This is a genomic window from Caballeronia novacaledonica (assembly GCF_900258035.1).
In the GTDB taxonomy this organism is placed as follows: Bacteria; Pseudomonadota; Gammaproteobacteria; order Burkholderiales; family Burkholderiaceae; genus Caballeronia; species Caballeronia novacaledonica.
The window spans coordinates 113,395-171,065 of record NZ_OGTP01000006.1; the positions used below are offsets into that span (position 1 = coordinate 113,395).

Sequence of the window (57,671 nt, forward strand, 5' to 3'; positions counted from 1 at the left end):
GAGTGACGTGATCGAGCTGCATGACTTGAACGCTCCGCAAGGGTTTACGCGTAGGTCGCATTGTGCGAGTCGTGCGGCACTTTGAGAATTGGTCTACGCTTTGAATCATTATCAAAACGAATTTGAAAATGACGATGGATCGGCTCGGCGACATGCGCCTTTTCGTGGAAGCAGCGGCCGCGGGCAGCCTGTCGGCGGCGGGGCGCAAGCTCGGGCTGTCGCCGGCGGCGGCGAGCGCGCGGCTCATCAAGCTGGAGAAGACGCTGCACACGCGGCTCTTCGAGCGCACGACGCGCCAGTTGCGCGTCACCGACGAAGGACGCATGTATCTCCAACATTGCCGGATCGCGCTGCAAGCCATCGACGACGCCGAGGCCGCGCTGCAGGCCGGCCAGAACGTGGTGCGCGGCAAGGTGCGCATCTCGGCGACGTCGAATTTCGGGCGCTCGATGCTGCGCGGCTGGATCGACGAATTCAGCGCGCTGCATCCGGAAGTGCGGTTCGCGCTGACGCTGTCGGATTCGGTGTCGAATCTGCTTCAGGAAGAGATCGATCTCGCGATCCGCTTCGGCGCGCCGCCGGACAGCGGGCTCGCCGCCCGCGCGCTCGCACCGAATCGACGCGTGCTGTGCGCATCGCCGGAATATCTCGCGCGCAAGGGCGTGCCCGAGACGCCCGCGGAGTTGATGGGTCACGATTTCGTCGTCGTGGTCACGGCGGGCGGACCGCTCAACGAACTCGCCTTCGTGCGCGGCGACGAGCGCTACGCGTACACGATCCCGCTCGCGGACGCCTGGGAAACCAACGACGGCGCGATGACCCGCGTGTGGGCGCTCGCGGGCCACGGCATCGCGCATAAATCGATCTGGGATATCGCCGCCGACGTGCGCGCCGGCACGCTGAAGATGGTGCTGCCCGACTGGTGCACGCACGAGGCCGCCGTCCACGCCCTCTTCCACGCGAACCGCTACATGGCGCCGCGCGTGCGCGTGCTGCTGGATTTTCTGGTGGAGCGTTTCGAGAAAACGACGCACGAATTGCTCGGCGATCTGGCCTATCCGCCCGACAAGTCGCCGCTGCGTCAGGAATGGCCGTCGGCGCTATAATATCGGGCTAAATTACAGCAAAAAGCGGGCAGATCGCGGTAGAAGCCCGCGAAACCTCTTCTTCAATCTCTTACCAGCGCCCCCAGATCAACCACTGCGACCGGCGACGATTCATGACCAAGAAAGTTTATGTAAAGACCTTCGGCTGCCAGATGAACGAGTACGACTCCGACAAAATGGTCGACGTGCTCGGTGCGGCGGAAGGACTCGTCAAGACGGACACGCCCGAAGACGCGGACGTCATTCTGTTCAACACGTGCTCGGTGCGCGAAAAGGCCCAGGAGAAAGTGTTCTCCGATCTCGGCCGCGTGCGCGAGCTGAAAGAAGCGAACCCGAATCTGCTGATCGGCGTGGGCGGTTGCGTCGCGAGCCAGGAAGGCGCGTCGATCGTCGCGCGCGCGCCGTATGTCGATCTCGTGTTCGGGCCGCAGACGCTGCATCGCCTGCCCGCGATGATCGATCAGCGCCGCGCCACCGGCCGCGCGCAAGTCGACATCACGTTTCCGGAAATCGAGAAGTTCGATCATCTGCCGCCCGCGCGCGTAGACGGTCCGAGCGCGTTCGTGTCGATCATGGAAGGCTGCTCGAAATATTGCAGCTATTGCGTCGTGCCCTACACGCGCGGCGAGGAAGTCTCGCGCCCGCTCGACGACGTGCTCACCGAAATCGCCGGCCTCGCCGACCAAGGCGTGCGCGAAGTCACGCTGCTCGGCCAGAACGTGAACGCGTATCGCGGCGCGCTGACGCTCGGCTCGCACGACATCGCGGATTTCGCGACGCTCATCGAGTACGTCGCGGAAGTGCCGGGCATCGAACGCATTCGTTACACGACGTCGCATCCGAAGGAATTCACGCAGCGCCTCATCGACACCTACGCGAAGGTGCCGAAGCTCGTCTCGCATCTGCATTTGCCGGTGCAGCACGGCTCGGATCGCATTCTGATGGCGATGAAACGCGGCTACACCGTGCTCGAATACAAGTCGGTCATCCGCAAGCTGCGTGCGATCCGTCCGGATCTGTCGCTGTCGACCGATTTCATCGTCGGCTTCCCCGGCGAGACCGAGGACGATTTCAACAAGATGATGACGCTCGTCGACGAGATGAGCTACGACACGAGCTTTTCGTTCATCTACAGCCCGCGTCCCGGCACGCCGGCCGCTAACCTGCACGACGACACGCCGCGCGAAGTGAAGCTCAAGCGTCTGCAACATTTGCAGGCGACCATCGAGGAAAACGTGCAGCGCATCAGCGCGTCGATGGTCGGCAAGGTCGAGCGTATTCTGGTCGAGCGGCCCGCGCGCAAGGATCCGAACGAACTGGCCGGGCGCACGCAGAACAATCGCGTCGTCAATTTCCCCGCGCCGGCCGAGTCGCACGCGCGGCTGATCGGCCAGATGATCGACGTGAAGATCGTGCAGGCTTATCCGCACTCGCTGCGCGGCGAACTCGTCATGGCGCCCGAGCTGACGCACTAAAGAAAGGAACTCAAGTTCACCTTGAAGAACGCTCCTACGCAGCATCTGGAATTCACCGCACCGCGCGAGGATAACGCGCGGCTCGCCAACCTCTGCGGCCCGCTCGACGAAAACCTGCGGCAGATCGAGCAGGCGCTCGACGTGACGCTTTCGCGGCGCGGCCACAAGATCGCGATTCGTGGCCGTGGCGCGAAAGTCGCGCTCGCGGCGCTCGAAAACTTCTACAACCGCGCGCGCGATCCGATTTCCGTCGACGACATTCAGCTCGCGCTCGTCGAAGCGCGCCATGCGACGCGCCGCGCGAGAGACGCGCGCGAAGCCAACGGCGAGGAAGGCGAAATCGATCCGCGTTTTCGCGGCGATCCGGATCATCCTTTCGATGAACCGAGCGCGACGATCGACCTCGGCGAAGACGAAGACCACGGGCCGAAGCTCTACACGCGCCGCGCCGATCTGCGCGGCCGCACGCCGGCTCAGCGCGAGTATCTGAAGCAGATCGTCGCGCATGACGTGACGTTCGGCATCGGGCCGGCGGGCACGGGCAAGACGTATCTCGCGGTGGCGTGCGCCGTCGATGCGCTCGAACGCGATCAGGTGAAGCGCATCGTGCTGACGCGGCCGGCCGTCGAAGCGGGCGAACGGCTCGGCTTCCTGCCGGGCGATCTCGCGCAGAAGGTCGATCCGTATCTGCGGCCGCTCTATGACGCGCTTTACGATCTGCTCGGCTTCGACAAGACGGCGAAGATGTTCGAGCGCCAGATGATCGAGATCGCGCCGCTCGCGTACATGCGCGGGCGCACGCTGAATCACGCGTTCATCATTCTCGACGAGGCGCAGAACACCACGCCCGAGCAGATGAAGATGTTCCTCACGCGTATCGGCTTCGGCTCGAAGGCGGTCGTCACCGGCGATACCACGCAGGTCGACCTGCCGCGCGGCCACAAGAGCGGGCTGATCGAGGCGCAGCATGTGCTGTCGGAAGTGCGCGGCATCGCGATCACGCACTTCACGTCGGCGGATGTGGTGCGGCATCCGCTCGTGGCACGCATCGTCGAGGCTTACGATGCGCAATCGCAAAAAGATGCGGCGCTCGCGGAAGCCGCGCGCGTCGCGCAGCAGTCGCAGCAGAAGCCCGAATGAAGCCGCGCCTCGCTCTGACGATGCAGTTTCCGGCCGCGAAAGCGTATCCGTCGCACAAGGCGGTCCTGCCGCGCGCGACGGTGGCGCGCTGGATCAAGGCTGCCCTTTTCGCCGATGCCGAGCTGACCGTGCGCTTCGTCGACGAGGAAGAAGGCCGGATGCTCAACCGCACGTATCGGCAGAAGGATTACGCGACGAACGTGCTCACGTTCGCCTACGCCGAATCCGAGGACGATCCCGTCGCGGGCGATCTGATTCTGTGCTGTCCGGTCGTCGAGCGCGAGGCGGACGAACAGAGCAAGCCGCTCGCCGCGCACTATGCGCATCTGATCGTCCACGGCACGCTCCATGCGCAGGGTTACGACCACGAAGTCGAAAGCGAAGCGCAAGAGATGGAATCCATCGAGACGGATATCATGCAGTCTCTGGGATTTTCCGATCCTTACGTGCCGTTGACCTGAAGCCGGCCCGATGCCCTCGATGTTGAACGCGCCGTGAACGACAAGACGCCCGAACCCGCGCAACTCGCACCTTCCGAAGCCGATCCGACGCCCGCGCCCTGCCCGGACTATCCGCCCGCGCTTGGCGAATCCGCGCTGCTGACGGACGAGGAACTGGCCGCATCGCGCGACGCGGCGCTCGTTCATTGGGACCGGCAGTCGGATTTATGGCTGTTCGGTTACGGCTCGCTGATCTGGAATCCCGGTTTGCCGACGCTCGAAGCCGTGCGCGGCAAGGTGCATGGCTACCATCGCGGGCTTTATCTGTGGTCGCGCGTGAATCGCGGCACGCCGGAGCAGCCGGGCCTCGTGCTGGCGCTCGATCGCGGCGGCTCGTGCACCGGCATGGCGTTCAGGCTCGCGGGCGCCGATGCGATCGAGCATCTCCAGGTGCTATGGCGCCGCGAAATGGCGATGGCCTCGTACCGGCCGGCGTGGCTGCCCTGCACGCTCGCGGACGGACGGCGCGTCGATGCGCTCGCGTTCGTGATGCGCCGGGACGCCACTTCCTACACCGGCAAGCTCGCCGATCCGGTCGTCCGCACGGTGCTCGGCTGCGCGAGCGGGCGTTATGGCACAACGCTGGATTACGTCAGCCGCACCGTCGAGGCGCTGCGCGAGAGCGGAATGCCGGATCGGGCGCTGGAGGCGCTGTTGAAGCGCTGCCGGGCGGAGGGAAATAAATGACGCGCGTGCTTTTTGTATTCGTGTGAGGTCGCGGCGCGGGTCGTCCGTTCAGCCAACGCGCGCGGCTGGACATACTTCTCGCATATTTATCGGCTAGCATGGCTCCAGACATGCGCACCGCGCCACCCAGCCCGCATTTTTCCTTGGTGTATGCTTAAACTTCCGCCAACCTGCGCCCGGGAACTCCCGGGCGCTCCGCTATGAACGAACCCTATCCCAGTCGACGCCACACCGACAAACCCGTGGAAAAGCGCTCTCTTCTCGAACGCCTGACCGATTTCATCTCGCACGAGCCCGAATCGCGCGACGAACTACTCGAAGTGCTCCAGGACGCGCACGAGCGCAACCTGCTCGACGCCGATTCGCTCTCGATGATCGAAGGCGTCTTCCAGGTGTCCGATCTCTGCGCGCGCGACATCATGATTCCGCGCGCCCAGATGGACGCCATCAACATCTCGGAAACGCCCGCCGAATTCATTCCCTTCGTGCTCGACAAGGCGCACTCGCGCTATCCCGTGTACGAAGGCAATCGCGACAACGTCATCGGCGTGCTGCTCGCGAAAGATCTGCTGCGTTACTACGCCGAAGAAGAATTCGACGTGCGCGGCATGCTGCGCCCCGCCGTTTTCATCCCCGAATCGAAACGCCTGAACGTGTTGCTGCACGACTTTCGCGTGAACCGCAATCACATCGCGATCGTCGTCGACGAATACGGCGGCGTGGCGGGCCTCATCACGATCGAAGACGTGCTCGAACAGATCGTCGGCGACATCGAGGACGAATACGATTTCGACGAAGAAGCCGGCAATATCATCGCGACGCCGGACGGCAAGTATCGCGTGCGCGCGCTGACCGGCATCGAACAATTCAACGAGGAGTTCGGCACCGATTTCTCCGACGAAGAAGTCGATACCATCGGCGGCCTCGTCACGCATCGCTTCGGGCGCGTGCCGCATCGCGGCGAAAAGGTGCGCATCGACGATTTCGCGTTCGAAATCCTGCGCGGCGACGCCCGGCAAATTCACGTTCTTCTCGTGCGGCGCGTGCCGAATCTCGCGCAGCAACATCATCACGCGAGCGACGACGAAGACGAATTGCGCGACTAAGCGCATCGCGGGCGCTGGTCCGAACGCGCCCGCCATTCCCCATCCGCCCGTTTCCGTTTCATCTCGACCGTCATCAATGGCCGATTCATCATTTCGCTTCCTCTCCCGCCAACGCGACGGGGCCGTCGTCTCCGAGTCGCCGCGCGCGTTGCCGTTCTGGCATTACCTCGTCGCGGCCGTGCTCGGCGCCGTCAATACGCTCTCCTTCGCGCCGACGCCGCACGGCGGCTGGATCGAGCTCGCCGTCTTCGCGCTGTTTTTCGCGTGGCTCTCGCGCACGAGCAACTGGCGCAGCGCCGCCGCGACCGGCTGGGCGTTCGGCTTCGGCAACTTCGTGACGGGCGTGTGGTGGCTCTACGTGAGCATGCACGTGTACGGCGGCATGGCCGCGCCGCTCGCCGCGGCGGCCGTCGCGCTGTTCTCGCTGTATCTCGCCATTTATCCGGCGCTGTCGAGCGTGGTCTGGTCGTTCGTCGCGGGGCGCGCGCGCTTCGGCGATGAAGACAGCGCGACCGCACGCGACATCGACGCCTCGCCGCGCTTCGCACCGACGTGGCACGGCGCGTTCGCATTCGCGAGCGCGTGGGCGCTCGGCGAATGGCTGCGCGGACTCGTGTTCACCGGCTTTCCGTGGCTCGCGAGCGGCTATGCGCAAGTCGACGGACCGCTCAAGGGTTTCGGCGCGATCGTCGGCGTGTATGGCGTCGGCTGGGTGCTCGCGCTCGTCGCCGCGCTGATCGTGCAGGCGGTCTATCACTGGCGGCACGCGAGCCGGGGCGCACGTGCGCTGATCCCGGCGGCGGCGGCGATCGCGTTGATCGTCGCGGGCATGTTGCTGTCGTTCGCCGAATGGACGACGCCCGCCAACGCGCCGCTCGACGTGCGTCTCCTGCAAGGCAACGTGAAACAGGAGATGAAGTTCGAACAGTCCGGCGTCGATGAATCGCTCGCGCTGTACCAGCGGCTCATCACCGAGAAGCCGGCCGATCTGATCGTCACGCCGGAAACCGCGCTGCCCGTTTTGTCGGTGCAGATTCCGCAGGACTTCGCCGTCGCGATCCGCAACTTCGCGGACACCACGAACTCGTCGATTCTCTTCGGCGCGATCGGCGTCACGATTCTCCCCGACGGCCGCGCGACCGATTACACCAACAGCCTCTTCGGCGTCACGCCGCACGTGAACGGCGTGTACCGTTACGACAAGCATCACCTCGTGCCCTTCGGCGAATTCGTGCCGCTCGGCTTTCACTGGTTCGTGCGGCTGATGGGCATTCCGCTCGGCGATCTCAAGAGCGGGCCGATCGCGCAGAAGGCGTTCATCGTGCACAACCAGCCGGTCGCCGTCGATATCTGCTACGAGGACATCTTCGGCGAAGAGATCGCGCGCACGCTCCGCGAGCAGGAAACGCCCGCGGGCATTCTCGTCAACTCGACGAATCTCGCGTGGTTCGGCAACACGATCGCGCTCGATCAGCATCTTCAGATCGCGCGCATGCGGTCGATCGAAACCGGCCGTCCGATGCTGCGCTCGACCAACACCGGCATGACGGCGGTGATCGCGGCGAACGGCGATGTCGTGTCGAAGCTGCCGACGTTCACGACCGGCGTGCTCGAAGCGCGCGTGCAGGGGACGTCGGGAAGCACGCCGTATGTGACGAGCGGGAACATGACGGTGATCGCGGTATCGCTCCTGTTGCTGGCGTTCGGGTTTGCATTTGCGCCGAACCGGAAACGTTCGGGCACGCGCTGAACATCGACTGAAACGATGCCGCGTTGCGCCACGCGACGCGGCCCGCGCGTCCGTTTCTCCGGGCGTGCCGATCCCCAAAAAGCCGCACCCGCCCTTCCGTTCGGCTAAAATTCTCTGTTTCAGCACTTTGGCCGAGCCTCCGAGTCGCGTCCTCACGACACTGGCCGCGCCGCGTCCGCCCCGCACAAGGCAATCATGCTCACATTCCAGCAAATCATTCTGACGCTGCAGTCCTACTGGAACGAGAAGGGCTGCGCGCTCCTTCAGCCGATCGACATGGAAGTCGGCGCGGGCACGTCGCACGTCCACACGTTCCTGCGCGCGATCGGCCCCGAGCCGTGGCGCGCGGCGTACGTTCAACCGTCGCGCCGCCCGAAAGACGGCCGCTATGGCGAGAACCCGAACCGCCTGCAGCACTACTATCAGTATCAGGTCGTGCTGAAGCCCGCGCCCGAAGACATCCTCGATCTGTACCTCGGCTCGCTCGAAGCGCTCGGCTTCGACCTGAAGCAGAACGACGTGCGCTTCGTCGAAGACGACTGGGAGAACCCGACGCTCGGCGCGTGGGGCCTCGGCTGGGAAGTGTGGCTCAACGGCATGGAAGTGACGCAGTTCACGTACTTTCAGCAGGCGGGCGGCATCGATTGCAAGCCGGTGCTCGGCGAAATCACCTACGGCCTCGAACGTCTCGCGATGTATCTGCAAAAAGTCGAGAACGTGTACGACCTCGTCTGGACCGAATGGGAAGAAGACGGACCGGACGGCCGCGTGCTGCGCCAACTGAGCTACGGCGACGTGTATCACCAGAACGAGGTCGAACAGTCCACGTATAACTTCGAGCACGCGAACGTCGATCTGCTCTTCACGTTCTTCAAGAGCTACGAAGAAGAAGCGAAGAAGATGATCGATGCCAAGCTCGCGCTGCCCGCCTACGAACTCGTGCTGAAGGCCGGCCACACGTTCAATCTGCTCGATGCGCGCAGCGCCATTTCCGTGACGGAGCGCGCGGCGTACATCGGCCGCATTCGTGCGCTGTCGCGCCTCGTCGCGCAGACTTACTACGAATCGCGCGAAGCGCTCGGCTTCCCGATGCTCGGCAACCCGGTGCGCGGCGATCGCGATCTCGTCACCGACGAACAGGAAGCGCAGCGTCCCGCATGGGCGCCGCCGCTGAAGCCGGAAAGCACGCCGCCGGGCGAACGCAGCAACAACGAACAGGTTTGACGAGGCTCGACAGAACAATGACGCAATCCAACCACGCTTCCCTGCTCGTCGAACTGCTTACCGAGGAATTGCCGCCGAAAGCGCTCGCGCGTCTCGGCACCGCTTTCGCCGAAGGCATCGTCGAGCGTCTCGCCGCGCGCGATCTGATCGACGGCGCGCCCACGTTCGAAAAGTACGCGACGCCGCGCCGCCTCGCCGTGCTCATCAAGAATGTGCGCGATGTCGCGCCGGAAAAGCAGGTGCGCGAAAAAGTGCTGCCGGTGACGGTCGCGCTCGACAAGGAAGGCAATCCCACGCCGCCGCTCGCGAAGAAACTCGCGGCGCTCGGCTTCCCCGACTTCCCGCTCGCCGAACTCGAACGCGCGCAGGACGGCAAGGCGGAAGCGTTCTTCCTGCGCTACGCCGCGCCCGGCGCAACGCTCGCCGACGGCCTGCAAGCCGCGCTCGACGAAACCCTCGGCAAGCTGCCGATTCCCAAGGTCATGACTTATCAGCGTCCGGACGGCACCAACGTGCAGTTCGTGCGTCCGGTGCAGCGCCTGATCGCGATGCACGGCCGCAACGTCGTGCCGGTCGGCGCGCTCGGCGTCGATTCGGGCGACACGACCATCGGGCATCGGTTCATGTCGGAAGGCTTCGTCGCGATTCCGAACGCCGATGCCTACGCCGACACGCTGCGTCACAAAGGTCACGTCGTCGCCAATTTCGACGATCGCCGCGAATCGATTCGCACGCAGCTTCTGGCGTTCGCCGGCGAAGACCGCGTCGTGATGCCCGAAGCGCTGCTCGACGAAGTGAATGCGCTCGTCGAATGGCCGGTCGTGTACGAATGCCGCTTCGACGAGGAATTCCTGCAGGTGCCGCAGGAATGTCTCATCCTCACGATGCAGACCAATCAGAAGTACTTCGCGCTCACCGACCAGCACGGCAAGCTGCGCTCGCGTTTTCTGATCGTGTCGAATATCGACACGAAGACGCCGGGCGAGATCGTCGAAGGCAACGAGCGCGTCGTGCGCCCGCGTCTCGCCGACGCCAAGTTCTTCTTCACGCAGGACAAGAAGCGGCGTCTCGAAGATCGCGTCCCGCTGCTCGCGAACGTCGTCTATCACAACAAGCTCGGTTCGACGCTGCAACGCGTCGAGCGTCTCGAAGCGCTTGCGGGCGAAATCGCGCCGATGGTCGGCGTCGATGCCGCGCTCGCGCGCCGCGCCGCGCGTCTCGCGAAGGCCGACTTGCTGACCGACATGGTCGGCGAGTTCCCGGAACTGCAAGGCACGATGGGCACGTACTACGCGCGCCACGATGGCGAGCCGGAAGAAGTCGCGCTCGCGTGCTCGGAGCACTATCAGCCGCGCTTCTCGGGCGATGAAACGCCGTCGACGGGCGTCGGCGCCGCGGTCGCGCTCGCGGACAAGCTGGAAACGATCGTCGGCATCTGGGGCATCGGCCTCGCGCCGACCGGCGAGAAGGACCCGTTCGCGCTGCGCCGTCACGCGCTCGGCGTGCTGCGCATCCTGCTGGAAAAGAAGCTGCCGATCGATCTGCGCGATCTCGTCGGCATCGCGCAGCGCCAGTTCGCGGGCATGCCGCAAGTCGCCGATTCGACCGAAGCCATCTACGCGTTCTTCCTCGATCGCCTGCGCGGTCTGTTGCGCGAACGCGGCTTCGAAGCGAACGATATCGAAGCGGTGCTGAGCCTGAACCCGACGCGTCTCGACGACATCGTCGCGCGCCTCGATGCCGTGCGCGAGTTCGCCGCGCTGCCCGAAGCGGCAGCGCTCGCGGCCGCCAACAAGCGCATCTCGAACATCCTGAAGAAGTCGGAGCAAGGCGCGCCTTCGTCGGTGAACAAGGAACTGCTCGTCGAAGCGGCGGAGAAGAATCTGTACGCGCAGATCGAGCAGGTAACGCCGCGCGTGCAGAGCCAGCTCGCCGCGCGCAACTACACGGAAGCGCTGAGCGCGCTCGCCGCACTGCGCGAGAGCGTCGACACGTTCTTCAACGACGTGATGGTGAACGCGGAAGATCCCGCGCTGCGAAACAATCGGCTCGCGCTGCTCAACGCATTGCATCAGCAGATGAACTGCGTCGCCGATATTTCCAAGCTCGCCGCCTGACGCGCCGCCATGGTCATGAACCGAAAACTGGTCATCCTCGATCGCGACGGCGTCATCAACGTCGATTCCGACGCGTTCATCAAGTCGCCCGACGAATGGGTCGCCATTCCCGGCAGTCTCGAAGCCATCGCGCGGCTGAATCAGTCGGGCTATCGCGTGGCGATCGCGTCGAATCAGTCGGGCATCGGGCGCGGTCTCTTCGACATGGCCGCGCTGAACGCGATGCATCAGAAGATGAATCGCGCGGCCGCGGCTGTCGGCGGGCGCATCGACGCGGTGTTTTTCTGCCCGCACACGGCGGAAGATCAGTGCGACTGCAGAAAGCCCCGGCCCGGCATGTTGCAGCAGATCATCGACCGTTTCGAGATCGATCCTGAAGACACACCCGTCGTCGGCGATTCGCTGCGCGATCTGCAGGCGGGCGCGGCGCTCGGCTTTCCCGTGCATCTCGTGCTCACCGGCAAGGGCGAAAGAACGTTGAAGGAAGGCCAGTTGCCCGAAGGCACCGTGGTTCACAAGGACTTGCGCGCGTTCGCGCTGGAGTTCCTCGCACGGCATCAGGACCGCTCCGCGGGCCAGTAACATCGAGACGTCATGCGCTTCATCCGCTCTTTGCTATTGATGCTTTACTTCGTCGTGTACACGACGCCGTACGCGATCGCCTGCTTCATTGCATTTCCGTTCATGCGCGCCGACAAGCGCTACTGGATGGCCGCCGGCTGGTGCAAGTCGACCATCGTCGTGCTGCGGTATCTGATCGGGATTCGCTACACGATCCAGGGCATGGAGAATCTGCCGGACGGGCCAGCCGTGCTGCTCTCGAAGCATCAATCCGCCTGGGAGACGCTCGCGTTTCCCGCGCTGATGCCGCATCCGCTCTGCTATGTGTTCAAGCGCGAACTGCTCTTCGTGCCGTTCTTCGGCTGGGCGCTCGGGCTGCTGAAGATGGTGCATATCGATCGCAAGCAAGGGCGCGATGCGTTCGCGTCCGTCACGCGCCAGGGCCGCGCGCGCATGGACGAAGGCGCGTGGGTCATCATGTTTCCGGAAGGCACGCGCACGCGTGTAGGCAGCCAGGGCAAGTACAAGACGGGCGGCGCGCGTTTCGCCGTTGCGACCGGCGCACCGGTCGTGCCGATCGCGCATAACGCCGGTCATGTCTGGCCACGCAATTCCTTCATCAAATATGCGGGTATAGTCACGGTGTCGATCGGCAAGCCGATCGATACAGCCGGCCTTACGCCCGAGGAAGTGAACACGCGCGTCGAAAGCTGGATCGAAGCGGAAATGCGCCGCATCGATCCGCACGCTTACGCTGCACCGAACGCGCAACCGGGTGAAGCCGGCGCCGCGGGCGCGGGCCGCTGAAGCGGCAGCGTTCGGATCGAGCCGCGGCGTGCCTTACTCATTCTTCTCGTCATTCCTGCGCCGTGAGCGCAAAGCCGAGCCGATGCGGAAAGCCCCTTCGCGACAGCGCCCCGCCGTCGCGCTCGATACGCTGCAACTCGATCTGCCGTTCGAACATGCGCCGGCGTACTCCGGCGCGCCGCCCGCGAACGGACCCGCTCCGCTGCGCGGCGACGTCCCCGCCACCGATCCCGCTCCCGTCCTCACGCCCCCGGCTCCGCCTGCACCGCTGCCCGACGGCGTGCGTCTGCGCCGCATCACGCTGAAGGCGGGCGCGCTGGAGTATCGGTTGCGGCGTTCGTCGCGGCGCACGATCGGCTTTTGCATCGACGGCACCGGGCTCGCGATCACCGCGCCGCGCTGGGTGACGATCGCGGACATCGAAAGCGCGATCCTCGACAAGCAGAACTGGATCGTCAAGAAGCTCACCGAATGGCAGACGCGCGTCGAGCAGCGCGCGCTGCCGCGTATCGACTGGAAGGACGGCGCGCAGTTTCCGTATCTCGGCAAGACGATCAGCGTGTCGCTCGGATCGGCAGCGAGCGCGCTGTCCTTCGACGACGAAACCAACGTGCTTTCGCTTGCGATGCCCGCGCTCGCCGACGCGCAGCAGATCAAGGATCGCGTGCAAGGCTGGCTGCAATCGGAAGCGAAGCGCATCTTCGGCGAGCGGCTCGCGGTGTATGCGGCGAAGCTCGGCGTCGAGTATCGCGCGTATGCGCTGTCATCGGCGGCGACGCGCTGGGGCAGTTGTTCCAGCGACGGCAAGATCCGCCTGAACTGGCGGCTCATTCATTTCCCGATGTCGATCATCGACTACGTCGTTGCGCACGAGCTCGCGCATCTGCGCGAGATGAACCACAGCCCGCGCTTCTGGCAGACGGTCGAATCCATCTTCCCGGAATTCCGCGAGGCGCGGCATACGCTCAAGCATCATCCGCCGGATTTGTTGCCGGCGATGTAACCGTCGCCAGCGCACGAAAAGCGCCGACGGTACAATTTCTTTCCTGTTCCCCCCGCAATCACATAAACAGGAAATCCCACCATGCGACTCCTCCATACGATGCTGCGCGTCGGCGACCTGCAGCGTTCCATCGATTTCTATACGCGCATTCTCGGCATGAAAGTGCTGCGTCAGAGCGAGAACACCGAGTACAAGTACACGCTCGCGTTCGTGGGCTACGGTCCGGAAACCGAGAACAGCGTGCTCGAACTGACCTACAACTGGGGCACCGATAAATACGATCTCGGCACGGCGTACGGCCATATCGCGCTCGAAGTCGACGACGCCGCCGACGCATGCGAGCGCATCCGCCAGGCGGGCGGCAAGGTCACGCGCGAAGCCGGTCCAGTCAAGGGCGGCACGACGGTGATCGCGTTCGTCGAAGATCCGGACGGCTACAAGGTCGAGCTGATCGAAAAGCATTCGTAACTCGTCGCGGCGCGCAAACGCTGGCACAATCGACGCTCCAATTCAGTGCACGCGTAACCGACAGCCGATGAGCACGTCCCTCGCCCTGCGCCGCGCCCCCGACGCCACCGCCATCATCGTCATGATCGCGCTGTGCGGCGCGTGGGGATTCCAGCAAGTCGCGATCAAGGAAGCGAACGCGTCGATTCCACCGATGCTTCAAGCGGGCATCCGCTCGCTGATCGCGACCTGCCTCGTGTGGATCTGGACGCGCACGCGCGGCGTGCCGCTCTTCCAGCGCGACGACACCTTGCCCGCCGGCCTGCTCGCGGGTCTGCTGTTCGGCGGCGAGTTCGTCTGCATTTTCTTCGGCCTGAGTCTCACCACCGCGACGCGCATGGCCGTGTTTCTCTACACCGCGCCCTGCTTCACCGCGCTCGGCCTGCACGCGTTCGTCGCGGGCGAGCGGCTTTCGCGCACGCAGTGGTGCGGCATCGTGCTGGCGTTCTGCGGTATCGCACTCGCCTTCGCCGATGGCTTTCTGCACGGCAATCCGAGCAGCGCATCGGCGTTGCGGGGCATCGCGGGCGATGCGCTCGGCATCATGGCGGGCATCTTCTGGGCCGCGACGACAGTGGTCGTGCGCGCGTCGTCGCTGGCGCAGGCGAGCGCGAGCAAAACGCTGTTCTATCAACTGGCGGTGTCGGCGGTGCTGCTGCTCGTGCTCGCGGCGGGCATCGGACAGACGCACGTCGGCGACGTCTCGCCGCTCGCGATCGCGAGCCTCGCGTATCAGGCGGTCGTCGTCGCGTTCATCAGCTATCTGACGTGGTTCTGGCTGCTCACGCGCTATATGGCGTCGCGGCTTTCGGTGTTCTCGTTTCTCACGCCGATCTTCGGCGTCACGTTCGGCGTGCTGCTGCTCGGCGAGCATTTCACCGCGCGTTTCATGGCCGCCGCGGCGATGGTGCTCGCGGGCATCGCGCTCGTGAACCGGCCGCCGCGCGGGACGTAGCTCATTCCGGCGCGGTCGCGCGAATCGTGACCATGTCGTGATCGATGTCGTCGTCGTGATCGGACGCCGCGTGCAGGTGCTCGGGCGGCATCGCTTCGACCGGATAGCCGTGCTTCTCCCACGCGTCCAGCCCGCCCTTCAGCGGCCGCACGTGTTTGAAACCCTTCGCGCGCATCTGCCGCGCGATGATCTTCGCGGTCGCCTCGTTCGGGCACACGCAATACACGACCACCTCGTGCTCCGAATACAACTGATCGACGCGATCCGGCGAATCGAGATCCAGCGCGATCGCGCCCGCGATGCGATACGGCTCGCGACGGCGAATCTCCGCCGGTCGCGCGTCGTAGATCACGGGCGGCGTGTCGGAGCGCATCATCGCGTCGAGCTGGTCCGGCGTGATGTGATACTTCGCGAGCCACTGGCGAAACTGCTCGCGCCGAATCCATCGATACAGCACGAAGCCGAGCGCGACCATCGCGAGAACGTCGATCACCGTCGTGCCGTTGGCGCGCACCAGCACGATGAGCCGTCCAATCTGTTCCTGCAGCGCCGCGCCGCCGAGCATCCAGAAACTCGCCCACGCCGTCGCGCCGATCAGATCCCACAGCACGAACACGCGCACTTCGATCTGCGTGGTGCCGAGCAGCGGCGCCGACACGAGCCCGAGTCCCGGCACGAACTTCGACACCGCGAGCAGCGGCACGCCGAAGCGCTCGAACCAGCGGCGCGCGGTGCGCAGCGTCGAATCGATCGACAACGAAAAGCGCACGAGCGAATTGAGAAAGCGGCGGCCGTAGAGCCGGCCTGCGGCGAACCAGAGCGAATCGGCGATGAGCACGGCGAGCACCGCGGCCGCGAGCATTTGCCAGAACGGCGCGTTGCCGGCGGCGACGAGCGTGCCGGCGAGAATCAGCATCGGCGCGGCGGGGACGGGCACGCCGAGTTGCGTCGCGAGGACGCTGACGAAGACGGCCCACGCGCCCCACGACGACGCGAGCGAAGTCGGGACGTGCGGCATTCGAACCTCTTGAGCGAGCTTTCGTGAAGGTCGCGCCGGGACATTCGGGTCCGGCGCAAAGGGTTACACTGTAACGTGATCGTGACAAAGCTGCCCAATCCATCCGGGCGGCAAGAGCACAACGCGAGGCACCCGGAAACCAGCGTGCAAGCCAACATTCAGCCCTTCTTCGACATCAACACCGGCACGATGACGTATGTCGTCTACAAGGAGGCCGGTTCGGCTGCGGCGATCATCGATTCCGTGCTCGACTACGATCCGAAAGCCGCGCGCACCTCGACGCAATCGGCCGATGCGGTCATCGCGTTCGTGCGCGAGCAGCAGCTTTCCGTCGAATGGATTCTGGAGACGCACGCGCATGCCGATCATCTTTCGGCGGCGCCGTATCTGAAGCGCATGCTCGGCGGGAAGATCGGCATCGGCGAATCGATACGCGCCGTGCAAGGCATGTTCAAGAAAATCTTCGATCTCGAACCCGAGTTTCAACTCGACAGCTCGCAATTCGATCAGCTCTTTTCGGATGGCGAGCGCTTCATGATCGGCGAAATCGAGGCGACCGCGCTGTTCGTGCCGGGCCACACGCCCGCCGACATGGCGTATCGGATCGGCGATGCGGTGTTCGTCGGCGACACGCTCTTCATGCCCGACCTCGGCACCGCACGCTGCGATTTTCCCGGCGGCAGCGCGCGCACGCTGTATCGATCGATCCAGCGTCTGCTCGCGCTCGATCCGGATACGCGAATCTTCGTCTGCCACGACTATCCGCCCGACTCACGCGGCCCGCGATGGCAAACCACCGTGCGCGAACAGCGCGAGCAGAACATTCACGTCGGGGCCGCCAGAACCGAGGACGAGTTCGTCGCGATGCGCGAGGCACGCGACGCGACCCTCGGCATGCCGATGCTCATTCTGCCCGCGATCCAGGTGAATATCCGCGCCGGCCACTTTCCTGAAGCGGCCGGCAACGGCACGACGTATCTGAAGATTCCGCTGAACGCGCTTTAACCTTCGATTCTGGTGCGCGTCACGCCGAGCAGATCGGCCATCGCGCGGCGCGCACCGCTCGAATCGCGCGCGACGATCGCCTCGAACACGGCCGTATGTTCCGCGAGCGACGCGTTGTAGACATCGGCGCGTTTGGCGTTCAGGCGCAATTGACCTTCCAGCGTGCGCTCGATCAGCGCGCCGAGCGGAATCAGCAGTTCGTTGCTGCACGCGGCGAGCACGCACAGATGAAAGTCGAGATCCGCGCGCACCCATTCTTCGACATTCTGTGCGCCGACCATCGCCTGATGCGCGCGCGTCAGGCGTTCGCGCGTGGCTTCCTCGTGGTTGTCGGCGGCGAGCGCGGCGGCGTACGGTTCGATCATCTCGCGCATTTCCTGGAGCTTGAGCGCGAATTGCAGCGGCGGCGCGACGCGCGAGTACCAGTCGAGCATGTCGGAATCGAGCAGATTCCAGGCAGCTTTCGCGCGCACACGCGTGCCGACTTTCGGCCGCGACTCGATCAGCCCTTTCGACGTAAGCGTGCGCAACGCCTCGCGCAACACCGTGCGGCTCACGTCGAAGCGCTCCATCAACGCCGCTTCGCGCGGCAGAGGCGAACCGGGCGCGAAGTCGCCGCGCAGAATCGCCGTGCCCAGTTCATGTGCCACGCGGCCATGTAAATCCCGATGAATGATGGTCTCCTTGTAGTGGTGAGCACGATTATGGAGTATTCCACTGATGTTTCGTAATTTTGGGCGCTCCAAGAATAATACTATTAATATGCCTAAGCGACGCCTTTTGCTAATATGTGAATCCGTTCAGGAGACGCTCAATGAAAATCACGAAACTCGAGACCTTCATCGTTCCGCCGCGCTGGTGCTTCCTCAAGATCGAAACGGACGAAGGCATCACCGGCTGGGGTGAGCCGGTCGTCGAAGGCCGCGCGCATACGGTCGCCGCCGCCGTCGATGAACTCGCCGACTATCTCGTCGGCAAAGACCCGCGCCATATCGAAGACCTGTGGCAGGTGATGTATCGCGCCGGGTTCTATCGCGGCGGACCTATCGGCATGAGCGCGATCGCGGGTGTCGATCAGGCGCTGTGGGACATTCTCGGCAAGCACCACGGCGTGCCGGTGCACGCGCTGCTCGGCGGTCAGGTGCGCGACAAGATCAAGGTGTATTCGTGGATCGGCGGCGACCGTCCGAGCGATGTCGCGAACAACGCGCGCGCCGTGGTCGAGCGCGGCTTCAAGGCCGTGAAGATGAACGGCTCGGAAGAGTTGCAGATCATCGATACCTTCGACAAGGTGCAAGGCGTCATCGACAACGTGCGCGCCGTGCGCGAGGCGGTGGGCCCGAACGTGGGCATCGGCGTCGATTTTCATGGACGCGTGCACAAGCCGATGGCGAAAGTGCTCGCGAAGGAACTCGATCCGTTCAAGCTCATGTTCATCGAAGAGCCGGTGCTCTCGGAGAACGTCGAGGCGCTGCGCGATATCGTCAACCAGACGAGCACGCCGATCGCGCTCGGCGAACGGCTCTACTCGCGCTGGGACTTCAAGCACATTCTGGCGGGCGGCTACGTGGACATCATTCAACCGGATGCGTCGCACGCAGGCGGCCTGACCGAATGCCGCAAGATCGCGACGATGGCCGAAGCCTACGATGTCGCGCTCGCGCTGCATTGTCCGCTCGGTCCGATCGCGCTCGCCACATGTCTGCAGATCGACGCCGTGAGCTACAACGCGTTCATTCAGGAGCAGAGTCTCGGCATCCACTACAACCGGGGCAACGACCTGCTCGATTACATCAAGAATCCGGAAGTCTTCAAGTATGAAGACGGCATGGTCTCGATCCCGCAGGGACCGGGATTAGGGATCGAGGTGAACGAAGAGAAAGTGCGCGAAATGGCGAAGGTCGGGCACCGCTGGCGCAATCCGGTGTGGCGTCACGCGGATGGCAGCGTCGCGGAGTGGTGATGCGTTCAGCGCCGAAGTCTTGCTTTGACGCCGCCGCGTAATGCGTTGCTGACGAGCAGGTCTTCGGCGTTCTGCAAGTCGTCCGGCGTCAGTGTGCGTTCTGCGGCGCCGAGTTCCTGCATCAACACGGCGCGCATCACGCCCGGCAGCACGCCGGCATCGATGGGCGGCGTGAACCACGTGCCGCCGAGCTTCACGAAGACGCTCGTACGGCCGCCTTCGGTCACTTCGCCGCGCTCGTTGACGAAGAGCATGTCGAACGCGCCTTCGGCCTCGGCGGCTTTCCACGCGCGGTCGTAGTCGGCGCGGCGCGTCGTCTTGTGACGCAGCAGCGGATCGCTCGATGACTGCGGCGCGAACCCGCGATCCGACGCGAGCAACACCTCCACGCTCTCCGATGCCAGCGGCGCAAGCGGCGCGCTCGTCAGCGCGATGCGCCCGCTCTTGTTGAGCGCGATGCGCATGCGATACGGCTTGTCCGCATCGAATTGCGCGCAATGCTTTTCGACCTGAGCCGAGAGCGCGCGCTCGTCGAAGGCAAAGTCGAGATACGCGGCGCTCGCCTTCAATCGGGCGACGTGCCGCTCGAAGTGACGCACGCCGCCATCGCGCGTCGAATAAACCGTCTCGAACAGTTCGAAGCCCGGATCCGCACCGGTCAGAAAGCGCGCTTTCAACAGGCACTCCTCGTATTCGTCGGCGGCGACGCTGTCGAGCACGATGCCTGCGCCGATGCCGAGCACGCCACGCTTGCCCGCGGCATCGACGACGATCGTGCGGATCGCCACCGACATGCAGAAGTCGCCGCTCGCATCCAGCCAGCCGATCGCGCCGGTATAGAGGCCGCGCGGCGTGCTCTCGATTTCATCGATCAGTTGCATGGTCCGATATTTCGGCGCGCCGGTGATCGAGCCGCACGGAAAGAGCGCGCGCACGATGCAGGCGAACGACGTGCCGGGAATCACGCGCGCTTCGATCGTCGATGTCATCTGCCACACCGACGCGTACGCCTCGACCGAAAACAGCACGGGCACATGCACCGAACCCGTGACCGCCACGCGCGACATGTCGTTGCGCAGCAAGTCGACGATCATCACGTTTTCGGCGCGATTCTTCGGATCGTGGCGCAGCGCCTCGGGATCGGCGTCGCGCGGCGCGGTGCCTTTCATCGGCCGGGCGCGCAGCAGTTCGCCGTGCTTCTCGGCGAACAATTCCGGCGAGCACGATACGACCGACCTGCCGTCCGGCAACGCGATCAACGCGCCGTAATGCACGGCCTGCCGCTCGCGCAAGCGCCGATACAACGCGAGCGGCGCGCCGAATACGTCGAAGTTCAGCCGGAACGTGTAGTTGATCTGATACGACTCGCCTTCGCGCAACGCGTGCTGCACGGCGGCGATCGACGCATCGAACTCGTCGCGCGTCACGCTCGATTCGATGCCCGCGACGCCTGCGGTCGTGTCGTCGCTTTCGGCGGCGAGCCATGCGTCGGCTTCATCGCGCGAAAGACGCGCGCACTCGCGGAACATGAGCACGCGCAGCGCATGATCGTCGCCGCGTCCGATGCTGCCGAACTGCAGATTGCGTCCGAACTCGTAGTCCGCGACGACGACCGCATGAAGACCGCTTTGCAGATCGCGCTCGATGTCGCCGCAGACCGCATCGAGCTCACGCGCATCCACACAAACGCGTTCGTGCGCGAAGTCCGTGTACAAACGACTCGACCGCCTTTCGGCGGTCGAGTCGCAATCGTCGAGCAGCGCAAACACCGCGCTGCGCTCTTCGGTTTTCATCGTCATGCTCGCACGACGTGCGACCCTTTCAACCGCATCAGTCGAAGAAGCTCTTCACGCGGTCGAACCAGCTCTTGCTTTGCGGACTATGCCGCGCGCCGCCCTGCTCCAGCGACTTCTCGAACTGCTTCAGCAGATCGCGCTGCTGTTCCGTGAGCTTGATGGGCGTTTCCACCTGCACATGCACGTAGAGATCGCCGGCGATACTCGAACGCAAGCCCTTGATGCCCTTGCCGCGCAGACGGAACGTCTTGCCGGACTGCGTGCCTTCCGGCACCGTGAAGCTCGCGCGGCCCGCAAGCGTGGGCACTTCGATCTCGCCGCCCAACGCCGCCGTGGTGAAAGGAATGGGCATCTGGCAATGCAGGTCGTCGCCGTCGCGCTCGAACACCGTGTGCTGCTTGATGTGGATTTCCACGTACAAGTCGCCGTTCGGGCCGCCGTTGATGCCCGGCTCGCCGTTGCCCGCCGAGCGGATGCGCATGCCGTCGTCGATGCCCGCCGGAATCTTCACTTCCAGCGTCTTCGTTTCCTTCACCTTGCCCGCGCCGTGGCAGGTCGCGCACGGATCGGGAATGTAGCTGCCGCTGCCGTGACACTTCGGGCACGTCTGCTGGATGCTGAAAAAGCCCTGCGACATGCGCACCTGGCCCTGGCCGTGACAGGTCGGGCAAGTTTCCGGCTTCGTGCCCGGCTTCGCGCCCGAGCCGTGACAGATGTTGCAGTTCACCCAGCTCGGCACGCGAATCTGCGTGTCGTAGCCGTGCGCCGCCTGCTCTAGCGTGATTTCCATGCTGTAGCGCAAGTCGGCTCCGCGATACACCTGCGGGCCGCCACGGCCGCCGCGCGCCGCACCGCCCGCCGCCTGTCCGAAGATGTCGCCGAAGATATCGCCGAAGGCATCGGCGAAACCGCCGAAACCTTGCGCGCCCGCGCCCGCCATGTTCGGATCGACGCCCGCGTGGCCGTACTGATCGTACGCGGCCCGCTTCTGCTGGTCGGAGAGCATTTCGTAGGCTTCCTTCGCCTCCTTGAAATTCTCTTCCGCCTTCTTGTTGTCCGGATTGCGGTCAGGGTGATACTTCATCGCGAGCTTGCGATACGCCTTCTTGATCTCGTCGTCGCTCGCGTTTTTCGCGACGCCCAGAACGTCGTAGTAATCCCGTTTCGCCATGTCGGTTCGATGCCGCCGCGCGTCACGCGACGGTTCCTGTCAGATCTGCGTTACCACTGACGCCCCGCCGAAACGAAGCGCCTCTAAAAACAACGTGCCCGGAGAGCTAGACAGCTCGCCAGGCGCGTTCCACGAAAGACGCCCAACGCGTCCCGATCATTCCACCGGTAAAGGCGCCCGGCCGTTTCCGGGCGCGCGCCTTCAGTCGGCTTAGTCCTTCTTCACTTCCTTGAAGTCGGCGTCGACGACATCGTCGTGCTGCTGGCTCGCGCCCGCTTCCGCCGAAGCGCCCGCGCCCGCGGCACCGGCAGCCGCGCTCGCCGCGCCTTGCTGAGCCTGCATGTCGGCGTACATCTTTTCGCCGAGTTTCTGCGAAGCCTGCGCCAGCGCCTCGACCTTCGCTTCGATCGTGGCCTTGTCGCTCGTGCTGCTCTTCAGCGCGTCTTCGAGGTCCTTCAGCGCCGCTTCGATCTTTTCCTTCTCCGAAGCGTCGACCTTGTCGCCGTACTCGGCGACGGCCTTCTTCGTGCTGTGGACCAGCGCGTCGCCCTGGTTGCGGGCATCCGCGAGTTCACGCAGCTTGTGATCTTCTTCGGCGTTGGCTTCGGCGTCCTTCACCATCTTGTCGATTTCCGCGTCGGTCAGACCCGAGTTCGCCTTGATGGTGATCTTGTTTTCCTTGCCCGTCGCCTTGTCCTTCGCGCCGACGTGCAGAATGCCGTTTGCGTCGATGTCGAAGGTCACTTCGATCTGCGGCGTGCCGCGCGGTGCGGGCGGAATGCCTTCGAGGTTGAACTCGCCGAGCAGCTTGTTGCCCACGGCCATTTCGCGCTCGCCCTGGAACACCTTGATCGTCACGGCGCCCTGGTTGTCGTCGGCCGTCGAATACACTTGCGCGTGCTTCGTCGGGATCGTGGTGTTCTTGTTGATCATCTTCGTCATCACGCCGCCGAGCGTCTCGATGCCGAGCGACAGAGGCGTCACGTCGAGCAGCAGAACGTCCTTGCGGTCGCCCGACAGAACCTGACCTTGAATCGCGGCGCCCACGGCCACGGCTTCGTCCGGGTTCACGTCACGGCGCGGGTCCTTTCCAAAGAACTCCTTCACCTTTTCCTGCACCTTCGGCATACGCGTCATGCCGCCGACGAGAATCACGTCGTCGATGTCGCCGACCTTCACGCCCGCATCCTTGATCGCGATGCGGCACGGTTCGATCGTGCGCTCGATCAGCTCTTCGACGAGCGCTTCGAGCTTCGCGCGGGTGAACTTGAGGTTCAAGTGCTTCGGACCCGACGCGTCGGCCGTGATGTACGGCAGGTTGATGTCGGTTTGCGCCGTCGACGACAGTTCGATCTTCGCCTTTTCAGCGGCTTCCTTCAGGCGTTGCAGCGCGAGCACGTCCTTGCTCAGATCGACGCCCTGCTCCTTCTTGAACTCGCCGATGATGTAGTCGATGATGCGCTGGTCGAAGTCTTCACCGCCGAGGAACGTGTCGCCGTTCGTCGACAGCACTTCGAACTGCATTTCGCCGTCCACGTCCGCGATTTCGATGATCGAGATGTCGAACGTGCCGCCGCCCAGGTCGAACACCGCGATCTTGCGGTCGCCCTTTTCGGCCTTGTCCAGACCGAACGCGAGCGCGGCCGCGGTCGGCTCGTTGATGATGCGCTTCACTTCCAGACCGGCGATGCGGCCCGCGTCCTTCGTTGCCTGACGCTGGCTGTCGTTGAAGTACGCCGGCACCGTGATCACGGCTTCCGTGACCGGCTCGCCGAGGTAGTCCTCGGCAGTCTTCTTCATCTTGCGCAGCACTTCGGCCGAAACCTGCGACGGCGCGAGATTCTTGCCGTGCGCTTCGACCCATGCGTCGCCGTTGTCGTGCTTGACGATCTTGTAGGGCATCAGGTTGATGTCCTTCTGCACTTCCTTCTCTTCGAAGCGGCGGCCGATCAGGCGCTTGACCGCGTAAAGCGTGTTGCGCGGATTGGTGACCGACTGGCGCTTGGCAGGCGCGCCGACGAGAATCTCGTTGTCATCCATGTAAGCGATGATCGACGGCGTGGTGCGCGCGCCTTCCGAGTTCTCGATGACCTTGACCTGGTTGCCTTCCATCAGCGCCACGCACGAGTTCGTGGTGCCGAGGTCGATGCCGATGATTCTGCCCATTTTTTATACTCTCCTAGCTTTGATCGCAATGGCGTTGCGGCGGCGGTGTGTCGTGCCTGACGCCGGCTTTTGCCGATTTACCGGGCCGAACGCCCAAAATTCATACCTGTACGCAAGATAAGAGCGCCAGTTTCGATTTCAAGACCCTTGAAACAATGCGGTCTATAACTTTTTTTGTGCGAGCCGATCTTTTACAGGCCCACGCCGGATGAGTTACTTCGGCGCGGCGACGGTCACGAGCGCCGGACGCAGCACGCGATCGGCGATGACATAGCCTTTCTGCAGCACCGTGACGACGGTGTTCGGATCCTGTTCGGCCGGGACCATCGAAATGGCCTGATGGCGATGCGGATCGAATTTTTCACCGACAGGATTCAGCGCGATGACGCGGCCCTTCTCCAAAGCGCCAGTCAACTGACGCAGCGTCAGCTCGACGCCCTCGCGAACCTTGGCCAGATCCGACGACTGGTCGGCAAGCGCGGCTTCGAGACTGTCGAGTACGGGCAGCAGATTTTCCGCGAAATTTTCGATGGCGAATTTATGCGCCTTCGCGACATCTTCCTGGCTGCGGCGGCGGACGTTTTCCGTCTCGGCCTTGGCGCGCAGGAACTCTTCCTTGAGCGCTGCGATGGTGGCCTGCGCTTCGGCCAGCGCGGCTTCGGCCTCGTTCGGCGCGGGTTGCGGGGCGGCTGCCGCGTCTGCCGGCGCGGCCTGCGCCGTACTCGTCGTGTCTGCGGCCTGGCGCGCGTTTTCGTCGGCGGGCGTCGGGTTCTGGCTCGCTGAATTTTCTTGCGTGTTTTCCATGTCGCTCAATGTGTATTGCTGTTGAGTTGAATCGGCTGCGATAACCGGCGTGAGTTGTCCGGGCCGTTTTTCGCACTAGCGCCGGAAATTGGGGCGTCGAAGGCATTTTCAAGCCTCCGGCGCGGATTTTTCGGACTAATTTAAGCACGACGATGACGCCGAAATGGCCGGCATTGGACACTTCGCCGCGGCGCGCAATTTTGAGATTGAGGGAAAGCCCTGACTCGCCTACACTTCAATCAAGCACCGCAGGACGCACGTATACCCTAATCCTACGAAATGCTTCAAACCGCTTTCAGCCCTTGCCCGTTTCCTGAACCGGCCGCTTTCTGACCGGGCAACCCGTTTTCCGGGGGTACCATGAAACTGACCTTTGCTATCGCGGTGGTCGCCCTGGTACTCGTCGCGGGAACGACCACCATCTGCATGTCCGGCGTCGTGACGGACCGTAACACCGAGTACGGCGGCGTTCACGCGACCATCGAAAGTTACTTCAATCCGAACGAGAAAATTTGTCGATAGTGCGACGGTCGCGCTTCGTCGGTCTGCCCTGCAAGCCGGCCGCGGGTTCGCGGAACGTCTTGCGGCGTTCCGATTCGGCCACGCGTTTCGTCCGGCCTTCGTCGGTTTCGGCGTAGAGCGTCTGCGCGACGGTCGCCGGGCCGCGCACGTCGCATAGCCCGCGCACTTCGACTTGCCAGACGAGCCGCTCGATATCGATTTCGACGATATCGCCGACGCGCACGTCCTTCGACGGCTTCACGTTCGCCCCGCCGATCTTCACGCGCCCCTTCTCGACCGCATCCGTCGCGAGTGAACGGGTCTTGAAGAAACGCGCCGCCCAAAGCCACTTATCGATGCGCAAACGCGCGTCGGGTTCCGTCGAAATCGTGTAGTTCATGGGTGAATGCTAAAAAATGCCGCGCTCAGGCGACCGCGGAAAGCGGCTGCACGGACTGCACGGGCCAGCCTTGCAGATGCTGCGCGGCGATTTCGCCGAGCCCCTTGATCCACGCGGGCGCCGAGTTCAGGCAGGGAATGCGGTGAAAATGCCTGCCGCCCGCCTTCAGAAATTCGTCGCGCACCTCGATGCCGATTTCCTCGATCGTCTCCAGGCAATCCGCCGTGAAGCCGGGACAGAACACGTCCACGCGCGCGACGCCGCCCGCGCCGAGTTCCGCGACCGTCGGCGCGGTGTACGGCTGAAGCCACTCCGCGCGGCCGAAGCGCGACTGGAACGTCACGCGGCATTCCACCGGCGTGAGGCCGAGCGCCGACGCAAGCAGCGAGCCGGTCAACTGGCACTGGTCGTGATACGGATCGCCGAGGTCCATCGTGCGCTTCGGCACGCCGTGGAAGCTCAGGACGAGTTTGTCGCCCGCGGCGAAATCCGGCTGACCGTGATGCCGCCAATAGTCGCGCACCTGTTCCGCCAGCGCGGCGATATACGCCGGATGATCCGCGTAATGGCGGATCGTGCGGATCTCCGGCTGATTGCGCACGCGTTTCAAAGCGGCGAAGGCAGCGTCGAACGCGGTGGCTGTCGTGGACGACGAATACTGTGGATACATCGGCAACAGAAGAATGCGATCAGCGCCTTCGAGCTTCAGTTGATTCAGCATCGCGCCGATGCCGGGCGAACCGTAGCGCATCGCATAGTCGACGATCACGTGATAGTCGTTCGCGGCGAACAGCCGCCGCAAACCCTCGACCTGCTTTTCCGTATGCACGCGCAGCGGCGAGCCTTCGGGCATCCACACTTGCGCGTATTTCTTCGCCGACGCGCGCCCGCGGAACGGCAGGATCAGCGCGCGCAGAATGACTTGCCACACGAGCAACGGAATTTCGACGACGCGCGGATCGGACAGGAATTGCGCCAGATACTTGCGCACCGCTCGCGGCGTGGGCGCGTCCGGCGTGCCGAGATTGATCAGCAGCACCGCGACGCGATGCGAAGCGCTGGGCTGCGAAGGCAACTCGAGGTCGAAACGCATAGGGCAAGCGGCGCGTAAAAGGTGAAGCCCATTATAGCGGCGGGTTCGAACGCGCATCATTGGCCGAACGGCCTAGTGGCGCGGCCTTGCGTGCCGCGCCAAGATGGCGTCATTGATGACTGAGCGACATCGAGAGCAGGCGCGCGGTGATGTCGACGATCGGGATCACACGGTTGTACGCCATGCGCGTCGGGCCGATCACGCCGAGCGTGCCGACGATCTTCCCGTTGACCTCGTACGGCGCCGTCACGACGCTCATTTCCTCGATCGGCACGAGATTCGACTCGCCGCCGATAAATATTTGCACGCCTTGCGCGTGGCTCGACACATCCAGCAATTGCAGGAGGCTCGTCTTTTGATCGAACAAATCGAACAGCTTGCGCAGCCGCGCCATGTCGGACGAGAGATCCGCCACTTCGAGCAGGTTGCGCTCGCCGGAAATGAGCACGGTGTCCGTGGGGTCCGTCTCGGCGGTGCTCGCGACCACGGCCGCCTGCATGAGCGTGGTCATGTCGCCGCGCAACTGGTCGATTTCCTCGCGCAGCCGCCGGCGCACCTCGTCGAAGGACAGGCCCGCGAAATGCGCGTTGATGTAATTGGAGGCTTCGACGAGTTGAGATGGCGAGTAATCGCGCTGCGTGGCCATCATGCGGTTCTGGACGTCGCCCTCGGGCGTCACGATGATGAGCAAAATGCGCTTGTCCGAGAGCCGCATGAACTCGATCTGCTTGAACATGTGACTGCGGCGCGGCGTGAGCACGACGCCCGCGAACGAAGACAGATTGGAGAGCACGCTCGCCGCCGCCGCGACAATTTTTTGCGGCTCCTCGCCCTGCAGGCGGGTCTTGACCGCGGTGGTCATGGCCTCGTCTTCCGGTGCTTCTACAGTCAGCATCGTGTCGACGAAGAGCCGGTAGCCGCGCGGCGTGGGAATCCGTCCCGCCGATGTATGCGGGCTCGCGACGAGGCCGAGCTCCTCGAGATCCGACATCACGTTGCGGATCGTCGCGGGGCTCAGTTCGAGACCGGAATGGCGTGATAACGTGCGCGAACCGACCGGCTGACCTTCGGCGATGTAGCGCTCGATCAACGTTTTAAGGAGGGTTTGTGCACGTGGGTCTAGCATGGGGAAATTTTAGCTCAACGAGTCGAAGGGCGGCGAGCCGCGCCGCGTGCGCTGCGTTCAACGTCCGCTCCATTCTAGCGAGAAACGACCGGCGTGCCGCGCGCGCTCGCGTGGTCACGTCGCAGCACGCTCGTCCGCCATCGCCCACGGTTCTTTTCGCCCTCTGACTATGGTGTAATGCCGGCATGGAAATTGGCCAATTCAAGACCGTCGCGCTCGTGGGGCGCACCAACACGCCAGGCATCGAGGCGCCGCTGAGATCGCTCGCCGGTCTTTTGGCGCAGCAAGGCTTCGAGGTCGTGTTCGAGGCGGGCACCGCGAAGGACGTCGGCGTGACGGAGTTTCCGGCGCTTTCCATTGCGGAGATGGGCGCGCGCGCGGACGTCGCGATCGTGCTCGGCGGCGACGGCACCATGCTCGGCATCGGCCGGCAACTCGCGCCGTACAAGACGCCGCTCATCGGCGTGAATCATGGGCGGCTCGGCTTCATCACGGACATTCCGCTCAAGGCGATGCAGGAGATCATCCCGCAGATGCTCGCCGGCCAGTTCGAGCGCGAGGAACGCAGCCTGCTCGAAGCGCGCATCATGCGCGACGACAAGCCGATCTATCACGCGCTGGCGTTCAACGACGTCGTGGTGAATCGCAGCGGCTTTTCCGGCATGGCGGAGCTGCGGGTGTCGGTGGACGGCCACTTCATGTACAACCAGCGCTCGGACGGCCTGATCGTCGCGACGCCTACCGGTTCGACCGCTTACGCGCTGTCGTCGGCGGGGCCGATCCTTCATCCGCAATTGCAGGGCTTCGTGCTCGTGCCCATTGCGCCGCATTCGCTGTCGAACCGTCCGATTGTGCTGGCCGACGATTCGAAGGTGACCATTCAGATCATCGGCGGGCGGGACGTCAACGTGAATTTCGACATGCAGTCGTTCACGGCCGTCGAACTGAACGACGCGATCGAAGTGCGGCGCTCGAAGCATACGGTGCCGGTGCTGCATCCGGTCGGCTACAGCACGTACGCGACCTTGCGCAAGAAACTGCACTGGAACGAGCATCCGTCGCAGGACGCCTCGTCGCTCTGAACCCACTCTCGTATTCCCCTTCCCCGAAGCGTCCATGCTCCGTCATCTTTCGATTCGAGATTTCGTCATCGTCGCCACGCTGGATATCGATTTCGATCCAGGTTTCACGGTCTTTTCGGGAGAAACCGGCGCGGGCAAGTCGATCCTGATCGATGCCCTCGCACTCACGCTCGGCGCCCGCGGCGACGCGAGCGTCGTGCGCGCGGGCCAGTCGCGCGCGGACATCACCGCGGAATTCGGCACGCATCCGCTCGTCGTGCAATGGCTGGACGAGCACGCGCTGTCGCAAGACGGCGACTCGGTGATGCTGCGCCGGGTGATCGATTCGGGCGGCCGCTCGCGCGCGTTCGTCAACGGCACGCCCGCGACGCTCGCGCAGCTTCGCGAAGTGGGCGAAATGCTCGTCGATATTCACGGACAGCACGCGCATCAGTTGCTGATGCGTCCCGACGCGCAACGCGAACTCTTCGACACGCACGCGCAGTTGCTCGACACCGCCGGCGCGGTGAATCGCGCTTGGCGCGCCATGCGTGACGCGCAGCAGGCCGTCGAGACCGCGCAAAACCGCGACCGCGAACTGCAACTGGAGCGCGAACGCCTCGCGTGGCAACTGAGCGAATTCGACAAACTCGCGCCGCAACCCGGCGAATGGGAAGAAGTGAGCGCGGAGCATCACCGGCTGTCGCATTCGGCGAGTCTCATCGACGGCGTGCAGGGCGCGCTCGGCGCACTCTCCGAATCCGACGAAGCCATGATCTCGCAGCTCGGCGCGATCATCTCGAAGGTGCGCGGCCTCGCCGATATCGATCCCGCGCTGAACGACGTGCTCGCGTCGCTCGAACCGGCGGAGATTCAGTTGCAGGAGGCGTCGTATTCGCTGTCGCACTACGCGCAACGGCTCGAACTCGATCCCGACCGGCTCGCGCAAGTCGAAAGGCGCATGGATCAACTGCATTCGACGGCGCGCAAGTTCCGCCTTCAACCTGAAACGCTGCCCGAGGAACACGACGCGCGCCGCCGCCAGCTCGCCGAACTCGACGCCGCCGCCGATCTCGGCGCGCTGAACGCCGCCGCCGAAAAGGCGAAAGACGAATTTCTCGCGCAGGCCAAAGTGCTGTCGAAGGCGCGCACGAAGGCCGCGAAGCATCTTTCGAAAGCGGTCACGGAAGGCATGCAGGAATTGTCGATGGCGGGCGGCAGCTTCGAAGTCGCGCTCGTGCCGCTCGCGGAAGGCGGCGCGAACGGGCTGGAGCAGATCGAGTTCCGCGTGGCCGGTCACGCGGGCGTCGCGTTGAGGCCGCTCGCGAAAGTCGCGTCGGGCGGCGAACTGGCGCGTATCAGCCTCGCGCTCGCCGTGATCGCGAGCACCGCGAGCCCGACGCCCACGCTCATCTTCGACGAAGTGGACACGGGCATCGGCGGCGGTGTCGCGGAAGTGGTCGGGCGCCTGTTGCATCAACTGGGCCGCGACCGTCAGGTGCTGTGCGTCACGCATTTGCCGCAGGTGGCCGCGCGCGGCGATCAGCATTTCCAGGTCGCGAAGTCTTCCGACGACGCCGGCGGCACCGTGAGCACGGTGACGCCGCTCGACAAGAGCAGGCGCATCGAGGAAGTGGCGCGCATGCTCGGTGGCCTCGAAATCACCGCGACCACGCGCAAGCACGCGAAGGAAATGCTGGCGGCCTGAACGCCGGCTCAGTCCGCCACGGAAAACACCCGGTCCCACAGCGCCGTCACCGCGTCGCGTTCGGCCTGAACCTCGGCCGGATCGACGCGCGCCTTCTCCATGCCGTCGAGCCGCAGCGTGTGCTGGAGCTTGCGGTAATGGCGGTACGCCGCGCCGATCACATCGGCTTGCTCTTCGGCGATCAATCCGCTTTGCGCAGCGATCTTGAGCAGCGTGATGTTGCCCGCATTGCGCAGAAACGCGCGATGCTCGCGCGTATGCAGCAGCACCCAGTACTGCACGATGAACTCGATATCGACCATGCCGCCGCGATCGTGCTTCAGGTCGAACAGGTCGCTGCGATTCGGATGCCCGTCGGCGACGCGCTGGCGCATCGACGCGATCTCGCGCGCCAGCGCGGCCGCGTCGCGCTCCATGACGAGCACGTCGGCGCGAATCTGCTCGAACTCCGCACCGATTTCGGCGTCGCCCGCACTGTAGCGCGCCCGCGAAAGCGCCTGATGCTCCCAGACCCACGCGGTGTTCGCCGCGTCGCCTTCGCGAATCTGATAGCGGCGAAACGAGGCGAGATCGGTCACGAGCAAGCCGGATTCGCCGTTCGGCCGCAGGCGCAAATCGACATCGAAGAGCGTGCCCGCGCCGGTCGCCGCCGTGAGCCACGTAATGAGACGGCGCGTGAACATCGCGTAGATGTCGGAGGCGGCGTCGTCGTCATCGTCGTAAAGGAAGATGAGATCGAGGTCCGACGCGTAGCCCAGTTCCTTGCCGCCCAGCTTCCCGTACGCGATGATCGAAAAGCGCGGCGTCTCGCGATGCCGCTTCGGGAACTGCTTCCACACGGTTCGCACGGTCACGTCGAGCACGGCGTCGGCAAGTTCGGAGAGACGGTCGCTCACGTGCTCGACGCTCAGATGGCCGGCGAGATCGATCAGCAGAATGCGGAACACTTCGGCCTGATGCGCGTGACGCAGCAGATCCATCTGATGTTCGACGTCCTCGGCGGCGTCGAGCCGCGCGATCAGCGAACGCTTGAACTCGGACCAGTCGAAGGGGCTGGCGATGGCTTCGTCGTCGAGCAATTCGTCGAGCAGTTGCGGATGGCGGATCAGATAGCCCGCCGCCCAGCGCGAACCCGACAGCACCGACAGCACGCGCTCCAGCGCCGCCGGATATTCCGTCAGCAGCGCGAGATAGGCGCCGCGCTTGCCGATGGCTTCGAGCAGATCGAAAAGACGCACGATGATGTCGCCGCGCTTGCCCGCATCGGCCGACTGCACGGCTTCGAGCGCCCGTTGCGCGACGATGTCGAAACGCTCGCGGCTCTGCGACGGCAAGCCGGCATAACGCGCCGAATTCCACACGCCCGTCAGACGCGAAAGCACCGGCGCCGGGTCCGCGAAGCCGAGTTCCGCGAGGCCCGCGAAGAGTTCTTCCTGCGCGGAGTCGTCGGCGAGCGCGCTGCTCCAGATCCACGACGCAGCCGATTCCTCCGATACGCCGCAGCCGCCCTGCCCGCTCACCTTGTCGGCGAAAATCGCGTCGAACTGCTGCTCGACCAGCTCGCGATGCGCGTCGAGCTTTTCCATCAGCGCGGCATAGTCCGCGAAGCCGAGCGACTTCGCGAGCAGCGCGCGTTCGTCGTCCGCCACGGGCATCGCGTGCGTCTGCGCGTCGTTGCGATATTGCAGCCGATGCTCCACCGTGCGCAGGAACAGATACGCGTCGGACAGCGCCTCGCACACGTTGGGCGCGAGCAGGCCGTTGGCGGCGGCGCGTTCGAGCACCGCGAGCGTCGGACGAATACGGAATTCCGCTGCCTGACCGCCGCGAATCAACTGAAATACCTGCGCGCTGAACTCGATTTCGCGGATGCCGCCGCGACCGAGCTTGATGTCGTCGGCCTTGTCGGGACGCATCGACGCGCGCCGCCGCGCTTCCTGCCGAATCTGCTGATGCAGCGAGCGGATCGCCGCGATCACGCCGTAGTCGAGATAGCGCCGGTAGATGAACGGCGTCGCGATCGCTTCGAGCTGCTTCGCGAGGCGCTTCGCAGAGTCGCTTTGCGTCTCCGAAACGAGCCGCCCCTTGATCCACGCGTAACGCTCCCACTCGCGGCCCTGCACGTAGAAATATTCTTCGAGCATGCCGAGGCTGCACACGAGCGGGCCGGAATCGCCGTTGGGCCGCAGCCGCATGTCGACGCGAAACACGTAGCCGTCCTGCGTGATTTCCGCGAGCGCGCCGATCAGACGTTTGCCGAGCCGTGTGAAGAATTCCTGCGTCGCGATTGCGGAGCGCGTGCCGCCCGAGGTTTCGCCATCCTCTTCATAGACGAAGATCAGATCGATATCCGACGATGCGTTCAACTCGCGACCGCCGAGCTTGCCCATGCCGACGACGCCGAGCGTCTGGCGCTCGCCGTCCGGTCCGCGCGGCTCGCCGAAGAGCGCTTCGAGATCCGCCGACAACACCGCGAGCGCGCGCTGCACGGTGACTTCGGCGAGATCGGTCATCGCGCCGGTGACTTCGGCGACGTCCGCCGCGCCGGCGAGATCACGCTCCATCGCCGTGCAGAACACTTCCGTTCGCAGGCGCCGCAGCGCGGCCTTGAGCGCGGCTTCGTCGAGCACGCCGCTTTCGGTGCACGGCGTGCAGTGCGCATCGAGTCGCGCTTCGATCCATTCGCGCGTGATGCGCGAGTTCGCCCACTGCGCGACATTCGACGCCAGTTCGGGCCGCGCCGCATACGCGCGCGCCGCATAGTTGGAATAGTCGGAACTGAGAAGAGTGGCGTCGGTCATGAAAGGTTGGGTTCGCTCATTGCTTCCGGTAAGACAAGGGCTTCACGCACTGCGCCGCGAGTCTTGCCGGGCGCGGCTTTGCAAGCATCCACGAGTGCACGGGCAGCGGCCGTCCCCGCGATGCCCGTGTTACATTTCAGCGTCAAACACGCAAAACTACCATATCGCCCGACAGCAGCAGCATGTCCGACAGCAGACGATCCGTCGACCCGACCGAAGTTGGACAAGCCCAGCCCAGCGGCAACGCCGAGCGCGTGCTTTCACGCGTCTTCAAATTCGTTCTCGTCATCGCGGCCATTGCGTATTTCGTGGTCGCGGGCCTGTATGTCGGCCTGCGCTACATCGTCATGCCGCAGGTCGATTCGTTCCGGCCGCGCATCGAGCAACTGGTCTCGTCGAAGATTCACGCGCAGTTGCATATCGGCAGGATTTCCGCGCGATGGTCGGGACTTTCGCCGACGATCGATCTGGACAATCTCAGCATCGACGCCGCCGATGGCTCGCCCGGTCTCGCCGTGCCGCACGCGAGCGCGAGCATCGCGTGGGCGTCGCTGCTGCATCTGCGGCCCAAGCTCGCCGATCTGACCGTCGACGGTCCCGACGTGATCATCGCGCGCAATGCGGAGGGCGCGCTGTCCGTCGCGGGCGTGCCGCTGCCCACGCACCGCACCGGCTCGAACGCGTTCACGACCTGGCTGCTCGGCCAGGATCACATTCTTCTGCGCGACGGCACGCTGCGCTGGCGCGACACGCAACGCGCCGCGCCCGAGGTCGCGTTCAAGCGCCTGCATCTCGCGATCATCAACGACGGCACGCGCCATCGGCTCGCGCTCAAGGCGCCCGCCGACGGCGACGTGCTGCACGGGCCGCTCGACTTCCGCGCGGACTTCCGTCATCAGCCTTTCTCCGCGATGGGCGCGCCGGCCAACTGGAGCGGCCGCCTCTACATGTCGACGGGGCCGGTCGATCTGCCGATGCTCGCGCGCTACGTGAAACTGCCGTTCCAGATGTACAGCGGGCGCATCAACAACGAGATCTGGCTGAACTTCGCCGGCGGCCAGTTGCAGAACGCGAGCGGCGAGCTGACCGGCTCGAGCATCGCGCTGCGGGTGCGCGCAACGCAGCCGCGTCTCGATCTGCCGATCGCGCGCTTCGGCTGGCGCATCGAGAAGAACGACACCGAGTACACGCTGAATCTGCGCGACCTTCATGCGGAACTCGGCCAAACGCCGCTCGATGACGGCACGCCGGTCGCGCGCCTGCTCGTGTCGCGCTCGCTGACGGGCACGTATCGTCCGCCGGGCGTCGGCAAGGGGCAACTGGTGCGGCTGACGGGCGATTCCGTCGATATCGGCATCCTCGCTGAATTCGTGCGTGCGCTGCCGGTGCCGGCGAGAGTGCTCAACGAGCTCGTGCGCGTCAATCCGCGCGGCCAGGTGGCGAACTACACGATCTTCACCGAGCGCGCCGCGCCCAGGACCGAAGAAGAAGCGCAGCAGCAACGCAAGAAGGGCGACGCGCCGCTCTTGCACTACGCGTTCAAGGGCGATCTCCAGGGTCTCAGCATCCAGGCGCAGGAGCCGCCGCCCGGACTCACGATCAACAATCATCCGCGCGCGGGCATCCCGGGCGTCGAGAACCTCTGGGGCACGCTCGACGCGAACGAGAAGGAAGGCCGGATCGCGATCGACACGAAGAAAGTGGTCGTCATCATTCCCGGCGCGTTCGACGATCCCCGCCTCGCTTTCGACTCGCTGCAAGGCAACGCGCGCTGGACGGTCGCGGATGCCATCGCGCCGGGCGAATTGCGGCGCGCCTTCACGGTCCATGTCGAACGGCTGCACGTCAAGAACGCCGACGCCGAAGGCGAAGCCACCGCCGATTACTGGAACCAGGGCCACGGACGCGGCAATCTCGACCTGAAAGCGAAGGTCGCGCATCTGAAGGTGACGAGCCTCGTGCGCTATCTGCCGACGAGCCTGACCGAGCGCGTGCGCATCTATCTCGGCCACGCGCTGCAGGCGGGCGTCGCGAGAAACGGGACGATCGAAGTGCACGGCGATCTCACGCGCTTCCCGTACAACAAGTTTCCGGACGCGGGCATCTTCCGCATCCACACGCCGTTCAGCGGCGGCAAGTTCGACCCGACGCCGTTTCCGCCGCGCAAGATGGCCAACGGCCTGCCGAACTTCTGGCCGGCGTTCGAGGGCATCGACGGCACGTTCACGCTCGCGCAGAACAAGCTCGGGTTCGATATCGACAAGGGACATTACCGCGGCGTGAAGGTCGCGAAAGTCACCGGACGTATCGACGATACGGGCAATCGCGAAACCCGGCTGTGGATCGACGGCAAGGCGCGCGGCCCGCTTTCCGACATGCTTCAATACGTCGACGACAGCTCGCTCGGCCTGATGGCGAAGCACGCGACGCGCAAGATCGACGCCAAAGGCGATGCCGTGCTCGCGCTCACGCTCGGCATTCCGCGCTATCGTCCGCCCGCGCCGTTGCCGCCGCTCAAGCCCGATTACAAAGGATCGCTCACCTTCGCGGACAACCAGATCACGTACAGCAATCTGCCGCCGCTCACGCATCTGCGCGGCAAGGCCGACTTCGCCGCGAAGACCGTGACGCTCGACGGCCTGACCGCGCAACTGCTCGGCGGCGACGTCCGCGCGAAAGGCGGCGTGCAGCCCGACGGCAGCTATGTGTTCGACGTGAACGGGCGCATCGGCGCGGATGCCGCCACGCGCCTCGACAGGCGGATCACGCCGCAGGTCGCGGAATTCATGAAGCGCATCAACGGCACCGCGACTTACGCGCTGCACGTGCACGGCGCGAAGAACGCGTTGCCGAACGTGCAGGCGAAGTCGGATCTGACGGGCCTCGGCATCGATCTGCCCGCGCCGTTCGGCAAGCCGCAAGGCACGCCGATGCCCTTCTCCTTCACCTTCCAGCCCGCGCCGGGCGGCGCGCCGGATCTGCATGACGCGCAACTGAGCTTCGGTCCGGTCGCGGCGCATTACGTGCTGCAGCAGATCGGGCGCGCGCAGGTCAAGATCGATCCGCAAGACGCCGCCGAACCGATGAACATGCGCGCGCGCCTGAAAGTCGTGCGCGGCGCGATCGCGGTGAACAAGCCCGCCGATCTGCCCGCCGAAGGCGTCAGCGCAAACGTCGATCTGAACGAGCTCGATGCCGACGCATGGCGCAAGACCTTCGCCGAAATCAACGCCGCCAGCGCCACGACGGCGGAAGCGGCCGCCGCCGCGAACGCGCCGCGCCCGCCGATGAACGAGAACGTCAAACAGTTCATTCCGACCCGCGCCGACATCCACTTCACGACGCTCAAGCTGCTCGACCGGCGCTGGGACAACGTCGCGATCGGCGCGAGCGAGGCGGATCGCAAGTGGCAGGCGAACATCGCGTCGGATCAGGTGTCGGGCGATGTCGCCTGGACGCCGGGCGCGACCAGGGACAGCCCCGGCACATTGCAGGCGCGCCTGGCGAGGGTCGTGATTCCGGAAAAGACAGGCACCGATACCGTCGGCCAGGTCATGCGAAAGCCGCCGCGCAACATGCCGACGATCGATCTCATCGTGAACGAGCTCGTGTTTCGCGGCCACAGCCTCGGGCGGCTCGAAGTCGATGCGCACAACGAAGTCGTCGCCGACGAGCCGATCTGGACGCTCGACAAGCTCGAACTCGTCAATCCCGACGCGACGCTCACCGCGAACGCGACGTGGCGCACGCTGCCGGGCGGCGTCAACAGGGCCGCGCAGCCGGACACCGCGCCCTCTTCCGACGCCGACGACGCCCTCCCGCGCCGCACGTCGCTCGATTTCAAGCTCGACGTGAAAAACGGCGGACAGTTGATCGACCGTTTCGGCGCGCCGCACGTCGTCAATTCGGGCAGCGGCACGGTCTCGGGCCACGCGGGCTGGAACGGCGGCCCGACGGCCGTCGACGTGAACACGCTCGATGGCAACGTGAATGTCGATCTGCGTCACGGCCAGATCCTGCGTGCGCCGGGCGCGGCGAAATGGCTCGGCATCTTCAGCCTGCGCAGCCTCGCCAATCTTTTGACGCTGCATTTCGAGGATGTCGTCGGCAAGGGGCTGCCGTTCGAGAAGATCACGGGCAATGCGAAGATCGTCGACGGCATCAGCCGAACGGACGACTTCCTGATGGTCACGTCGCCCGCGCGCGTGCAGATGCACGGCGTCGTCGATATGCCGAAGCAGACGCAGGATCTTCAGGTGAAGGTAATTCCGACGGTCGGCGCGGGCGCGGCGGCGATCGGCGCGGCGGTGATCAATCCGCTGCTCGGGCTCGGCGTGCTCGCGGCGGACATCGCGCTGTCGGCTTCGATCCAGAAAGCCTTCGCGCTCGACTATTCGATCACCGGCTCGTGGAGCAAACCCGTCGTTAAGCGGCTCAATGGCGATCAGGGTAAGATCGAAACACCCGCCGCCGCCGTGGCCCCGTCCGCTGCCCGCTAAAAACGGGCGTTGCGCGAGTTCCGGCGACGCCGTTTTCGTTCCCCTTTTTCTACCAGCGCAAAGAGACATGAGCGAAAGATCGAGCGAAAGCGCGGCCCCGTTTCAGGTCGCCGCGCTCCAGATGGTCAGCACGCCGGACCGGGACCGCAATCTCGCCGACGCCAGTCAACTCATCGCCGACGCCGCGCGCCGCGGTGCGCAGATGGTGCTCCTGCCCGAATATTTCTGTTACATGGGCTTCAAGGACACCGACAAACTCGCGATCCGCGAAACGCCCGGCTCGGGTCCGATCCAGCAATTTCTGGCCGACGCGGCGCGTTCGCACGGCGTGTGGATCATCGGCGGAACGCTGCCGATGCAATCACCCGAAGAGAACCGCGTGCTGAACACGACGCTCGTCTTCGATCCGAGCGGCACTCAGGTCGCGCGCTACGACAAGATTCATCTGTTCAATTTCGAGCGCGGCGAGGAATCGTACGACGAAGCGCGCACCATCTTCCCCGGCACCGAGGTCCGCACGTTCGACGCGCCGTTCGGCCGCGTGGGATTGTCGGTGTGCTACGACCTGCGTTTTCCGGAGCTATACCGGAAGCTCGGCGATTGCGCGCTGATGGTCGTGCCGTCCGCGTTCACCTACACGACCGGCCGCGCGCACTGGCAGACGCTGCTCAAGGCGCGCGCCGTCGAAAATCAATGCTATGTGCTCGCCGCGGCGCAGGGCGGCAATCACGAGAACGGACGCCGCACGTGGGGTCACAGCATGCTGATCGATCCGTGGGGCGAAATCGTCGATATCCGGGACGAAGGCCCGGGCGTCGTGGCCGGCGGCATCGATCTGCAACGCATCGCGATCGTGCGGCAGAGCTTGCCGTCTTATCGGCATCGCGTGATCGGGTGATCGCGCGGCTTGCTCACCGGATGACTTGAAGACGCGGGTTTTCCCCCGCACATGAACTGACCGAATCGGACCGTAGAATAGTCCGCGATTCGTCTGAAATATATATCGAACTCGTCACAGAACACGCAATAGGCACCGCATGAACATCATCGAACCCGGCATTCGTAATCTCGTCACGGCGAAGGACGTTTTGCTCACGCCCTACGGTCTCGACGAAGGGCTGATCACTCGCACGCTCGCGGAAATCTTCACGCATCGTGTCGATTACGCGGACCTCTATTTCCAGTCCACGCGCAGCGAAGCGTGGAGTCTCGAAGAAGGCATCGTCAAATCGGGTAGTTTCAGCATCGATCAGGGCGTCGGCGTGCGCGCCGTGTCGGGCGAGCGCACGGCGTTCGCCTATTCGGACGACCTCTCGCCCGAGTCGATCCGCCAGGCCGCGATCGCGACGCGCGCCATCGCCAAAGCCGGCGGCGGCAAGCACAAGGTCAAGCCGGCGAGCACGCTCACGGGCGTGTCCGGGCGCGATCTGTATCTGCCCTCCGATCCGCTGCATTCGCTCGATGCGAACGCCAAGGTGAAACTGCTCGAGCGTGTCGAACAGATGGCGCGCGGCAAGGATCCGCGCATCACGCAGGTCATGGCCGGTCTCGCCGGCGAGTACGACGTCGTGCTCGTCGCGCGCAGCGACGGCGCGCTCGCGGCAGACGTGCGCCCGCTCGTGCGCGTGTCGGTGACGGTGATCGCCGAGCAGAACGGGCGACGCGAAATCGGCACGGGCGGCGGCGGCGGACGCTTCGACTATGGCTATTTCACCGACGACATCCTGAACAAATACGTCAACGATGCCGTGCACGCCGCGCTCGTCAATCTCGAAGCGCGCCCTGCTCCGGCGGGCGCGATGACCGTCGTGCTCGGGCCGGGCTGGCCGGGCGTGCTGCTGCACGAGGCGGTCGGACACGGGCTGGAGGGCGATTTCAACCGCAAGGGATCGTCGGCGTTCGCGGGGATGATCGGCGAGCAGGTGGCGGCGAAGGGCGTCACCGTGGTCGATGACGGCACGCTGCCGAATCGGCGCGGCTCGCTCAACATCGACGACGAAGGCAACCCGACACAATGCACGACGCTGATCGAGGACGGCATTCTGAAGGGCTACATCCAGGATTCGCTCAACGCGCGCCTGATGAAAATGCCGGTGACGGGCAACGCGCGCCGCGAGTCGTACGCCGCGCTGCCGATGCCGCGCATGACGAACACGTACATGCTCAACGGCGACAAGGATCCGCAGGAAATTCTCGCGTCGGTGAAGAACGGCTTGTACGCGGTGAATTTCGGCGGCGGTCAGGTCGATATCACCAACGGCAAGTTCGTGTTTTCGGCTTCCGAGGCGTACATGATCGAGAACGGCAAGATCACGTATCCGGTGAAGGGCGCGACGCTGATCGGCAGCGGACCGGAATCGCTCAAGTACGTGACGATGATCGGCAACGACATGTCGCTCGACAGCGGCGTCGGCGTGTGCGGCAAGGAAGGCCAGAGCGTGCCGGTGGGCGTCGGTCAACCGACGTTGCGCATCGAGAAGATGACGGTCGGCGGGACGGTGTGATTTTTATGCGGCTTTTCCGCATCGGATGCGTTTGTTTGCGGCCTGGCCGCATCGTCCGGTGCGGATTGTCCGCGTTTTCGCAGATGCAGGGTTGTCAGCGCCGTACGTTTGAGGTTATAAAAGCAGTCACAACTTTTCTGACGCGCCTTCGATCCAACATGTCCGCCAAGTTTTATTTTTATTTTTTTTGGCATCTCAAGCCGCTGGCGGATCGAGAGGGTGAGTCGTACACAGGTTGAACAAACCGAATTCCCGAAAAAACCGCCAGCGAGTCTGGCGGTTTTTTTTCGTCTCATAGTTTGATTAGAACGCTGCCGTTGGAGAACCGACATGCCCCCGCACAATACCGATGATGTTCGTATCCGCGAGTTGAAAGAGCTGACCCCGCCCGCGCATCTGATCCGCGAATTTCCCTGCGCCGAGCCCGTTTCGGAACTGATCTACAACGCGCGACAGTCGATGCATCGCATTCTTCACGGGATGGATGACCGGTTGATCGTCATCATCGGGCCGTGCTCGATTCATGATCCTCGTGCCGCGATGGAGTACGCGGGGCGGTTGATCGAGCAGCGGAAACGGTTCGCGGGCGAGCTGGAAATCGTGATGCGCGTGTATTTCGAAAAGCCGCGCACGACGGTGGGCTGGAAGGGGTTGATCAACGATCCGTATATGGATAACAGCTTCAAGATCAATGACGGGTTGAGGGCCGCGCGGGAGTTGCTCATGCATATCAATGAGCTTGGCTTGCCGGCCGGAACCGAATATCTCGACATGATTAGTCCGCAGTACATCGCCGATCTGATTTCGTGGGGGGCGATTGGGGCGCGGACTACGGAATCTCAAGTGCATCGCGAATTGGCGTCCGGTTTGTCTTGTCCCGTCGGATTCAAGAATGGCACGGATGGGAATGTGAAAATCGCCGTCGATGCGATCAAGGCGGCGTCGCAGCCGCATCATTTTCTTTCCGTCACCAAGGGCGGACACTCGGCGATTGTTTCGACCGCAGGAAATGAGGATTGCCACATCATTTTGCGCGGCGGGAAAGCGCCTAATTACGATGCGGCGAGTGTCGATGCTGCTTGTAGCGATATCGGCAAGGCTGGATTAGCCGCTCGTCTTATGATCGATGCGAGTCACGCCAATAGCTCGAAGAAGCATGAAAATCAGATTCCGGTTTGTGAGGATATCGGCAAGCAACTCGCTGGCGGAGATGAGCGGATTGTGGGGGTGATGGTGGAGTCGCATCTCGTGGCTGGGCGGCAGGATTTGAAGGAAGGGTGTGAACTCACGTACGGCCAAAGCGTTACCGATGCTTGTATTGGGTGGGAGGAGAGTGTTGGGGTGCTTGAACGCCTGTCAACATCTGTCATCCAGCGAAGAATTGCCAGAGGTCGAGGCAACTGAAGCACCGCGTTCCACTTGCCACTCGCGCCCGAAAATCTGACCTCCTTCACCGAGGTAAGTTACGGGCGCGTCCCTCAACGTCTTCCAGTAGTGCGCTTAATCGATAAATATAAAACGCCGTATAAACTGATTGCAGCGATACGATTTTCGCGCCGTGAACACGATATATAACTAATCACGTTATAGGGATCGTCGGGCATGATTCCATAGCGTATCCGCGCCGCCGTCGGCGCGATTGAGAATGCGCGCCAACACAAACATCAAATCCGACAACCGATTCACATACCTCCGCGGCGCCTCATTAACCCCGGCATTTTCAACACGCCCCAACGCCACAATCGCCCGCTCCGCTCTTCGACAAACCGTCCGTGCCACATGCGCCAAAGCCGCCGCCCTCGACCCGCCCGGCAAAATGAATTCGCTCAAAGGCGGCAATGTCGCGTTGTACTCTTCCAGCCAGGCATCCAATTGCGCAAGATGAGAAGTCTGAATCATCGAATGCCCGGGAATCGACAATTCGCCACCCAGATCGAACAAATCGTTCTGAATTTGCGTCAGCGCGTCCCGCACATCCGAAGGCATCGGCTCACAAAGCAGCACGCCGATGCAGGAATTCAATTCATCGACATCTCCGATTGCGGCAATACGCGCATCGTCCTTCGGCACGCGGCTTCCATCGCCCAAACCTGTGGTTCCATCGTCGCCGGTACGCGTGGCGATTTTGCTTAAGCGGTGACCCATCGCAGACTCCCTGAAAAACCCATTATAGGCACGCCCCCGCGCCCCAAACCCGCCCCGCCGACCTTCCCCCCGACGGCGTAAAATGAGATAAACACCGTACGAAACTCGCGCCGATCGCGGATGAAGCATCGCAAAACCCGCAACGCCAAGCGCGAAACCAGAACACAAATCCGCACCGCCCGGAGACACTTTGTGAACCACCCCACCGAACACCAGGCGCTCCAAAAACGCCCCTTCCCCGCCGCACTTCTCGAAGCACTGAAGCAGCAATTCGCCGACCGCGTCTCGACATCGCAAGCAGTCCGGGAACACCACGGCCGCGACGAATCGCCGTTCGATCCGCAACTCCCCGACGCCGTCGTCTTCGCGCGCAGCACCGACGAGGTGCAGGCCATCGTAAAACTCTGCGCGCAACACGACGTCCCGATCATCCCCTACGGCAACGGCTCCTCGCTCGAAGGCCATCTGCTCGCGATCCAGGGCGGCGTCTCCATCGACCTGTCCGAGATGAATCAGGTCGTCTCGATCAACGCCGAAGACCTCACGGTGACGGTGCAACCCGGCATCTCCCGCAAGCAACTGAACGAAGCGCTCAAGGACACCGGCCTCTTCTTCCCGATCGATCCGGGCGCGGACGCGAGCATCGGCGGCATGTCCGCGACGCGCGCCTCCGGCACCAACGCCGTGCGCTACGGCACGATGCGCGAAAACGTCCTCGGCCTCACCGTCGTGCTCGCCGACGGCCGCATCATCAAAACCGGCACGCGCGCGCGCAAATCGTCGGCGGGCTACGACCTCACGCGTCTGTTCGTCGGCTCGGAAGGCACGCTCGGCGTCATCACCGAAATCACCGTGCGTCTCTATCCGCAACCCGAAGCGATTTCGGCGGCCGTGTGCGCATTTCCGTCGATGGGCGACGCCGTGCGCGCCGTCATCGAAACCATTCAGATGGGCGTGCCGATCGCGCGCGTCGAGTTCGTCGACAAGCTCGCCGTGCGCGCGATCAACCGTCATTCGAATCTGACGCTGCGCGAATCGCCGATGCTGTTCTTCGAATTCCACGGCACCGAATCCGGCGTGAAGGAACAGGCGCAGACCGTGCAGGAGATCGTCGCGGAGAACCACGGCGAGGACTTCGAATGGGCGACGCGCCCCGAAGACCGCAGCCGTCTCTGGAACGCGCGCCACTCGGCCTACTTCGCGATGCTGCAACTGAAGCCCGGCTGCCGCGCCGTCACCACCGATGTCTGCGTGCCGATCTCGCGTCTCGCCGAATGCGTCGAGGAAACGGAAAAGGATCTGCGAGGCTCGTATTTGCCGAGCCCGATCGTCGGTCACGTCGGCGACGGCAATTTCCACGTCGCGATGCTGCTCGATCCCGCCAGGCCCGAAGAACTGGAAGAAGCGGAGCGCATCAACCGGCGCATCGTCGGACGCGCGCTCGCGATGGGCGGCACCTGCACCGGCGAACACGGCGTCGGGCTGCACAAGATGGGCTTTCTGGTCGAAGAGCACGGCGAGGACGCCGTCGCGACGATGCGCGCCATCAAACAGGCGCTCGATCCGAAGAACCTGATGAACCCGGGGAAAATCTTCACTTTCGAAGGCTGACGAAGTCGCGCAAGATGCACAGGTGACATAAGCGCCAAGACCGCGCAGGCATCAAAAGGAGGAGACGTGAACGCACCCGACGAGCTCAAGGCCGAGCAGATGTCGCCCAATCTGCCGCACGAGGACGCGCCCGAACTGAGCGAAGATCAGCTCGCCGCGCGTCAGCGTGAAGTCGTGCAGGCGCTGATGGCCGTGCTGCCCACGCACTGTCTGCTCTTTCGCGACGAAGACACCGCCGCGTACGAATGCGATGGCCTCGCCGCGTACCGGCGTCTGCCGCTCGCGGTCGCGCTGCCGGAAACCGAGGCGCAAGTGCAGCGCGTCGTGCAGATCTGCGCGCGCCTTTCCATTCCGATCGTTCCGCGCGGCGCGGGCACCGGCCTCTCCGGCGGCGCAATGCCGATTCGCCACGGCATCGTGTTGTCGCTTGCGCGCTTTCGCAAGATCGTCGAAGTCGATCCGTATGCGCGCACCGCGACCGTGCAGCCGGGCGTACGCAATCTCGCCATTTCGGAAGCGGCCGCGCCCTATGGTTTGTACTACGCGCCCGATCCGTCGTCGCAGATCGCGTGCACGATCGGCGGCAATGTCTCCGAAAACTCCGGCGGCGTGCACTGCCTGAAATACGGCCTCACGGTCCACAACGTCCTGCGCGTGCGCGCGGTGACGATGGACGGCGATGTCGTCGAGTTCGGCTCGCTCGGCCCCGACGCGCCCGGTCTCGATCTGCTCGCGGTGCTGATCGGCAGCGAAGGCATGTTCGCGATCGTCACCGAGATCACCGTCAAGCTGATCCCGAAGCCGCAAACCGCGCAGGTCATCATGGCGAGCTTCGACGATGTCGTGAAAGGCGGCAACGCCGTCGCGGCGATCATCGCGGCGGGCATCATCCCGGCCGGCCTCGAAATGATGGACAAACCCGCGACGCGCGCCGTCGAAGAGTTCGTCAACGCGGGCTACGATCTCGACGCCGCCGCGATCCTGCTGTGCGAATCCGACGGCACGCACGACGAAGTCGCCGAGGAAATCGTCCGCATGACGGCCGTGCTGCGCGAGCACGGCGCGTCGCGTATCCAGATTTCGCGTTCCGAAGCCGAGCGGCTGAAATTCTGGTCGGGCCGCAAGAACGCGTTCCCGGCGGCGGGCCGCATTTCGCCGGACTATTACTGCATGGACGGCACCGTGCCGCGCCGCGCGATCGGGCCGCTGCTCAAGCGTATCGAAGAGATGGAGAAGAAGTACGCGCTGCGCTGCATCAACGTGTTCCACGCCGGCGACGGCAACATGCACCCGCTGATTCTCTTCAACGGCAACGATCTCGACGAATGGCATCGCGCGGAGGCCTTCGGCTGCGACATCCTGGAATGCTGCGTCGAGCTGGGCGGCACGGTGACGGGCGAGCATGGCGTGGGCATCGAGAAGATCAATTCGATGTGCGTGCAGTTTTCGCCGGAAGAGCGCGACGCGTTCTTCGCGGTCAAGCGCGCGTTCGATCCGCCGGGCCTGCTCAACCCCGACAAGGGCATCCCGACACGTGCGCGCTGCGCCGAGTACGGCAAGATGCATGTTCGCGGCGGGCTGCTGCCGCATCCCGAGTTGCCGCGCTTTTAGGCGACGGATCGCGTTCCGCTATCCACGTTTCACCCGGTATTGCGCCGTTAAGCGACCGGTACAATCGACCGGACAGCCCAACAGAAATCGAAAGGCAAGCGGAACACGCATGGAACAGGACGACATCGTCGCCGGCTGGTCGGAGAGAATCGCCCGGGCCACGGAAACCGGCACGCCGCAGCGCATTCGCGGCGGCGGCACGAAGGACTGGTACGGCCAGACGCTCCAGGGAGAAATCCTCGACACGCGCGCGCATCGCGGCATCATCGCTTACGATCCGGCGGAACTCGTCATCACCGCGAAGAGCGGCACGCCGCTCGCCGAGATCGAAGCCGCGCTGAGAGCGCACAACCAGATGTTGCCGTTCGAGCCGCCGCACTTCGGGCGCAACGCGACGCTGGGCGGCTGCATCGCCGCGGGGCTCGCGGGCCCGCGCCGCGCATGGACCGGCGCGCCGCGCGATTTCGTGCTCGGCGCGGTGGTCATGAACGGGCACGGACAAGTGCTGCATTTCGGCGGGCAAGTGGTGAAGAACGTCGCCGGCTATGACGTGGCGCGTCTGCTCGCGGGATCGCTCGGCACGCTCGGGCTGATTCTCGAACTGTCGATCAAGGTGCTGCCGCGCCCCGTCGCCGAAGCCACGCTCAAGTTCGACATGCACGCCACCGACGGCGTGCGCAAGCTCAACGAATGGGGCGGCCATCCGTTGCCGATCTGCGGCAGCGCGTGGCGCGACGGCACGCTGGCGCTCCGTCTCGCGGGCGCGGAGACGGCCGTGAAGACGGCGCGCAACACGCTCGGCGGCGAGGTCGTCGATGCGGTCGAAGCCGATCGTTTCTGGATCGGGCTGCGCGAACAGACGGACCCGTTCTTCGCGGTGATCGAGCCGCGCTCGGCGCTGTGGCGGCTCGCGTTGCCGTCGATCGCGGAGCCGCTGCATCTGCCGGGCGCGCAACTGATGGAATGGGGCGGCGCGCAGCGCTGGTGGATCACCGACACCGATCCGCAGACCGTGCGCATCAGCGCAAAGCAGGCGGGCGGACACGCGACGATTTTCCGCGCGGGCTCCGCCTACGATCGCAATGCGGGCGTGTTCACGCCGCTGCCCGCGCCGCTGATGAAGATTCATCGTGGATTGAAAGCCGCATTCGATCCGGCGCGCATCTTCAATCGCGCGCGTTTGTATCCCGACTTCTAGGCGCTTCGATGCAAACCAACCTCGCCGAATTCATCCGCGGCACGGCCGATGGCGACGAAGCCGACGCCATCCTGCGCAAATGCGTGCACTGCGGCTTCTGCACGGCGACCTGCCCGACATACCAGTTGCTCGGCGACGAACTCGACGGGCCGCGCGGGCGCATCTACCTGATGAAGCAGATGTTCGAGGGCGCGCCCGTCACGCGCAGTACGCAACTGCATCTGGACCGCTGCCTCACGTGCCGCAACTGCGAAAGCACGTGCCCGTCGGGCGTGCAGTACGGCAAGCTCGTCGAAATCGGGCGCAAGGTCGTCGAGGCAAAAGTCGAACGGCCGATGCGGCAGCGCCTGCAACGCCGCCTGCTCGCGAGCTTCCTGCCGAACAGCACGCTCTTCACGCCCGCGATGAAACTCGGCCAGCAGTTTCGCGGCATCCTTCCGCGCAAGCTGCGCGCGAAGATTCCGTTGCCCGAGCGGCCGCTCGCCGCGCCCACGAACAAGCACGACCGCAAGATGCTGATGCTCGCGGGCTGCGTGCAGCCGGCGATGATGCCCAACGTCAACACCGCGACCGCGCGCGTGTTCGATGCGCTCGGTATCGAGATCGTCACGGCGCCGTCGGCGGGCTGCTGCGGCGCGATCCGTCTGCATCTCGGCTACAACGACGACGCGCTCGACGACGTGCGCAACAACATCGACGCATGGTGGCCGTATGTGGAAAGTGGCGTCGAGGCGATCGTGATGAACGCGTCGGGCTGCGGCGCGACGGTGAAGGAGTACGCGCATCTGCTGCGCAACGATCTGGCTTACGCGGAGAAGGCGCAGAAGATCGTCGAGCTGACGCGCGATCTCGCCGAAATCCTGCCGATGTACGAAGAGGAACTCGTCGCGCTCTCGCGACGCCGCGGCGTGCATACGGTGGCGTTCCATCCGCCGTGCACGTTGCAGCACGGACAGCAGATTCGCGGACGCGTCGAGCATTTGCTGACCGCGCTCGGGCTCGAAGTGCGCCTGCCCGCCGATAGCCATCTGTGCTGCGGATCGGCGGGGACGTATTCGGTCCTGCAGCCGAAGCTCTCGTACACGCTGCGCAATCAGAAGCTCGACCGGCTGGAGAAGCTGGAGCCGCAAATGATCGTGTCGGCGAATGTCGGCTGCATCGCGCATCTGCAAAGCGGCACGTCGACGCCCGTCACGCACTGGATTCAACTGCTGGAACATCTGCTGTACGGTTGAGCGATTCGTATAATGGCCGGATGGTTCTCAAGACTGTCTTAGGTATGTCCATCGCTCAACATCTCGAAGAAGTCCATCAACGCATCGCGAAGGCCGCGCAAGACGCGTCGCGCGATGCGGCTTGCGTCACGCTGCTCGCCGTGTCCAAAACCTTTCCCGCCGCCGACGTGCGCGCTGCCTTCGACGCCGGCCAGCGCGCGTTCGGCGAGAACTACGTGCAGGAAGGCATCGCGAAGATCGCGGAACTCGCCGATCTGCGCGGCGGCATCGAGTGGCATTACATCGGGCCGCTGCAATCGAACAAGACGAAGGTCGTCGCCGAGCAGTTCGACTGGGTGCATTCCATCGACCGGCTGAAGATCGCGGAGCGGCTTTCGGCGCAACGTCCGGCAGGCACGCGCGCGCTCAACGTCTGCATTCAGGTGAACGTGAGCGGCGAGGCGTCGAAGAGCGGCGTCGAGCCGGCCGAAGCGGCCGCGCTCGCGCACGCGGTCGCCGCCCTTCCCGGCCTGCGCCTGCGCGGCCTGATGGCGATTCCCGAACCCGCCGACACCCTCGACGCGCAACGCGTGCCGCACGCCCGCCTGCGCGACCTGCTGAACACGCTACGCGCCGACGGCCTCGATCTCGACACGCTCTCGATGGGCATGTCCGCCGATCTCGAAGCCGCCGTGCTCGAAGGCGCGACGATGGTGCGCATCGGCACCGCGATTTTCGGCGCGCGCACTTACACCACCTGACCTCACCTTCAACCATGAAAATTGCATTCATCGGCGGCGGCAACATGGCCGCGGCGCTCATCGGCGGTCTCGTCAAACGCGGCGTCGAGCCGTCCGGCATTTACGCCATCGACATCAACGACGAAGCGCGCGAGCGCACCGCGAAGCAGTTCGGCATCAAGACCGGCGCGGCCGTCGACGCGGCGCTCGCCGGCTACGACGCGATCGTGCTCGCCGTGAAGCCGCAAGTGCTGAAGAGCGTGGCCGAAGCGCTCGCGCCGCATCTGTCGAAGCAGACGATCATCAGCATCGCGGCGGGCATTCGCGCGACGGATCTCTCGCGCTGGCTGAACGGCTACACGCAGATCGTGCGCACGATGCCGAACACGCCCGCGCTGATCGGTATGGGCGTGACGGGTCTGGCCGCGCTGCCCGGCGTGAGCGACGCGGCGAAGGCGCTCGCATCGCACGTGCTGGAAGCGGTCGGCGCCGCCGTCTGGTTCGACGACGAAGCGAAGCTCGACGCCGTCACCGCGATCTCCGGCAGCGGTCCGGCCTACGTGTTCTATTTCATCGAAGCGATGCAGGAAGCGGCGCGCCAGCTCGGCATGGACGAAGAGCAAGGACGCGCGCTCGCGGTCGCCACGTTCACGGGCGCGGCGCAACTGGCGGCGCAATCGGGCGAGCCGGCGAGCGTGCTGCGCGAGCGCGTGACGTCGAAAGGCGGCACGACGGCGGCGGCGCTCGCATCGTTCGATGCCCAGGGCGTGAAGGACGCGATCGTGCGCGGCGCGCTGGCGGCGCAGGCACGGGCGGAAGAGATGGGGGATGAGCTGGGCGCGGCCTGAGACATACGCCGCGCCTCACGGAACCGGGCGGCTGAAGTGCGTTCAGCACGCCCGGTGCGATTGCCCGGTTCAGACGATATGAACGGCGTTTTCGCGTTTCACGACGTTCTTGCGCACGGGGTCACGCTCGCCGATGGCAATCATGTTTGGATTCACCGCGTAAAAGTCCGCATAACCCACGCCGGCCAGAAACGTGCGGATCGCGTTTGCATCGCTTTTGAGCGTTTCCACCAGCAGGACCGGTGCGCAGCGTTTCAACGTTTCGGCTGCGCCCTTCAGCACGTCCATTTCCATGCCCTCGACGTCGATCTTGATGAAATCGACGCGTTCGAGCGCCAGCGAATCGATGCTGATCATTGGCACCGCAGCGCCTTTCCGGGGATCGTACGAAACTTCTTGTCCGACACCCAGCGTGGTGCCCTTCTCACGCAATTCGAGACTGCCGAAACTTCCAGGCGCGTGATAATCCGGTTGCGGAACGATGATTTGGCCGACCGATTCGCCGAGCGCCGCGAGTTTCGCGCGCGTTCAGGCAATTATTGATCGCGAGATTGCCGGCCAGCGCGTAGTACACGATTTCCTGCGCCTCGAAGCTCAGCACGTTGCCCCAGCCGTGCATTCGACGAGCCCATTCGATCGAATGCACAACCGATATTGGCGCCGCCATCGATCGCAAAGACGCCATCGCCGAAATAACGGCGGCGCAGCGTCAGCAACCGGAGCACGAACGAAACTTCGCTTGCGTCGAAACTGGATGTACTGAGTATTTGATGACCCACGCCGTAAGCGAAATTATTATGAACGGCGACGTCGTTTCGATTAACGATCATGGTGCAGTGATTCGACGCGGCTAGGACGAAAGCGATGGGACGTTCGGGTAGAGACATGACGGAATCCGAGCTTTGAACACGACGAGTTCAAAGCTCGACCCGCACAATGCAATGCAAATCAAGCATCGCAATTGTCATTAATTCAGTCAGTCATACTGGTAGCCGTACCGGTTCCGATCCATCTTCCATGAACTGCGATTTAACTGGAAGAACGCAGACTCTAGAAAAGCGCATCGAATTCGAACGGCTCTATTTCAATTCGAGAACGCGTAATGCAGCGCAATCCCCGCGAACAGCATGCCTCCAAGCCAGTTGTTGTGCTTGAACGCAGCGAAACACGCCACGCGCTCGCGATTGCGGATCAGCCCGTAGTGATAAACCGCGCAGCCCGCCGCCGCGAGCCAGCCGAGCCAGTAGAGCCAGCCAAACGCAAGCGCGATGCCGATGCCCACATAAACCCCGAGCGTCGCCGCATAGCACAGCATGACGGCGAGCACGTCGTATCGGCCGAACGTGAGCGCGGAGGTGCGAATGCCGATCTTGATGTCGTCGTCGCGATCGACCATCGCGTATTCGGTGTCGTACGCGACCGACCAGAACACGTTCGCCGCGAGCATGATCCACGCGAGCGCCGGCACATGGTTCTGCACGGCGGCGAAGGCCATCGGAATGCCGAAGCCGAACGCGATGCCGAGATACGCCTGCGGAATCGTGAAGAAGCGCTTGGTGAACGGATACGTGCCCGCGACGAACAGCGCGAACACCGACAACTCCTTGGTGAGCGTGTTGAGCGGCAAAATCAGCAGGAACGCGACGAGCGCGAGCGCCGCCGCCAGCGCCACCGCTTCCCACGCCTTGATTTTGCCCGACGTGATCGGCCGCTCGGCGGTGCGCTTCACGTGGCGGTCGAAATCGCGGTCGGCGTAGTCGTTGATCGCGCAGCCCGCCGAGCGCATCAGGATCGTGCCGACCGTGAAGATGACGAGCAGCATCGGCGAGGGCCGGCCTTCGGACGCGATCCACAATGCGTTGAGCGTGGGCCAGAGCAGCAGCAGGCTGCCGATGGGCTTGTCGAGGCGCACGAGGCGCATGTAGAGCGGGAGACGGGCGAGCATGAGGGTCAGCCGGAAGAACACGACGGACTATTTTAGATCAGCGCATTGTGTCTGCCCAAAAAGCGAAAACCCCGCTTCGGGAGCGGGGTTTTCAACGGCCAACCGATGCAATCAGGCCAGCATCGCGCGCAGCATCCACGCGGTTTTCTCGTGCGTCTGCATGCGTTGCGTGAGCAGATCGGCGGTCGGCTCGTCGTTCGCGGCTTCCGTCGCCGGGAAGATCTCGCGCGCCGTGCGCACCACCGCTTCCTGACCTTCCACCAGTTGGCGGATCATCTCTTCGGCAGCCGGCACGCCGTCCGCTTCCGGAATCGACGACAACTTCGCGAATTCCTTGTAGCTGCCCGGCGCATGCACGCCCAGCGCGCGGATGCGTTCCGCGATCGAATCGACGGCGAGCGCAAGTTCGTTGTACTGCGTCTCGAACATCAGATGCAGCGTGTTGAACATCGGACCCGTGACGTTCCAGTGAAAGTTGTGGGTCTTCAGATAGAGCGTGTAGGTATCGGCCAGAAGCCGGGACAGCCCGTCGGCGATCTTCTTGCGGTCTTTGTCGCTGATGCCGATATTGACGGCAGGTGCAGTGCCTTTCTTCGCCATGATGACTCCGTGAGAGAGTGATTCGAACGGTGCGAACGCCGCGCGCATCGCCGTGCCGCGCGGCTTCGAGCGCTCGACAGTTTATCGTAGAAACGGCGAACCTCTTTATTGCATGGCGCGACTTTCGGGCGCCGGCCGCCGCGCCCAAACGACGCTCACGCGCCCACGACACCGCTCGCAACGACGAGCCCATAACCCGCCGCGACGATGCCAAACGCAATCGCGATGCGCACGCCGCGCGACGCCCGCCGGCTGGACGCTTCGATGTGCTCGACCGCCTGAGCGATGTGATTCAACGCCTGAGACATGATGTTTTCTCCCGTTGTTACCGGACGCCGCCGTCAGACGGCGGCGGCATTTTCCTCGTCGACTTGCTGACCGAGCTTCGCGAGCGCGTCGATCACGCCCTGCGCGTAAGCCGCATCGATGCGGCGAAAATGCTCGACCTGCCGCGCGACGATCTCGTTCGGCACGCCGTGAATATGCCGCGCGATGTTGCCGAAGAAGCGCTCGCGTTGCGCGTGGTCGAAGAGCCTGAAGAGCGCCGCCGGCTGGCTGTAGTAGTCGTCGTCCTCGCGATGGTCGTAGCGATAAACCGCGCCGCCCGCGAGCGGCGGCTCGTTCACGCCGGCGTCCTGCGCGAATTCGCCGTAGCGGTTCGGCTCGTAGTTCACGCGTCCGCCGAGATTGCCGTCGGTGCGCATGGCGCCGTCGCGATGAAACGAATTGGCGACCGGCGCACGCGGCGCATTCACCGGAATCTGATGATGGTTGATGCCGAGACGATACCGCTGCGTGTCGCCATACGAAAACAGGCGGCCCTGCAACAGGCGATCCGGCGAGAAACCGATGCCCGGCACCACGTTCGCCGGCGAGAACGCGGCCTGCTCGACGTCAGCGAAATAGTTCTGCGCGTTGCGATTCAACTCGATCACGCCGACGTCGATCAGCGGATAGTCCTTGTGCGACCACACTTTCGTGATATCGAACGGATTCACCTTCGACTGCGCCGCCTCTTCTTCCGTCATCACCTGAATGCGGAAATTCCAGCGCGGAAAATTGCCGTTGTCGATGTTCTCCACGAGATCGCGCTGCGCGCTCTCACGATCGTTCGCGACCACCGCGGCGGCTTCGGCATCCGTGAAGTTGTCGAGCGCTTGCTGCGACTTGAAATGGAACTTCACGTAGAAGCGCTCGCCATAATCGTTGATGAACGAGAACGTGTGCGAGCCGAAGCCGTGCATCTGCCGATAATTCTTCGGAATGCCGCGGTCGCTCATGAGAATCGTCACCTGATGCAGCGATTCCGGATGACGCGACCAGAAGTCCCACGCCGCGACGTTGCTGCGCATGTTCGTGTACGGATCGCGCTTTTGCGTATGGATGAAGTCGGGGAATTTCAGCGGATCGCGAATGAAAAACACCGGCGTGTTGTTGCCGACGACGTCCCAGTTGCCTTCTTCCGTGTAGAACTTGATCGAGAAGCCGCGCACGTCGCGCTCGGCATCGGCGGCGCCGCGTTCGCCCGCGACCGTCGAGAAGCGCATGAAGATCGGCGTTTCCTTGCCGATGTCCGCGAACAACTTCGCCTTCGTGTAGCGCGAGACATCGTGCGTCACGCGGAACGTGCCGAACGCGCCGGAGCCTTTCGCGTGAACGCGGCGCTCCGGAATCACTTCGCGGTCGAAGTGCGCGAGTTTTTCGACGAGCCAGAAATCCTGCAGCGTGACCGGGCCGCGCGGGCCGGCGGTCTGCGAGTTCTGATTGTCACCGACGGGTGCGCCTGCTGCGGTCGTGAGTCGTTGAGTCGTCATCGTGATGCTCCTGCTTGCTTGGTTTGCGTTGATGATGCGAGGCGTGCGCGTCACGCGACGCGAGCGAAATCGGCAAGGATCGAAACCGTCAAGTCACGAAGGCTGTTCCAGCGTTCGATGAAGGTGGCGGCGGTCATGGAGTCCTCTCTGTCGTGATGTCGGCCGAGTACCGACGATGAAAGGATCCTAACTTAGGCTATCGATTTTTATAATTCGATTAAATTTATCTATTCGATAGGCGCAAAAAAACCGCGCTCCGTTGCCAGAGCGCGGCGTCCGCAAAAAAATCAGTTCACCGCCACCGGCATATCCAGCTTCCTCACGCCCGGCAGATCGCAGTTGGCGATCGCTTCGCAGATGGCGTCGATAGCCGGCATGCGCGTGAAGCTCTTGCGCCACGCGAGCACGACGCGCCGGTCCGGCACCGGCTCGTCGAAGGGCACGTAACTGAGCAGGCCGGAATCGATGCCCGCCGCGTGCGGCTTCACCTCGCTCACCGACATGCGCGGCAGCACCGTAATGCCGACGCCGCTCGCGACCATATGACGAATCGTCTCCAGCGACGAGCCTTCGAAGGTCTTCTGGATGCCGTCCGCGTTCTGCGAGAAGCGCATGAGTTCGGGGCACACGCCGAGCACGTGATCGCGGAAGCAATGTCCGCTGCCGAGCAGCAGCATGGTTTCCTGCTTGAGATCGTCCGGATCGATTTTCGGGCGGTTCTCCCACGCGTGCCCGGAAGGCATCGCGACGACGAACGGCTCGTCGTAGAGCGCGCGCACCATCAGGCCGGTTTCGGGGAACGGCAGCGCCATGATCGCGACATCGATTTCGCCCTGCTTCAGGAGCTCGATCAGCTTGAGCGTGTAGTTCTCCTGGAGCATCAGCGGCATCTGCGGGACCGACTTGATCATCTGCTTGACGAGCGTCGGCAGCAAATATGGCCCGATGGTGTAGATCACGCCGAGGCGCAACGGTCCGACGAGCGGATCCTTGCCCTGCTTGGCGATTTCCTTGATGGCGAGCGTCTGTTCGAGCACGCGCTGCGCCTGCGTCACGATCTGCTCGCCGATCGGCGTCACGCTGACTTCGCTCGTGCCGCGCTCGAAGATCTGCACGTTGAGTTCGTCTTCGAGCTTCTTGATTGCCACCGACAGGGTCGGCTGGCTGACGAAGCACGCCTCGGCCGCGCGGCCGAAATGCCGCTCGCGCGCGACCGCGACGATGTACTTCAGTTCAGTGAGGGTCATTGGCGGCCAATGAAATACATTGATTCAATAGGTTTGAGTTATACACCTGCCAAGCGCCGTTCGACAACTTTTGCCGATTCGCCAGTCGAGCCTGCTAAATAGGGACCGACAGGACCCGCGCGAGTTCAGTCACGCCTTCAAATAGTGTTCCCTCGCGCCGAGCCAGCGCGCGAGATGCCGCGTGACGGCGTCGGGGAAGCGCGCGAGCATTTCGTCGGCGGCGGCGCGGGCCGGTTCGATCAGCCAGCCGTCGTTTTCGAGACTCGCGAAACGCAGCATCGCTTCACCCGATTGCCGCGCGCCGAGGAATTCGCCGGGACCGCGAATTTCCAGATCGCGACGGGCGATCTCGAACCCGTCGGTGGTTTCGCGCATCGTTTTCAGGCGCGCGCGGGCGGTCTGCGACAGCGGGTTCGAATACATCAGCACGCACACGGACGCCGCGCTGCCGCGTCCCACGCGCCCGCGCAACTGATGCAGTTGCGCGAGGCCGAACCGCTCCGCATGCTCGATCACCATCAGCGACGCGTTCGGCACGTCCACGCCGACTTCGATCACCGTCGTCGCGACGAGCAATTGCACTTCGTTGCGCGAGAACGCGTCCATCACGCCCGCTTTTTCGGCGGGCGCGAGCCGCCCGTGAACCAGCCCGACGCGCAATTCGGGCAGCGCGGCGACGAGCGTCTCGTAAGTCTCGACGGCCGTCTGCAATTGCAGCGTCTCGCTTTCCTCGATCAGCGGACAGACCCAGTACACCTGCCGTCCGGTCAGCGCCGCCTCGCGCACCCGGCCGATGATCTCGTCGCGCCGGCCGTCCGACACCACTTTGGTCAGAATCGGCGTGCGGCCGGGCGGCAGTTCGTCGATGGTCGAGACGTCGAGATCCGCGTAGTAGGTCATCGCGAGCGTGCGCGGGATCGGCGTCGCGGACATCATGAGCTGATGTGGCTGGAAATCGCGCGCGCCGTCCGCCGCGTTCAGCGCCTTCGCGCGCAACGCAAGCCGCTGCGCGACGCCGAAGCGATGTTGTTCGTCGACGATCACGAGCCCGAGCCGCGCGAACTCCACCGCATCCTGAATGATCGCGTGCGTGCCGATGATCAGCTTCGCCGTGCCGAGCGCCGCCGCCTCGATCGCGGCGCGCTTTTCCTTCGCCTTCAGGCTGCCCGCGAGCCACGCGACCGTCACGCCGAGCGGCTCCAGCCAGCCGCGCAGCTTGCGGGCGTGCTGCTCCGCGAGGATTTCGGTCGGCGCCATGAGCGCGGCCTGATAGCCCGCGTCGACGGCCTGCGCCGCCGCCAGCGCCGCGACGATCGTCTTGCCGCTGCCGACGTCGCCCTGAAGCAGACGCTGCATCGGATGCGCGAGCGTCAGTTCACCCGCGATTTCGGCGACCACGCGCTGCTGCGCGCCCGTCAAGGCGAACGGCAAGGCGCGCAACAGCTTCACGACGAGCGACGCGTCATCGTCGGGCAGGCGGCGCGGCATCGCGGGCGCGGCGCGCGTGCGCCGTTCCTCGTGCGCGCGCTTGAGCGACAGTTGCTGCGCGAGCAATTCCTCGAACTTGATGCGCGTCCACGCCGGATGCGTGCCGTCGATGAGCGCGGTTTCGTCCGAATCCGCGCGCGGATGATGCAGCGTTTTCACGGCGTCGAGCAGGCCGGGCACGTTCAGCGGCGCGAGATGCGCGCGCGCGATCGGCTCGGGCAGCAGTTCCGGCAGCGACACGCGCGAAATGGCCGAATCGATCGCCTTGCGCAAGTAAGCCTGCGAGATACCCGACGTCGACGGATAAACCGGCGTGAGCGCCTGCGGCAGCGGCGTGTCGTCATCGACGGGACGCACCGCCGGATGCACCATCTCCATGCCGAAGAAGCCGCCGCGCACGTCGCCGCGCACGCGCAGGCGCACGCCGATGGCCATCTGCGTGACCTGCGAGCCGTAGAAGTTGAGGAAGCGCAGCGTGAGTTCGTCGCCGGCGTCGTCGTGGATCTTCACGAGCAACTGGCGGCGCGGCCGGTACGCGATCTCGTTGTCGAACACGACGCCTTCGGTCTGCGCGATATCGCCGGGAATCAGTTCACCGATGGGCGTGAGCGAAGTCTCGTCTTCGTAGCGCATCGGCAGATGCAGCACGAGATCGA

The 57,671-nt window shown here is 64.1% G+C and carries 50 protein-coding genes (2 of these 50 only partly in view); 29 read left to right on the top strand and 21 right to left on the bottom strand.

The window, feature by feature from the left end:
- Window positions 1-22 carry the beginning of a VOC family protein gene (locus tag NOV72_RS11510; protein ID WP_106854713.1) on the bottom strand. Its footprint begins 362 nt before the window's first position, so only the first 22 of its 384 coding nucleotides appear in the window; the start codon lies at window positions 20-22; the stop codon falls past the left edge of the window.
- Window positions 23-134: 112 nt separating this feature from the next.
- Between NOV72_RS11510 and NOV72_RS11515 the strand changes: the two genes are divergently transcribed.
- From NOV72_RS11515 to NOV72_RS11580, 14 genes are all read left to right on the top strand, one after another.
- Entirely contained in the window at window positions 135-1,106 is a 972-nt protein-coding gene (locus NOV72_RS11515) for a LysR family transcriptional regulator (RefSeq protein ID WP_106854863.1), read from the top strand.
- 113 nt (window positions 1,107-1,219) lie between these two features.
- Window positions 1,220-2,581, top strand: a complete 1,362-nt coding sequence (gene miaB / locus NOV72_RS11520; protein WP_106854714.1) for a tRNA (N6-isopentenyl adenosine(37)-C2)-methylthiotransferase MiaB — start codon at window positions 1,220-1,222, stop codon at window positions 2,579-2,581.
- Between the two features lie 21 nt (window positions 2,582-2,602).
- Window positions 2,603-3,721: a PhoH family protein gene (locus NOV72_RS11525; protein ID WP_106854715.1), complete on the top strand. Its 1,119-nt coding sequence runs from the start codon at window positions 2,603-2,605 to the stop codon at window positions 3,719-3,721.
- Window positions 3,718-4,182, top strand: coding sequence for an rRNA maturation RNase YbeY (gene ybeY / locus NOV72_RS11530; RefSeq protein WP_106854716.1), 465 nt, complete (start codon window positions 3,718-3,720; stop codon window positions 4,180-4,182). Before NOV72_RS11525 ends, ybeY begins: the two co-directional genes overlap by 4 nt.
- Before the next feature lie 33 nt (window positions 4,183-4,215).
- Complete coding sequence (locus tag NOV72_RS11535; protein ID WP_106854717.1) at window positions 4,216-4,908, top strand: gamma-glutamylcyclotransferase; 693 nt, start codon at window positions 4,216-4,218, stop codon at window positions 4,906-4,908.
- Window positions 4,909-5,108: 200 nt separating this feature from the next.
- A complete protein-coding gene (locus tag NOV72_RS11540) occupies window positions 5,109-6,014 on the top strand; it encodes a CorC family transporter (RefSeq protein WP_106854718.1) in 906 nt (301 codons plus the stop codon).
- A gap of 76 nt (window positions 6,015-6,090) precedes the next feature.
- Window positions 6,091-7,764, top strand: a complete 1,674-nt coding sequence (gene lnt / locus NOV72_RS11545; RefSeq protein WP_106854719.1) for an apolipoprotein N-acyltransferase — start codon at window positions 6,091-6,093, stop codon at window positions 7,762-7,764.
- A 195-nt stretch (window positions 7,765-7,959) separates the two neighbouring features.
- A complete protein-coding gene (glyQ, locus tag NOV72_RS11550; protein WP_106854720.1) occupies window positions 7,960-8,988 on the top strand; it encodes a glycine--tRNA ligase subunit alpha in 1,029 nt (342 codons plus the stop codon).
- Between the two features lie 17 nt (window positions 8,989-9,005).
- Window positions 9,006-11,105: a glycine--tRNA ligase subunit beta gene (gene glyS, locus NOV72_RS11555; RefSeq protein WP_106854721.1), complete on the top strand. Its 2,100-nt coding sequence runs from the start codon at window positions 9,006-9,008 to the stop codon at window positions 11,103-11,105.
- A gap of 9 nt (window positions 11,106-11,114) precedes the next feature.
- A complete protein-coding gene (gene gmhB, locus NOV72_RS11560; RefSeq protein ID WP_106854722.1) occupies window positions 11,115-11,687 on the top strand; it encodes a D-glycero-beta-D-manno-heptose 1,7-bisphosphate 7-phosphatase in 573 nt (190 codons plus the stop codon).
- A gap of 12 nt (window positions 11,688-11,699) precedes the next feature.
- A complete protein-coding gene (locus NOV72_RS11565) occupies window positions 11,700-12,473 on the top strand; it encodes a lysophospholipid acyltransferase family protein (protein ID WP_106854723.1) in 774 nt (257 codons plus the stop codon).
- Between the two features lie 82 nt (window positions 12,474-12,555).
- Window positions 12,556-13,476 (top strand): M48 family metallopeptidase, encoded by a 921-nt coding sequence (locus NOV72_RS11570; RefSeq protein ID WP_106854864.1) that lies wholly within the window; start codon window positions 12,556-12,558, stop codon window positions 13,474-13,476.
- Between the two features lie 81 nt (window positions 13,477-13,557).
- A complete protein-coding gene (gene gloA / locus NOV72_RS11575) occupies window positions 13,558-13,944 on the top strand; it encodes a lactoylglutathione lyase (protein WP_014190469.1) in 387 nt (128 codons plus the stop codon).
- Window positions 13,945-14,011: 67 nt separating this feature from the next.
- On the top strand, window positions 14,012-14,938 hold the full coding sequence (locus tag NOV72_RS11580) for a DMT family transporter (RefSeq protein ID WP_106854724.1): 927 nt from the start codon (window positions 14,012-14,014) through the stop codon (window positions 14,936-14,938).
- Between the two features lies 1 nt (window position 14,939).
- Here NOV72_RS11580 and NOV72_RS11585 read toward each other — a convergent pair whose 3' ends face one another.
- Window positions 14,940-15,956 carry a DedA family protein/thiosulfate sulfurtransferase GlpE gene (locus NOV72_RS11585; RefSeq protein WP_106854725.1) on the bottom strand — a complete coding sequence of 339 codons (1,017 nt, stop codon included), beginning with the start codon at window positions 15,954-15,956 and terminating at the stop codon, window positions 14,940-14,942.
- A gap of 144 nt (window positions 15,957-16,100) precedes the next feature.
- On the opposite strand from NOV72_RS11585, the gene NOV72_RS11590 reads away from it, so the two are divergent.
- On the top strand, window positions 16,101-16,961 hold the full coding sequence (locus tag NOV72_RS11590; protein WP_106854865.1) for an MBL fold metallo-hydrolase: 861 nt from the start codon (window positions 16,101-16,103) through the stop codon (window positions 16,959-16,961).
- Here NOV72_RS11590 and NOV72_RS11595 read toward each other — a convergent pair.
- Complete coding sequence (locus NOV72_RS11595) at window positions 16,958-17,674, bottom strand: FadR/GntR family transcriptional regulator (RefSeq protein WP_106854866.1); 717 nt, start codon at window positions 17,672-17,674, stop codon at window positions 16,958-16,960. The genes NOV72_RS11590 and NOV72_RS11595 overlap by 4 nt on opposite strands.
- A gap of 101 nt (window positions 17,675-17,775) precedes the next feature.
- On the opposite strand from NOV72_RS11595, the gene dgoD reads away from it, so the two are divergent.
- Window positions 17,776-18,924, top strand: coding sequence for a galactonate dehydratase (dgoD, locus tag NOV72_RS11600; RefSeq protein ID WP_106854726.1), 1,149 nt, complete (start codon window positions 17,776-17,778; stop codon window positions 18,922-18,924).
- A gap of 5 nt (window positions 18,925-18,929) precedes the next feature.
- Here dgoD and pabB read toward each other — a convergent pair whose 3' ends face one another.
- The 4 genes from pabB to grpE all read right to left on the bottom strand — a co-directional run bounded on the left by pabB (window position 18,930) and on the right by grpE (window position 24,861).
- Window positions 18,930-20,717 (bottom strand): aminodeoxychorismate synthase component I, encoded by a 1,788-nt coding sequence (gene pabB, locus NOV72_RS11605; RefSeq protein WP_106854867.1) that lies wholly within the window; start codon window positions 20,715-20,717, stop codon window positions 18,930-18,932.
- A gap of 37 nt (window positions 20,718-20,754) precedes the next feature.
- A complete protein-coding gene (dnaJ, locus tag NOV72_RS11610; protein ID WP_106854727.1) occupies window positions 20,755-21,891 on the bottom strand; it encodes a molecular chaperone DnaJ in 1,137 nt (378 codons plus the stop codon).
- Between the two features lie 210 nt (window positions 21,892-22,101).
- Window positions 22,102-24,057 (bottom strand): molecular chaperone DnaK, encoded by a 1,956-nt coding sequence (gene dnaK, locus NOV72_RS11615; RefSeq protein WP_106854728.1) that lies wholly within the window; start codon window positions 24,055-24,057, stop codon window positions 22,102-22,104.
- 213 nt (window positions 24,058-24,270) lie between these two features.
- Window positions 24,271-24,861, bottom strand: a complete 591-nt coding sequence (gene grpE / locus NOV72_RS11620; RefSeq protein ID WP_106854729.1) for a nucleotide exchange factor GrpE — start codon at window positions 24,859-24,861, stop codon at window positions 24,271-24,273.
- A 360-nt stretch (window positions 24,862-25,221) separates the two neighbouring features.
- Here grpE and NOV72_RS32265 point away from each other — a divergent pair, with 360 nt between their 5' ends.
- A complete protein-coding gene (locus NOV72_RS32265) occupies window positions 25,222-25,383 on the top strand; it encodes a hypothetical protein (protein ID WP_181291003.1) in 162 nt (53 codons plus the stop codon).
- On the opposite strand, the gene NOV72_RS11625 is transcribed toward NOV72_RS32265, so the two are convergent.
- The 3 genes from NOV72_RS11625 to hrcA all read right to left on the bottom strand — a co-directional run bounded on the left by NOV72_RS11625 (window position 25,355) and on the right by hrcA (window position 27,981).
- A complete protein-coding gene (locus NOV72_RS11625) occupies window positions 25,355-25,762 on the bottom strand; it encodes an RNA-binding S4 domain-containing protein (protein WP_106854730.1) in 408 nt (135 codons plus the stop codon). The genes NOV72_RS32265 and NOV72_RS11625 overlap by 29 nt on opposite strands.
- Before the next feature lie 25 nt (window positions 25,763-25,787).
- Window positions 25,788-26,855 (bottom strand): ferrochelatase, encoded by a 1,068-nt coding sequence (gene hemH / locus NOV72_RS11630; RefSeq protein WP_106854731.1) that lies wholly within the window; start codon window positions 26,853-26,855, stop codon window positions 25,788-25,790.
- A 109-nt stretch (window positions 26,856-26,964) separates the two neighbouring features.
- The gene (gene hrcA, locus NOV72_RS11635) at window positions 26,965-27,981 is read right to left on the bottom strand and encodes a heat-inducible transcriptional repressor HrcA (RefSeq protein WP_106854732.1); all 1,017 of its coding nucleotides are present in this window, start codon (window positions 27,979-27,981) and stop codon (window positions 26,965-26,967) included.
- 185 nt (window positions 27,982-28,166) lie between these two features.
- On the opposite strand from hrcA, the gene NOV72_RS11640 reads away from it, so the two are divergent.
- Together NOV72_RS11640 and recN are read left to right on the top strand one after the other, a co-directional pair.
- Window positions 28,167-29,063: an NAD kinase gene (locus tag NOV72_RS11640; protein ID WP_106854733.1), complete on the top strand. Its 897-nt coding sequence runs from the start codon at window positions 28,167-28,169 to the stop codon at window positions 29,061-29,063.
- Window positions 29,064-29,097: 34 nt separating this feature from the next.
- Window positions 29,098-30,750: a DNA repair protein RecN gene (recN, locus tag NOV72_RS11645; RefSeq protein ID WP_106854734.1), complete on the top strand. Its 1,653-nt coding sequence runs from the start codon at window positions 29,098-29,100 to the stop codon at window positions 30,748-30,750.
- An 8-nt stretch (window positions 30,751-30,758) separates the two neighbouring features.
- On the opposite strand, the gene glnE is transcribed toward recN, so the two are convergent.
- On the bottom strand, window positions 30,759-33,551 hold the full coding sequence (glnE, locus tag NOV72_RS11650) for a bifunctional [glutamate--ammonia ligase]-adenylyl-L-tyrosine phosphorylase/[glutamate--ammonia-ligase] adenylyltransferase (protein ID WP_106854735.1): 2,793 nt from the start codon (window positions 33,549-33,551) through the stop codon (window positions 30,759-30,761).
- A 182-nt stretch (window positions 33,552-33,733) separates the two neighbouring features.
- Between glnE and NOV72_RS11655 the strand changes: the two genes are divergently transcribed.
- The 3 genes from NOV72_RS11655 (at window position 33,734) to tldD (ending at window position 40,554) form a co-directional block, all read left to right on the top strand.
- A complete protein-coding gene (locus tag NOV72_RS11655) occupies window positions 33,734-38,050 on the top strand; it encodes a YhdP family protein (RefSeq protein ID WP_106854736.1) in 4,317 nt (1,438 codons plus the stop codon).
- A gap of 67 nt (window positions 38,051-38,117) precedes the next feature.
- A complete protein-coding gene (locus NOV72_RS11660; protein WP_106854737.1) occupies window positions 38,118-38,948 on the top strand; it encodes a carbon-nitrogen hydrolase family protein in 831 nt (276 codons plus the stop codon).
- A 139-nt stretch (window positions 38,949-39,087) separates the two neighbouring features.
- Complete coding sequence (gene tldD / locus NOV72_RS11665; protein ID WP_106854738.1) at window positions 39,088-40,554, top strand: metalloprotease TldD; 1,467 nt, start codon at window positions 39,088-39,090, stop codon at window positions 40,552-40,554.
- Here tldD and NOV72_RS32270 read toward each other — a convergent pair.
- Entirely contained in the window at window positions 40,506-40,886 is a 381-nt protein-coding gene (locus NOV72_RS32270; protein ID WP_181291017.1) for a hypothetical protein, read from the bottom strand. The genes tldD and NOV72_RS32270 overlap by 49 nt on opposite strands.
- Here NOV72_RS32270 and aroG point away from each other — a divergent pair.
- Window positions 40,885-41,958 carry a 3-deoxy-7-phosphoheptulonate synthase AroG gene (gene aroG / locus NOV72_RS11670; RefSeq protein ID WP_106854739.1) on the top strand — a complete coding sequence of 358 codons (1,074 nt, stop codon included), beginning with the start codon at window positions 40,885-40,887 and terminating at the stop codon, window positions 41,956-41,958. The two genes, NOV72_RS32270 and aroG, sit on opposite strands and share 2 nt — an antisense overlap.
- A 180-nt stretch (window positions 41,959-42,138) precedes the next feature.
- Here the strand turns inward: aroG and NOV72_RS11675 are convergent, their stop codons facing one another.
- Entirely contained in the window at window positions 42,139-42,699 is a 561-nt protein-coding gene (locus NOV72_RS11675) for a cob(I)yrinic acid a,c-diamide adenosyltransferase (RefSeq protein ID WP_106854740.1), read from the bottom strand.
- Between the two features lie 192 nt (window positions 42,700-42,891).
- Between NOV72_RS11675 and NOV72_RS11680 the strand changes: the two genes are divergently transcribed.
- The 6 genes from NOV72_RS11680 to proC all read left to right on the top strand — a co-directional run bounded on the left by NOV72_RS11680 (window position 42,892) and on the right by proC (window position 49,921).
- The gene (locus NOV72_RS11680) at window positions 42,892-44,310 is read left to right on the top strand and encodes an FAD-binding oxidoreductase (RefSeq protein ID WP_106854741.1); all 1,419 of its coding nucleotides are present in this window, start codon (window positions 42,892-42,894) and stop codon (window positions 44,308-44,310) included.
- A gap of 99 nt (window positions 44,311-44,409) precedes the next feature.
- Window positions 44,410-45,921, top strand: coding sequence for an FAD-linked oxidase C-terminal domain-containing protein (locus tag NOV72_RS11685; protein WP_106854868.1), 1,512 nt, complete (start codon window positions 44,410-44,412; stop codon window positions 45,919-45,921).
- A 109-nt stretch (window positions 45,922-46,030) separates the two neighbouring features.
- Window positions 46,031-47,119, top strand: coding sequence for a glycolate oxidase subunit GlcE (gene glcE, locus NOV72_RS11690; protein ID WP_106854742.1), 1,089 nt, complete (start codon window positions 46,031-46,033; stop codon window positions 47,117-47,119).
- An 8-nt stretch (window positions 47,120-47,127) separates the two neighbouring features.
- Entirely contained in the window at window positions 47,128-48,354 is a 1,227-nt protein-coding gene (gene glcF, locus NOV72_RS11695; protein ID WP_106854743.1) for a glycolate oxidase subunit GlcF, read from the top strand.
- Between the two features lie 44 nt (window positions 48,355-48,398).
- The gene (locus NOV72_RS11700) at window positions 48,399-49,094 is read left to right on the top strand and encodes a YggS family pyridoxal phosphate-dependent enzyme (RefSeq protein WP_106854744.1); all 696 of its coding nucleotides are present in this window, start codon (window positions 48,399-48,401) and stop codon (window positions 49,092-49,094) included.
- Between the two features lie 14 nt (window positions 49,095-49,108).
- Window positions 49,109-49,921: a pyrroline-5-carboxylate reductase gene (gene proC / locus NOV72_RS11705; RefSeq protein WP_106854745.1), complete on the top strand. Its 813-nt coding sequence runs from the start codon at window positions 49,109-49,111 to the stop codon at window positions 49,919-49,921.
- Window positions 49,922-49,990: 69 nt separating this feature from the next.
- Here the strand turns inward: proC and NOV72_RS32705 are convergent, their stop codons facing one another.
- The 8 genes from NOV72_RS32705 to recG all read right to left on the bottom strand — a co-directional run.
- Window positions 49,991-50,407 carry an FkbM family methyltransferase gene (locus NOV72_RS32705; protein WP_342753394.1) on the bottom strand — a complete coding sequence of 139 codons (417 nt, stop codon included), beginning with the start codon at window positions 50,405-50,407 and terminating at the stop codon, window positions 49,991-49,993.
- A gap of 50 nt (window positions 50,408-50,457) precedes the next feature.
- Entirely contained in the window at window positions 50,458-50,808 is a 351-nt protein-coding gene (locus NOV72_RS32710) for a hypothetical protein (RefSeq protein ID WP_245932992.1), read from the bottom strand.
- Between the two features lie 197 nt (window positions 50,809-51,005).
- Window positions 51,006-51,866, bottom strand: coding sequence for a 4-hydroxybenzoate octaprenyltransferase (gene ubiA, locus NOV72_RS11715; protein ID WP_106854746.1), 861 nt, complete (start codon window positions 51,864-51,866; stop codon window positions 51,006-51,008).
- 111 nt (window positions 51,867-51,977) lie between these two features.
- The gene (locus NOV72_RS11720) at window positions 51,978-52,466 is read right to left on the bottom strand and encodes a Dps family protein (protein ID WP_106854747.1); all 489 of its coding nucleotides are present in this window, start codon (window positions 52,464-52,466) and stop codon (window positions 51,978-51,980) included.
- A 155-nt stretch (window positions 52,467-52,621) separates the two neighbouring features.
- The gene (locus NOV72_RS32275) at window positions 52,622-52,774 is read right to left on the bottom strand and encodes a hypothetical protein (protein WP_181291005.1); all 153 of its coding nucleotides are present in this window, start codon (window positions 52,772-52,774) and stop codon (window positions 52,622-52,624) included.
- Between the two features lie 33 nt (window positions 52,775-52,807).
- Window positions 52,808-54,280 (bottom strand): catalase, encoded by a 1,473-nt coding sequence (locus NOV72_RS11730; RefSeq protein WP_106854869.1) that lies wholly within the window; start codon window positions 54,278-54,280, stop codon window positions 52,808-52,810.
- A 287-nt stretch (window positions 54,281-54,567) separates the two neighbouring features.
- Entirely contained in the window at window positions 54,568-55,527 is a 960-nt protein-coding gene (locus NOV72_RS11735; protein WP_106854749.1) for a hydrogen peroxide-inducible genes activator, read from the bottom strand.
- Window positions 55,528-55,656: 129 nt separating this feature from the next.
- On the bottom strand, window positions 55,657-57,671 hold the 3' portion of the coding sequence (recG, locus tag NOV72_RS11740) for an ATP-dependent DNA helicase RecG (protein WP_106854750.1). It continues 169 nt past the right edge of the window; the window shows 2,015 of its 2,184 coding nt (coding positions 170-2,184); the start codon falls outside the window, past its right edge; its stop codon occupies window positions 55,657-55,659.

What these genes read in the sequence shown, in the direction of transcription:
- NOV72_RS11515 (WP_106854863.1), top strand. Translation starts at nt 135, where the DNA reads ATGGATCGGCTCGGCGACATGCGCCTTTTCGTGGAAGCAGCGGCCGCG.
- miaB (WP_106854714.1), top strand. Translation starts at nt 1,220, where the DNA reads ATGACCAAGAAAGTTTATGTAAAGACCTTCGGCTGCCAGATGAACGAG.
- ybeY (WP_106854716.1), top strand. Translation starts at nt 3,718, where the DNA reads ATGAAGCCGCGCCTCGCTCTGACGATGCAGTTTCCGGCCGCGAAAGCG.
- NOV72_RS11540 (WP_106854718.1), top strand. Translation starts at nt 5,109, where the DNA reads ATGAACGAACCCTATCCCAGTCGACGCCACACCGACAAACCCGTGGAA.
- lnt (WP_106854719.1), top strand. Translation starts at nt 6,091, where the DNA reads ATGGCCGATTCATCATTTCGCTTCCTCTCCCGCCAACGCGACGGGGCC.
- glyQ (WP_106854720.1), top strand. Translation starts at nt 7,960, where the DNA reads ATGCTCACATTCCAGCAAATCATTCTGACGCTGCAGTCCTACTGGAAC.
- glyS (WP_106854721.1), top strand. Translation starts at nt 9,006, where the DNA reads ATGACGCAATCCAACCACGCTTCCCTGCTCGTCGAACTGCTTACCGAG.
- gmhB (WP_106854722.1), top strand. Translation starts at nt 11,115, where the DNA reads ATGGTCATGAACCGAAAACTGGTCATCCTCGATCGCGACGGCGTCATC.
- NOV72_RS11565 (WP_106854723.1), top strand. Translation starts at nt 11,700, where the DNA reads ATGCGCTTCATCCGCTCTTTGCTATTGATGCTTTACTTCGTCGTGTAC.
- NOV72_RS11570 (WP_106854864.1), top strand. Translation starts at nt 12,556, where the DNA reads ATGCGGAAAGCCCCTTCGCGACAGCGCCCCGCCGTCGCGCTCGATACG.
- gloA (WP_014190469.1), top strand. Translation starts at nt 13,558, where the DNA reads ATGCGACTCCTCCATACGATGCTGCGCGTCGGCGACCTGCAGCGTTCC.
- NOV72_RS11580 (WP_106854724.1), top strand. Translation starts at nt 14,012, where the DNA reads ATGAGCACGTCCCTCGCCCTGCGCCGCGCCCCCGACGCCACCGCCATC.
- NOV72_RS11585 (WP_106854725.1), bottom strand. Translation starts at nt 15,956, where the DNA reads ATGCCGCACGTCCCGACTTCGCTCGCGTCGTCGTGGGGCGCGTGGGCC.
- dgoD (WP_106854726.1), top strand. Translation starts at nt 17,776, where the DNA reads ATGAAAATCACGAAACTCGAGACCTTCATCGTTCCGCCGCGCTGGTGC.
- pabB (WP_106854867.1), bottom strand. Translation starts at nt 20,717, where the DNA reads ATGAAAACCGAAGAGCGCAGCGCGGTGTTTGCGCTGCTCGACGATTGC.
- dnaJ (WP_106854727.1), bottom strand. Translation starts at nt 21,891, where the DNA reads ATGGCGAAACGGGATTACTACGACGTTCTGGGCGTCGCGAAAAACGCG.
- dnaK (WP_106854728.1), bottom strand. Translation starts at nt 24,057, where the DNA reads ATGGGCAGAATCATCGGCATCGACCTCGGCACCACGAACTCGTGCGTG.
- grpE (WP_106854729.1), bottom strand. Translation starts at nt 24,861, where the DNA reads ATGGAAAACACGCAAGAAAATTCAGCGAGCCAGAACCCGACGCCCGCC.
- NOV72_RS32265 (WP_181291003.1), top strand. Translation starts at nt 25,222, where the DNA reads ATGAAACTGACCTTTGCTATCGCGGTGGTCGCCCTGGTACTCGTCGCG.
- NOV72_RS11625 (WP_106854730.1), bottom strand. Translation starts at nt 25,762, where the DNA reads ATGAACTACACGATTTCGACGGAACCCGACGCGCGTTTGCGCATCGAT.
- hemH (WP_106854731.1), bottom strand. Translation starts at nt 26,855, where the DNA reads ATGCGTTTCGACCTCGAGTTGCCTTCGCAGCCCAGCGCTTCGCATCGC.
- hrcA (WP_106854732.1), bottom strand. Translation starts at nt 27,981, where the DNA reads ATGCTAGACCCACGTGCACAAACCCTCCTTAAAACGTTGATCGAGCGC.
- NOV72_RS11640 (WP_106854733.1), top strand. Translation starts at nt 28,167, where the DNA reads ATGGAAATTGGCCAATTCAAGACCGTCGCGCTCGTGGGGCGCACCAAC.
- recN (WP_106854734.1), top strand. Translation starts at nt 29,098, where the DNA reads ATGCTCCGTCATCTTTCGATTCGAGATTTCGTCATCGTCGCCACGCTG.
- glnE (WP_106854735.1), bottom strand. Translation starts at nt 33,551, where the DNA reads ATGACCGACGCCACTCTTCTCAGTTCCGACTATTCCAACTATGCGGCG.
- NOV72_RS11655 (WP_106854736.1), top strand. Translation starts at nt 33,734, where the DNA reads ATGTCCGACAGCAGACGATCCGTCGACCCGACCGAAGTTGGACAAGCC.
- NOV72_RS11660 (WP_106854737.1), top strand. Translation starts at nt 38,118, where the DNA reads ATGAGCGAAAGATCGAGCGAAAGCGCGGCCCCGTTTCAGGTCGCCGCG.
- tldD (WP_106854738.1), top strand. Translation starts at nt 39,088, where the DNA reads ATGAACATCATCGAACCCGGCATTCGTAATCTCGTCACGGCGAAGGAC.
- aroG (WP_106854739.1), top strand. Translation starts at nt 40,885, where the DNA reads ATGCCCCCGCACAATACCGATGATGTTCGTATCCGCGAGTTGAAAGAG.
- NOV72_RS32270 (WP_181291017.1), bottom strand. Translation starts at nt 40,886, where the DNA reads ATGTCGGTTCTCCAACGGCAGCGTTCTAATCAAACTATGAGACGAAAA.
- NOV72_RS11675 (WP_106854740.1), bottom strand. Translation starts at nt 42,699, where the DNA reads ATGGGTCACCGCTTAAGCAAAATCGCCACGCGTACCGGCGACGATGGA.
- NOV72_RS11685 (WP_106854868.1), top strand. Translation starts at nt 44,410, where the DNA reads ATGTCGCCCAATCTGCCGCACGAGGACGCGCCCGAACTGAGCGAAGAT.
- glcE (WP_106854742.1), top strand. Translation starts at nt 46,031, where the DNA reads ATGGAACAGGACGACATCGTCGCCGGCTGGTCGGAGAGAATCGCCCGG.
- glcF (WP_106854743.1), top strand. Translation starts at nt 47,128, where the DNA reads ATGCAAACCAACCTCGCCGAATTCATCCGCGGCACGGCCGATGGCGAC.
- NOV72_RS11700 (WP_106854744.1), top strand. Translation starts at nt 48,399, where the DNA reads ATGTCCATCGCTCAACATCTCGAAGAAGTCCATCAACGCATCGCGAAG.
- proC (WP_106854745.1), top strand. Translation starts at nt 49,109, where the DNA reads ATGAAAATTGCATTCATCGGCGGCGGCAACATGGCCGCGGCGCTCATC.
- NOV72_RS32710 (WP_245932992.1), bottom strand. Translation starts at nt 50,808, where the DNA reads ATGTCTCTACCCGAACGTCCCATCGCTTTCGTCCTAGCCGCGTCGAAT.
- ubiA (WP_106854746.1), bottom strand. Translation starts at nt 51,866, where the DNA reads ATGCTCGCCCGTCTCCCGCTCTACATGCGCCTCGTGCGCCTCGACAAG.
- NOV72_RS11720 (WP_106854747.1), bottom strand. Translation starts at nt 52,466, where the DNA reads ATGGCGAAGAAAGGCACTGCACCTGCCGTCAATATCGGCATCAGCGAC.
- NOV72_RS32275 (WP_181291005.1), bottom strand. Translation starts at nt 52,774, where the DNA reads ATGTCTCAGGCGTTGAATCACATCGCTCAGGCGGTCGAGCACATCGAA.
- NOV72_RS11730 (WP_106854869.1), bottom strand. Translation starts at nt 54,280, where the DNA reads ATGACGACTCAACGACTCACGACCGCAGCAGGCGCACCCGTCGGTGAC.
- NOV72_RS11735 (WP_106854749.1), bottom strand. Translation starts at nt 55,527, where the DNA reads ATGACCCTCACTGAACTGAAGTACATCGTCGCGGTCGCGCGCGAGCGG.